Here is a 57,671-nt window from a genome sequence, read left to right on the forward strand (position 1 = left end):
GTGATTATTTTAAAATCGCCTCCAGCGGCATCGACTGTAATAAATTTTAGCATGTTAGCGTCATTAAGATTTGAGATATATTTTCTATCTAAATAATCAACACTTAATCCAGCACCCTGTATTGCAACTACGTTCTTGTCATCACGATTTTTTGAAAAGCTCAATCCCCAATTTGGATTTCCATCATTGTTAATTGGCCAATTTTGTATATTCAAAGTTTGTGTCGCAATATGATTTCCTAAATTATCTCCAAGAGAAGCTCTTGTTACCCATTTTAAAACTCCGGTTGGATCTGCAACTAAAACGTTATCTGTGTTCGCTCCAACCTGTAATCCATCTATGGTTAATGTATTTTCTGAATTGGTTACAATTGTAGTAGGTTTTAGTAAAGCTCCTCCTAATTCAATGTTACCACTTTCAGCTTTTAATCCGTTATTTGCTGTAATAGGATTAGTGAAAACTTTTACCTTTTTTCCATTTGGTGTTACTAATGTTTCTGTTTGTGCCATCAAAAATCCGCTTTGAGCTAATAAAAGCATACAAACAATCTTCTTTATTTTCATCGTTTATTTTATTTAATTGATTAATTCATAAAATGAGCACGAAAATAAAATTACAGCATGCAGGATTTTACCTCTAAAAGTTTTCTTTGTATTAAAATGAGCTATTTTTATTACTTTTTTTATCCTAAATATATTTTTAATAGCTTAATAACAAAAAACACGAAACAGTTTTTTGCTACTTTTGATAAGCTTAAAAATACTACAAAAATGCATCATCAAGAGTACCTCAACAATCTAAAACAAACCATCGAAAGCTACTACCCGCTTTCTGATCAGTCTTGGAAACAGATAGAAAGCACTACGCATTTCCAAACTCTTAAAAAAGGAGAAACATTATTAGGAAATGGAGAAATTGCTAAAAATCTTCATTTTGTTGCCAAAGGAATTTTAAGGGCTTTTATTACAGATGAGCAGGGAAATTTCTATAACAAAAATCTTTTTCTTGAAAATTATTTTGCAGGTTCTAAAGTTTCGCTGATGCTCCAAACTCCCTCAAATTTTACAATTGAAGCTTTAGAAGATTGTATCGTCATCAACATCAATTATAAAAAATATATGGAGCTGATCTATAAAAATGACGATCTCAAAAACTTTTATATTGCCCATCTAGAAAAAAACTGGATCATCGAAAAAGAACAAAGAGAAGTCGCTTTAGTGATGCAAAACGCAACCGAAAGATATGTAAGCCTTTTAGAGAAACATCCAACTATTGCAGATCGCGTTCCATTATTGCATATTGCTTCGCATTTGGGCATTACGCCAACGCAGTTAAGCCGAATCAGAAAAAGTTTGGAAAAAGATTTGTAAATCAACATATGTAAAGGCTTTTCTGAAAAACTCAATTTACCTTTGTCAGTATAATTCAAACTCGTCATTTACAATGAACCATCTAGACCTCATCAAAGACAATATTGACAATCTTACCACTCTTTGGAAAACTGTTGCAACTCCTCTCCTTTCTTATCATAAAAATGATCCTTTTGAATTTTCTCAAATAAAAAACTCAGGCTGGCCAAATAGATTATGGTCTAGAGAAGATATTACCGAAGAAAACTTTCTGCAGATTCAGGAAACAATGGAGAAAAATCCAGGTTTGGTTATTCCGTATTGGGATATTTTTGGAAGTAATTCTAAAGAAATTTTCGAAAAAAATGGCTTTCATATTCGAATTCAGCTTGTGGCAATGGCTTTAAAACTGAGAGAAAAATTTCCGCTTCAATACAGCCTTACTTTCAAAAGAGTTTTAAATGAAGAAGATGCCAAAACTTGGTCAGATATTTATCCGCTTTCTTTTAGTTATGTAATCAGCAAAGAAACTTTGGTTGCTAATTACGAAAATGTGAAATTCTACTTAGTTCATTTTGAAGGAAAAGCGATTGGAACATTGACTCTTTTTCAAACTGGAGATATTATGGGAATTCACGGTGTCGGCGTTATTCCTGAAATGCGAAAAAAAGGTTTCGCAGAAGAGATCATGAAATTTGCCATCAACGAAGCTATTGATGCCGATTGTGAATATGCACAATTACAAGCTTCTGCTCTAGGAAAGGGCATTTACACGAGATTAGGCTTTGAGGATTTGTTTACGATTACGAATTACCAACTGAGTTAAATTCTAAAATCCAAATTCCAAACTTCCTTATTTTATGTCATCCTGACGAAGGAAAGATCACACTAGAAATTCCACAAAGTAATTCCTACCAATCTTTGCCGAGTCTCTTGTGTGATCCTTCCTTCGTCAGGATGACATAACAAATACGAGTAAATCTAAACAAAGAAAAAAACTCTGAGCCTTTGTTACTTTGCATCTTTGCACCTCTTAAAAAACAATCTTGTCCAAAATGCCCCTAAAATAGTCGTAAATGTGTATTTCTTTAAAAGGAAAACATTATTAGATTTGTAATACTTTAACTAATAACCTTTTAAATAAATATTCAATGAAAACAGCGAAAATCATTTTCTGGACTACTACTATTCTTATTTTTTTATTCGAAGGCGTTATGCCAGCTTTAACCTCTCAGTCTGAACTAGCCAAAGAAGGAATCAGACACCTTGGCTATCCGCAATATTTCGGGAATGCACTTGTTGTATTTAAGATTCTTGGAGTTTTAGCTTTAATTATTCCGCAAGTGCCTGGACGAATCAAAGAATGGGCTTATGCAGGATTTGCTTTCGATTTTATTTTTGCCTCAATAAGTCATTTCGCAATTGACGGAATTGGTTTTCAAGGCTTCTTCCCTTTAATTGTTTTAGCGATATTAATTGTATCGTATGTAACATATCACAGAATACAGCGTTATAAAAACATAGCACTCTAAAAATCAAAACTTTATGATTGAAGTTTTTAAAACAAATGTTCAAGAAGAATCTCAATGTAATGTTATCATTGAGAAGCTTCTTGAGCATTATCCAAATAGCTTGATCAACTTCGATTTAGAAGATTGCGACAAAATTCTCCGTATTCACGCACCTTCAATTTCCAATACAAAAATCATCGACATTTTAAATTCGCACGGTTACCTCTGCGAAGCACTTCCATAAAAAATTAACACTTCTCAAATGTCTGATTCATAGTATTTTAATATTTTTTATTGTATATTTGAAATACCATCATTCATTCGCCTAATTCTATAAATTTAGTTTAACAGTCTATTCACCGTAGTTTTAAACCAATCGGTAAATATATACTGTCGAGTACCTAATTTCTAAAATTAATAAAAATGAAAAGTGCTATTCAAAATACCATACTTGAGACCTACACCAAATTGAATGATCTTCTTTCTTCTTTTGAAAAAGAAGAAATCAATATTGTGCCATTTGAAGGAAGCTGGACCGCTGGGCAAACTGTACAGCATATTATTCTCGCCTGCTCAGGATTAACAATTCTGTTTGCGGGAAATACGGAAAAGACAACCCGAAAACCTGACGAAAATGTAAAAGCTCTTGATGGCATCTTTTTAGATTTTAATACTAAATATCAATCACCTGAAAACATAAAACCTGCTGAAATTGACTATGAAAAAGGTTCGCTGCTGGCTTCTATCAAAAAAATACAAAATGATTTATTTGAAGCTGCAGAAACCTACGATTTAACGCTGACGTGTTTGGATGCTAAAGTATTTACGAATGGCTTCATTTTGCAATTGTACACACGCAGAGACATACACACCAGTTAAAATCGATTTACGAACATATTAAAAAATAAGGAATCAGTATTTAACTCTAAACTATTTTTATGAGATCAAAAGTTAGAACTATTGTTTCATCTGGTTTAGTTGCAGGAACATTAGACATTACTGCCGCTATTTTGATTTATGCTGTAATACTTCATAAAACAACAGCCGAAAAAATTCTACAATCTATTGCAAGCGGTGTTTTTAAAAAAGAAGCTTATACAGGCGGACCAGAAATGACTTTTGCGGGTTTAGGTTTTCATTTCTTAATTGCTTTTATTTTTGCTTGGTTTTATTTTAAAATCTTTCCCTACATCCCGTTCTTTAAAATAAACACATTTCTATCTGGCATCTCTTACGGATTCTTTATTTGGGCTGTAATGAATCTAATTGTTCTCCCGATTGTTTTTCCTGTTTTACCAGAAAAAAAATTAGATTTTCCGCTTTTGCTTTCAATTCTTATTGTGATTTGCTGCGTCGGAATTCCGATTGCTTTTATTACTAGGAAGTATTACGCAAAATGGTACTGATATGAAGGTGCAAAGGGATAAAGGTTCAAAGTTGCATAGGCTAAAACTCTGGACCTTTGCGACTTTGAACCTCTGAACCTTAACAAAAACTAAACTTTCGTTCTTCCTGTAATTAATGATATAATAAATAATACTAAAAAGATAAAGAATAAAACTTTTGCGATGCTTGCGGCTCCGGCAGCAATACCGCCAAAACCAAAAATTCCAGCTATTATAGCAAGAATTATAAATATAACTGTCCAACGTAACATAATATTGATTTTTTAAGTTCTTAATACGACTATTTTATAAGCCTTTTGTTTATTTCAAAGTTCTTTTATTCTTACAAATCTTGTTAACTCTAAACGCTTTATTATTATCGCTATAAACTAAAACAACACCATATTATACGCCACTTTCACGATTATTAACAAGCCTTACAGAATTACCATGTTTGTGCATTTGAGTTAATTTTTTAATGGATTGGATTAATGGTCGCTTTTATACTAAAGTAATTTTAGATAAAATTTTTACAGTAATGGAAGCAGCTAAAAAGCATGGTGTCATTTTAGAAAAAACAGATCGAAATTTTGAAGAATTAGGAGTTTTAAATCCTGCAATTTATCAAGACGGAAATAAGGTACACATGTTTTACAGAGCCGCAAAAAAAGGGAATTTCTCTACTATTGGTTATTGCCGCTTTGAAGGCCCAATAACTTTAGTTGAAAGAAACACACAGCCCATTTTTGTTCCTGATTATATTTATGAAATTCATGGTGTCGAAGATCCTAGAATTACTAAAATAGACGACAGGTTTTATATGACTTATGTTACTTACGACGGAATTAACGCCTGTGGAGCTCTCGCCGTTTCAAAAGATTTAAAGGTTTTTAAGAAGAAAGGAATTATTACACCGAAGTTTATTCTTAACGAATTTACAAATCTAATTAGAAAGCATTTACAGAATCCGAGTATTGCTAAGATTTTGGCCTTCAATACTGAAAGAAATTATCCGTTAACGGAAACCATTAAAGAAAACCTGTTTGTTTGGGACAAAAACGTAGTTCTTTTCCCGAAAAAGTTCAATGGAAAATTTGTTGCATTGCATCGATTATTTCCATCTATTCAAATTTTTTCGTTTGAAAAAAAATCAGAATTGACAGAAGATTTTTGGAAAGATTACTTAAAAAATCTTCCCGATCACATTGTAATGGAACCAAAGTATGACCACGAAACAAGCCATATTGGTCCAGGAGCCCCGCCAATAGAAACAGCAGACGGCTGGCTTTTAATTTATCATGCTGCTGAAAGAAGAGAGAAAGGTTTGGTTTATCATGCCGCAGCTGTTTTATTGGATTTAGAAGATCCTTCAAAAGTTATAGCAAGGCTTCCAAAACCTATTATTACTCCTTCTGAATATTATGAAAGACATGGTTATGTCAATTATGTGGTTTTCCCTACTGGAACAGCCATTTTTGACAACCAACTATATATTTACTATGGCGCTGCCGATGATAAGATTGCGGTGGCATCTCTGAACCTGAACGAGTTATTAACCGAGCTAAAAATGAATTCTCATGAAAACAATATCAAATAAATCAAAAATAGTTTTTTTATCTACTTTTCCGCCTACGCAATGCGGCATAGCAACCTATACTCAAGATACCATTAAAGGAATCACAGATGTTTATGGTAAATCTATCAAATGCGAAATATGTGAACTTGTTGATAAACCCAAAGACCAACCAACACAAGCATTTACCTTAAATACAAAAAATCGAGAAGAATATGTTAAAGTAGCCGAGGAAATTAATGCAGATGAAACTGTGAAATTAATTCATATTCAGCATGAATTTGGTTTGTTTTCAGGAAATTATGGAGATCATCTTTTAGATTTTTTAAATGCTATTAAAATCCCTGTTACATTTACTTTTCACAGCGTAATTCCGAATCCGAATGACGAATTGAGAACATTTGTAAGGCTGCTGTTAAGCTACAGCAATTCGGTTTTTGTTATGACTAATAAATCTAAAGAAATACTAATTAACGACTACGATATCAATGAAGAAATAATTACTTGTGTACCTCATGGAACTCACATTGTGATATATGAAACCCCAGAACAGGCAAAAGAAAAATTAAACATTCAAGATAGATTAGTACTTTCAACTTTCGGACTCTTAGGAGAAGGTAAAAATATAGAAACAGGTTTACAGGCTTTACCAAAAATTATCGAAAAAGCACCAAATGCTTTGTATTTAATAATCGGAAAAACCCACCCAAATTTAATAAGAGATGGCGTTGATACTTATCGAGATAAATTGGAAGGCTTGGTTAAAGAATTGAATCTTCAAGACAATGTTCGTTTTATAAATCAATATTTGGATACTGATGAACTTTTAGAATATTTGAAAGCGACTGACATATATATGTTTACTTCCAAAGACCCAAATCAGGCTGTGAGTGGCACTTTTGCTTATGCAATGAGTTGTGCTTGTCCGATTGTGGCATCAAAAATTCCGCATACGAAAGAAGTTTTAACTTCAGATTCTGGAATTTTATGTGATATTGGAAATCCTGATCAATTTGCTGAAGCGGCAATTAAATTGATTGAAGATGAAAACTTAAGACACGAAATGGGAATTAGTTCTTTTACCAAAATGCGAGCTACTTCATGGGAAAATGTTGCAATTACTCAAATGAATACTTACAAAGACCTAATTAAAAATCCATCAGAAATCAAATATAGCTATCCTGCTATTCAGTTAAAACATATTAAAAAATTAACTACCGAATTAGGAATCATCCAATTCAGTAAAATTTCGATTCCAGATTTAGATTCAGGATATACTTTAGATGATAATGCACGAGCTTTAATTGCTTTTTGTATGCATTACAAACTAACTCAGGACAAAGACGATTTGGCTTATATTTTAATTTATTTAGATTTTATTCAGCGTTGCCAAAAGCCAAAAGGAGATTTTATCAATTATGTCGATCAGGAAAACCGCGAACATATAGAACAAAATGCCGAAGTGAATTTAGAAGATTCTAATGCAAGAGCAATCTGGGCCTTAGGGACTGTGGTTTCAATGTCAGATTTACTACCAGAGGCGATTACCAAAAAAGCAACAAAATGTTTATTGAATTCCTTAAAATGGGCCGAAAATATTCAGTCGCCGCGTTCAATTGGTTTTGCTACAAAAGGATTGTATTTGTACCATTCAACAATTCCTAATCTATATGTTGCTGCAATCATCAATAAACTGAATGCTAAACTTTTGGCAAACTACGAAGATACTGCCACAGAAGACTGGCAATGGTTTGAAAATTATCTGACTTATGGAAACGGAATTCTTCCAGAATCTATGCTTTATGCATATTTAATTACCAACAAACCGGTTTACAAAAAAGTAGCTTTGGATTCTTTAGATTTCTTAATTTCTAAAACATTTGCAAAAGGAACTTTCAAAGCTATTTCTAATCAAAGCTGGCATCATAAAGGTTCAGAACCTCATGAATACGGAGAACAGCCAATTGACGTTACTTATACAATTCAGACTTTAAATGCATTTTATAATGCCTTTAAAACTCCAGAATATAAAAAGAAAATGAAAGCGGCTTTCAACTGGTTTTTAGGAAAAAATCATTTGAACCAAATTATGTACAATCCTGTAAGTGGCGGCGGTTACGATGGACTTGAGAAACATAATGTAAACTTAAATCAAGGTGCAGAATCAACAGTATGTTTCTTAACTGCCAGATTATTAATGGAAAAATTGGCAATTTCACAATCACGAGTTATACCATTAATGAAATCCCGTACAGGATTAGCAATTAATTCGTAATTTTATAAAATGAAGCTAACCAAATACTTCACTTTTTTAAACCCGGAAAATCCCTTTCTTATTCGAAAGGGATTTTTTGTTTTTCAAACATTCTCAAAACGCCGTTTCCTTCCTTTTATTGTGCGTCATTCGATGAAAATTATATAAACTTCCTAAAAAGTTCTGTAAGATTTTAACTCTTAAAAAAAGTAACTTTCATATAGAAACTGAAGAGGTCTTTTCACTATTCAGTTTTTCATTTTATAGGATTCACATTAAAACATAAATATTTTGATTCTTGCTATTAAAAATACATTCGCCGAAATTGGAGAAACCACAATATTCGCCAAAAGGTTTTTTAAAGAGGTTTTTATTCCACCTTACGAAACGAGAGAGTTTCTAAAACAATGCTATGTTATTGGTTATAAATCTCTGCCATTAGTTGCAATTACGGGTTTTATTATGGGATTGGTGCTTACGCTTCAATCGCGTCCAACGTTGGTAAAATTTGGTGCAGAATCTTGGCTTCCGGGAATGGTGGCGCTTTCGCTAATAAGAGAAATTGCTCCAGTAATTACAGCATTGATTTGCGCTGGAAAAATTTCGTCAGGAATTGGAGCCGAATTAGGTTCTATGAAAGTGACGGAACAGATTGATGCTATGGAAGTTTCAGCTGTAAATCCGTATAACTATTTAGTAGTGACACGAGTTTTAGCCTGTACTTTAATGGTACCAATTTTAGTCTTTTTTGCAGATGCTATTGGAATTATTGGCGGATATGTAGGCATCAACATTCATGGAGATGTCAATTTTTACAGGTTTTTAACCCAGATCATTCAATCCTTAGAATATTTAGACCTGCTTCCAGCAACGCTAAAAACTTTCTTTTTTGGATTTTTTATCGGAATGATTGGCTGTTATAAAGGTTTTAATGCATCAAACGGAACAGAAAGCGTGGGCCAAGCTGCTAATTCCGCAGTTGTAACGGCATCGTTAAGCATTTTTATTATTGATATGGTCGCTGTTCAAATAACCGATTTATTCTTTTAAAATGATGAAGGAAAAATTACATAAAGAATCAAAAACAAAAGAGAAAGATCAAACTCCGATTATTGAAATTAAAGATCTGCACAAGACTTTTGGAAAAGATAATGCCGTATTAAAAGGCGTAAATCTCACTTTGAATAAAGGTGAAGATTTAGTGGTTTTAGGACGTTCAGGATCTGGAAAATCAGTAACCATAAAATGTATCGTGGGATTGATTGAACCTGACAAAGGTGAAATCAAAGTTTTTGATGAAAACGTTCTTAATATTTCTAAAACAGAACTTAATGCCATTCGAGTTCGAATTGGTTTTTTGTTTCAAAGTGGCGCATTGTATGATTCAATGTCGGTTCGAGAAAATCTGGCTTTTACCTTGACCAAACACAAACGTGATTTAAGTCGAGATGAAGTTGAAAATGAAGTAATGGAAGCACTGGAAAATGTGGGCCTAGCCGATGCTATTGACAAAATGCCTTCTGAACTTTCGGGCGGTATGAGAAAAAGAATTGGCTTAGCGCGAACTTTAATCTTAAAACCAGAAATCATTTTATATGACGAACCCACAACGGGTTTGGACACTATAACGTCGAGAGAAATCAGCGAATTGATTTTGGATATTAAACACAAACAAAAAACGTCTTCGATTATTATCACGCACGATATGGCTTGCGCTAAAGTAACTTCTGATAGAATTGTGGTTTTAAAAGATGGCGTAATTCACGCTGAAGGAACATACGAAGAACTAGAAAAAGACGAAGACGAATGGGTTCGCTCATTTTTTGAATAAAGCAAAATAAATTAAGAAATCATGGAAAAGGAATCTGGATATACTTGGAAATTAGGAATGTTTGTAACGATAGGTTTACTGCTTTTTATAATGGCTGTCTATTTTATTGGAAAACAGCAAAATCTTTTTGGTTCAACCTTTCATATTAGCTCTCAGTTTAAAACTGTAAGTGGTTTGGAAGTTGGAAATAATGTTCGTTTTTCTGGAATTAATGTTGGAACAGTAGAACAAATTCAATTAAAAAATGATTCGACTGTAAACGTCATTTTGGTAATGAAAGAAGAGGTTCGAAAATTCATTAAAACCGATGCCACTGCAAGTATTGGCTCTGATGGTTTAATGGGTGACAAAGTTTTAACAATTTCTCCAGGTGCCAAATCTCAAAAAGAGATTGAAGACAACGGACAGATTGCTTCTGTTGACGGAATTGAAATGCACGATATTATGAAAAGCGTAAAGAAAAGCGTGGATAATATTGGTATAATTTCAGATGAAATTGCCATTTTCAGCCATAGCATGAACAACGGAAACGGGGCTCTAGCAAGATTGGTAAGAGATGATAAAATGGCCAACAGCGTTTCGAACACACTTTCTAATCTAGAAAGCGGTACAAAAGGTTTTAGCGAAAATATGGAAGCTGCAAAAAGCAATTTCCTCTTTAGAGGTTATTTTAAGAAAAAAGAGAAAAAGGCAGAAGAGAAAAAAGAAAAACAAGAAGAAGCTAAAAAAGAGAAACAAGAACAACAAGAGAAAGCCGCTAAAGAAAAAGAGGAAAAAGAACAGAAAGAGAAAGAAGAAAAACAAAAACAGGAAGAAGCTAAAAAAGTCGAAGCCGATAAGAAAAAATAAATTTTAGATCAATCATAACTTACAGTTCTATATTACAACTTTTAAGTTCTCGTTTCTAGATTTTTAACTTCTATTTTTAACATTGCTCAAAAGCAAAAACTTATATTATATGCCTTCTACATTCAAACATACCACCTTAAAAATTTTAAAAATTACTGGAATTACAATTGCGGTAATTTTGTTTTTGCTATTTATTATTCCGTTACTTTTTCCAGGAAAAATTGCTTCAGAAGTAAAGAAAATTGCAAACGAACGTTTAGATACTAAACTCGATTTTACAAAATCTAAACTTTCTTTTTTTACGCATTTTCCGTCATTGACCGTTTCACTTGACGAATTGTCTTTAACAGGTTCTAAACCTTTTAGCAATGACACTTTACTGAAAGCAGATCAAGTTGCTTTTGGAATTGATATAAAAAGACTGCTTTTTGATAACGAAGTCAAAATCAACAAACTCTACGTTTCTGATGCTTTAATCAATATTATGGTTAATGAGCAAGGTCAGGCGAATTATAATATTTATGTTGCCCCAGAAGATCGAAAAGAGGAAAAAGAAGATCCAAATGCTCCAGAAGAAGGAACAGCAATTCGATTGGAACGCATTGATTTGCAAAACTGCCATGTAAAATATAACGATCGCTCTGCAAAAATTTTAGTTGATGCGAAAGGTTTCAATTACATCGGAAAAGGAAATCTAAGCGAAGACATATTTGATCTTGCAACCGATGCCAAAATTGATAATCTCGATTTCTATTACGACCGAACTGGTTATTTGAGACGAAAAAAAGTTAGTGCCGATTTAATTACCCGAATCAATACGCACGCCCTTACTTTTATTTTGCAAAAAAATGAACTTCATATCAATAAATTACCTTTAAAATTTACTGGTTTATTTTCTATTTTAAGAGATGGATATAAAATCAATATTAAAGCCGCTTCAGAAAATACAACTGTAAAAGATTTATTGTCTGTAATGCCACCAGAATATTTAACATGGTTGGAAAAAACCGAAATTTCAGGAAGAAGCGATTTATTAGTCACTTTTAAAGGAGATTATAATGTCCCGAAAAAACAAAAACCAAACTTAGCTTTCAATTTAAAAATAAATGAAGGTTCGGTAAATTATAAAAACGCGCCAGTTCCTTTAACCGATTTTAAAATGGATTTGAATGCTATTCTTCCGTCTTTAGACATGGAACAGCTTTTGGTAAATCTTAGAACATTAAAATTTAAAGTTGGCGAAAAAGATTATTTCAATGCTTATCTGCACAGTAAAGGTTTAAGCGAAATGAACCTTAATGCAAGTGTAAAAGGCGCTTTGGATCTTGCTGTTGTCGATGCCGCTTTAGGATTGGAAAATATTGACTTAAAAGGAATTTTAAAGACCAATATTCAGGCAAAAGGAATTTTTAGCACTTCGAAAAAACTGTTTCCAAAAACTATTGGCGGAATTTCACTTCGAAATGGCTGGCTTAAAACAAAATATTATCCAAATCCAATTACCAATATCACTTTTATAGCCAATATGCTTAATAAAGCTGGAACTTATCAGGATTTGATTGTTGCCGTTGCTCCAGCTTCTTTTGTTTTCGAAGGAAATCCTGTTTATGTTAACGCCACTTTATCTGATTTTAGTGATTTAGCTTATAATGCAAAAATTAAAGGCGAACTGAATGTGGGCAGAATCTATCAGGTTTTCTCAGAAAAAGGCCTCGATTTAACAGGTTATGCTAAAGCCGATCTTTCGCTAAAAGGAAAACAAAGTTACGCTACAACAGGCCAATATGATAAACTGGATAATAAAGGAACATTGTTGCTAAAAAACATAAAAGCGACTTCAGAATTGTTTCCGAAAGCGTTCTTTATCAAACAAGGAAATTTCCGTTTTCAAAATGAGAAAATGTGGTTTGAAAAATTTAATGCCTCTTATGGAAAATCTGATTTTGACATAAATGGTTATCTCTTAAATACCATTAATTATTTCTTAGAATCTAACGGAACTTTGACTGGAAACTTCAACTTAAAATCAAAACTGATCAATGTTGATGAATTTATGGCACTCGAAAAAGGAGAAAATAAAGACCGTACGCTTGCCGTAGATTATGCCAAGGAAGATCACCCAAAAATGAGTGGTGTAGTGATCATTCCTAAAAACCTGAATGTCAGTTTAAACGCCAACGCTGACAAAATAGAATACAATGGTTTGGTTCTTAATAAATTAACTGGAAAAACTGGTATAAAAAAAGAAGGATTTTACTTAGAAAACATTACCTTTAATATAATCGATTGCATTTTAGGTGTAAATGCCTCTTATAGAGACGAATCGCCAACATCTGCACACTTTGATGCTCACTTTACAGCAAAAGATTTTGATGTTCAAAGAGCTTATAAAGAGATTCCGATGTTTCATGACATGGTTACAGCTGCTGAAAAAGCGTACGGAATCATATCTGTCGACTATAAAGTCAAAGGAGATTTGAATGGAAATATGGGACCAATCTACGAATCTCTTCAAGGCGGCGGAACGATAAATTTACGTGATGTTAAAATTAAAGGACTAAAACTTTTTGACGGAATTAGTTCTAAAACAGGACAAAACGGTTTGAATAATCCTGATATGAAAGGAATTGAAATTAAATCGACTATAGATAAAAACCTTATTAATGTTGAGCCATTTACCTTTACTGTGGCAGGTTTTAAACCCACAATAAAAGGAACTACAAGCTTTGATGGACTATTGGATCTTAGAATGCGTTTAGGTCTTCCGCTTTTCGGAATTATCGGTTTCCCGATTGTAATTACAGGAACGCATGAAGCTCCAAAAATTAAAATATTCAGCAAAACAGGACAAGAAATTAACCCCGCTGTTTATGACGAAAAGAACAATAAAGTAATTCGAGAAGAAAAAGTAAGCAAATCAAAAACCAAATAATAATGAATTCTAAATCTCAGCAAAGCAGTGCATTCGAAAAGTTTGCTTCAAAAGTTTCAAAAGCCGCCGGAAGCACAACTGCTTTTATTAGCGCGTTTATTATTGTTGTTGCTTGGGCAATATCTGGTCCTATTTTCGATTATTCTGAAACCTGGCAATTGGTCATTAATACAGGAACTACGATTATTACTTTTTTGATGGTCTTTTTAATTCAAAAAGCACAAAATAAAGATTCGCTTGCCATTCAGTTAAAATTAAATGAACTCGTTGCATCCAATGATTTATCGAGCAATAGTCTTGTTGATATTGAAAGCATGACCGAAGAAGAAATGATTATCATTCAGAAATATTATCACCGATTAAGTGAACTCGCTAAAAAAGACCAAAGCATCAGAACTTCGCATTCTATTGCCGAAGCACATGAACTTCATAATCGTAAGAAAGAAAAAAATGTAAAACCAAATAAAACCAAACGAACTCCCAAAAACAGCTCTAAAAAATAACCAAAAATGAAACTAAGTTCAACCGAAACCTATTGGCCATTAAAAAACGCCATCAAGCAAAGTTACCCTTCATTAGATTCCGATATTAACACTGACATTCTAATTATTGGCGGTGGTATTACAGGTGCATTAATTGCATATAAATTATTGAATGAAGGAAAGAAAATTGTTCTTGTAGACCGTCGCGACGTTTGTGGCGGAAGTACTTCTGGAAGCACTGCTTTACTGCAATATGAAATTGATGTTCCTTTACATCAGTTAATTAAACTTCGCGGCGCACGATGTGCTATTGATAGTTACCAAAATGGCAAAAAAGCCATTTTTGATCTTCGAAATATTATTGACACTATTGGCTGCGATTGTGGTTTCGAATTCAAAAAAAGTATCCTTTTTACTACTGTGAAGAAGGATGTTCCGTATTTAAAAAATGAATTTAAAACCCGAAAACAGCATGGTTTTGAAATCAGCTGGCTCAGTCGATTTGAACTTCAAAAAATGGGTTTAAATGCAATTGCAGGTATCGAATCTAAAACTGCAGCCGTTATGGATCCGTTTAAATTAGCAACTGATCTTTTATTTCATTGTCATGAAAAAGGAATGCAGATTTTTGACCGAACAAACATAGCTTCAATACAGCATCAAAAAGGCAAAATTATTGCTACAACAGATTCAAAACACGTCATAACAGCCGATCATATTATACATTGTACGGGTTATGAAAGTACAGAAACGATAAAGGAAAAAGTGGTCAATTTAAAAAGCACTTACGTTATTGCTTCTGAAAGTCAGCCAGATCTTCCAGAAAATTTCAAAAACGCTATTTTTTGGGACACAGCATCGCCTTATCATTATTTTAGAACTACAGAAGATAACCGTATTATAATAGGCGGCGGTGATGAAGATTTTAAAGACACCAATAAACGTGATAAACTGCTTCCTAAAAAAGAACAATATCTTTTAAAACAGTTTTTCAAGAGATTTCCCGATTTAAATTTTAAGATCGATTATTCTTGGGCGGGTACTTTTGGAGAAACCAAAGACGGACTTCCCTACTTCGGAAAACCAAATCCGAGGAAAAATGAGCATTATATTCTTGGCTTCGGAGGAAACGGAATCACTTTTAGTGTAATCGGAATGAATTCGATCTTGGATTCACTTAATAATAAAAAGAATACAGATTTAGATTATTATCGATTTGGGCGTTGAAAAAAGCGATGCTTTTTTCGAGGGATAAAGAGGCAAAGGTTCAAAGTGACAAAGTTAAGACTTGTGTCATTTTGAACCTTTTTTCTTTAAATTTATATATATCATGCTTTAGAGCTAACGACTTTAAATTAAAAGCTTTGCTTTTTTATTAGAGGCTTCAGAGTACAACCTTTGTCACTTTGTCCCTCTGAACCTCTGTTCCTCTATTACGCAGTAATAGCAAGAGAATTCAAATTAAACTTATATTCTTTTGGGCTGCAGTTGAATTTTTGCTTGAATATTTTAGAGAAATAACTTCTGCTGGTAAAACCAATGCAATACACTATTTCTGAAATATTTAAATCGGAAGTTCTGATTAAAATTTCGGCTTTTAAAACTCGCATGTGTGTAATATAATCGTTGACTGTGCGATTATGAATCATTTTAAAACCTTCCTGAAGTTTATTTGGAGAAAGACCTGATTTTTTACTCAATGATTTTATCGAAAATGCTTCTTCTGGACTTGATTTTATAAATTCAGAAAGCTCTTTGATTTCTTCCATTTCTCTTAAAGTCAATCCGTTTGATTCATTTGCGAAAGCGTGTAAATCGTCAGAATGTTGTTGAATTTCCATTGCAAGGATAATTCTCATAATTCCTTCTTTCAACAAATTACGGACAATTCCCGTTTGTGTAATCGAATTAAGCTGTTCGATTTTTTCTGCAATCTGCAAATTATATGAACCAATGTAAAAGAAATCTTGAACTAAATTATTTTCGAAAAAAGTATCTTTTACTTGCTGATTTAAAGAATGATTTTGATTTTTTGCATCAATTTCGGTTCCTACAGTAATTAAAGTAAGTTTCGTTTTTTTTCCTTTTTCAAAAAACAAAACATTATCCTGATTCTGTTTTGAAGTTACAATTGCAGTTTGAAAAGTTTTTAGTTTTCGCTCTTCCCCATCTAACCCAAAGCTATGCGAGAGATTTCCCTTCGAACAATAAGCAAAATAAATTGGTGACGATTTTACATTTAGAATATCTAATCTAACATCAGTTGAAAATGTCATATCAAACTGAACATACGAAATATTATCATTAAAAGAAGCTCCCATAATTGAACCTTCCGCAAAACTATTTTGTACTTCTAGTGTATATTCGTCTAAGTCAAAAGTCACTTTTCCGCCAAAATTAGTATGAAGTTCATCAAATATACTTTGAGTTTTTTCCGTATTTATAGTAACTATTTTCATGGTGACTGGATTTAAATTCTATAATTTGCTAAACAGTTTTTGCAGGAAAGCCATAAAGCTTTTCTTAAAAAACTGAAAGTCAAAGTTCGCCCAAAGACAGACCAAAAATGTTATATAATTTTCTCGTTTTGTTTTATAATTCCTTATTAATGATTATTTTAACTAAAAGAAAAAAAATCGAATTAAATTAAAGATGAAAAGTTTCTCCTTTGCTCCTATAAGTTCTCCAAATTCTAAAATTCTGATTTTAGGCACAATGCCTGGAACAAAATCTCTAGAACTCAATCAATATTACGGTCATAATCAGAATAACTTTTGGAAATTTATGTTCCAGATTTTAGGCGAAGAATTCTCTAATGATTATGAAATCAGAAAAACTTTATTAATTAAAAATGATATTGCTCTTTGGGATGTCTTACAATTTTGCGAACGTGTTGGAAGTCTCGATAGCGCCATTAAAAATGAAATTGCAAATGATTTTGAAGACTTTTTAGAAAAGCATCCCAAAATTGAAAGCATTTTTTTTAACGGACAGAAATCGGCGGCATTTTTTAAAAAATATGTCCATTTAAATAAAGAATACAAGACCTTTACTCTTCCATCAACAAGTCCGGCCAATGCTGGCAAGGCTTTTCAAGATAAATTAACTGAATGGAACGTCATTAAAAGCTTATTATGATAGCTTGAATTTTATATAATTAAATTGCCAATATTGGAATCATGTAACTTTTTCCGATTAAAGTATAACAAAACGCAACCACTCTTAAAGTAATTTTACATCAAAGAAAAATAAGCCATATTGTAGATTGATGAACGAAATGGAAAGGCTTTCTTCTTATTAAAATCGACAAAGCAAACTGTAAAAGGTTTAGTCTATAAAGAGAACATTGGTTATGTTAGTTTATTTTTGGGAAAAAGCTACTCTATAGAAATATAGAGTAGCTTTGTTTTTATAGGTTACCTTCTAAACAAAAAAGCATGAAAATTCAAACTTATTACAATCATATACGGTTTTACACGCCGCATCATTTTATATATTATCCTATTTTAATTCTGTTTTTAATCGCCAGTATTTATTTGAGTATTAATACGGAAGATCATCTAATTTGGGGATTTATCAGTGTCTCATTTGTATTTCTATTCTTCATAGCATATATGTTGCGCCAACATTATGCGCTTACGCTTCAAAACAGAATTGTGCGATTAGAAATGCGCTATCGCTATTTCAGTTTAACTGGACAACGATTTGAAGAATTTGAATACAAATTAACTGACGATCAAATATTTGCATTACGTTTTGCTCCAGACAGCGAATTAATTCCGCTTATAAAAGATGTTTTAAAAAACAACTTAACTGGAAATGCCATTAAAAAAGCAATTGTACACTGGAAAGCCGATTATCATAGAGTTTAGTTTGTATTTTTCTTTTTATTGAAAAGAAGATAAAACATAAACAATATGATCCAAACGGAAATAATTACAATAAAATAGATTCCAATAATATTTGGATGAAGATAATTTGGTTCGTAAAATAATTTATTTACTGTTGTAAATTTTTCGACAAGCGCTTTTCTATCAAAATTATTTCTAATTCCGTTAAGCGGTTCATCTCGGTTATCTTTATAATGATAAACATCTTGAGTCAATTGTTTCGGAATCAGATTCGTTTCTATATTGTATTTTCTAAAAAGCGTATCCAATTTTTGAAATGTAAAAGTCAGTGAGTCTTTCTTAGAATTATAAAGCAATTTATAGCGATCTACCGCAGCTTGATATCTTTGCTTATCAATCGAATCTCCTTGAACAGGGCTAAATAAAGATTTGTTTTCCAAAAAGATACAAATATCTTCGTCATGTTCTGGATGTACTGGAACACTTGCAAAAATAATTTCTATACTATCATTTAAAACCTTTTTAGAAATAATTCTTTTGTATAATTCTTCTTTATTAAAACTCAAAATATTTAGAATGCTATCGGCTCTATCTATCGTTTTATCAAAAGTACTGGCTAATGTTTTAATTGTGTCAATACTATAATAGCTATTCTCTATTATTGGGTATTCTCCAGCCGAAATAGTATCTTCTTCTTTAATAACCGGATAAGGTTTTGGATATAAAATATTCTCGTAATTAAATAATTTTTCAGAACTATAAGAGGTATATCCATACAAAAACGGATTTAATACATTCAGCAGTTTTTTGTCTTTATTAAAATCATTTTCAGATAATTCTGTTTTCAGTTTTGCGTTCATTCCAAAACTATAACTTATAAAAAAGGAAAAAGTCAAAAATGAAATCAGAAGTAAACAAACTCCAATCTTTAGTAAATTTCTGCCTTTATAATTTTCTCTGGAATGATTTCGAACCAAAAAAATTAGAAAGAAAAGTAAAAATAAACCACTGACAAAAAAGTGCGAAATCGAAACGTCATCGTAAAATTTAAATCGATAAAATTCGGTGTAGATATTAATATTCTTCAATCCTTTAAAGGTAAAATAACCATATAAAAAATAAGCTAGGTGAATTACGGCTAAGATGATTATAGATTTAATAAAATAACGCTTTAGATTTTTAGTCATGGCTTTAAAAGTTTCTAATGTGCTGAGATTGTATGTTTTTTCGAGGTTTCTAATATACTGAAATTTTGTTTTAGCAAAAAAATATTACAAATAAAAAAAGACGCGAAAAATCACGTCTTTATAAACCGTTGCTGTTGTAAATATTAATTTGAATCTAATCTTCCAATCTTTGGTTAGATGCACTGCTGTGCATCTCTACAATTAAAAAACCTAAACAACTTTGCAATTTTGTTCCTTAGAACCTCAGCATCTTAGAACCTCAGAACCTTATTTAGAAATATCAAATCCCTCTTTCAAGATTTCACTTTCAACCTTATCAATCAATTTGTTCGTTTTACCAGTTAGCTTTTCTTTTTTCCAATCTCCTTTTACATAAAGAATCAAAGTGATTAAAGCCGTTGCAACAGAAGCAATAGGGAAAGCCCACCAGATTCCAATTTTACCTAAAGAAGTATTATGAGACAAAATGTAAGCCAATGGAAACTGAATTACCCATTGCGAAACCAAAGTGAGAATCATAGGAAGTTTTGTGTTCCCAACAGCTCTGAAAACACCGGTTAGACAAAGCTGTAAGCCTAAAAATCCCCAAGAAAGACAAGTAATTCTTAACAATTCAGTTCCTCCTTTAATAACCGCTTGATCTCTCGGAACGAAAAATGCAATTAAATAGGGCGCAAAAATAAAAGCGAGGATTCCCAGACCTGTCAGCAAACCAAAACCAAGATATGCTCCAAGTTTTGAGATTTCGGCTGCACGGTCAATATTTCCTGCACCGATATTTTGTCCGACAAGAGTTGCAATTGCCATTGATAAACCCAAAGCCGGAATTAAAATCAGCTGAATCAAATTAGAACCAGCTCCATAAGAAGCAACAGTTAAAGTTCCAAAACGGACAATTAAAAACGTAATCGCCATCATTCCCAACGCGCGCATTGACTGCTCAATCGAAGAAGGAAATCCAATTTCAAAAGCTCTTTTAATGTGTTTATAATCTGGTTTAAAATCGGCAATTCGGAGATGAATTCCATGTTTTCCTCTAAACAAAATTGCAAAACCAATTATAATCGCAAGAAGCTGAGTAAATAAAGTTGCCAAAGCTGCGCCTTTTACGCCCATGGCCGGAATAAAATTCCATCCATAAATAAACAGCGGATCCAGCGCAAAATTTAAAATAACAGTTCCTAAAACAATATAAACTGGCAATGTAACGCGTCCAACTCCACGCATAATCGATTGGAAAATCATAAATCCAAAACTAAAAACCAAACCGACAAACGCGACACGCATAAATCCTAATGCATCTACATAAACTGTAGGCGTTACTTTTAGGAGATATAAAAAATAAGGACTCAAAATATATCCAATAATAGATAAGACTACCGAAACGATAATAACCATCGATAATGTCTGTGCGGCTACGTGATTGACCATTTTTTGGTTTCCTGCCCCAAAATATTGTGCAATTAAAATAGAACCAGCAATAGCTAATCCAGTTCCTAAAGCTATGGTTAAAAATATTACGGGTGTGCTTATCGAGACGGCTGCAACAGCATCCCCGCCTAAACGTCCTACCCAAAAAGCATCTACCAACTGATATGCGGCTTGTAATAAATTAGCAATCATAATTGGAATTGCTAATTTTAATAATGAAGAAAGGATTGGCCCTTCTAACAATTCATTTTTTTTCATTTATTCAAAATAAGTATTTAAAAATAAGTTGATATGTCAACTTTTAAGGATTAAAAAAAATTAAAGCATTTCTAGTTTGTCTGCATATGATCTTACTGCATTCAATGCTTCTACTCTTTCTTTTGGAGTAAACACAGACATTACTTCTTCTTCGGCCCTTTTCATTAGAGATCTAATGCTTTTTGCCAAAGTAATTCCCTCATTTGTAAGACTGACAATGTTTTTTCGTTTATCCATTTTGTCTTTTACAACCTCAACGAGATTTTTTTTTTCGAGTGCTGTTATACTTCTTAAAATAGATGATTTGTCTCTCATTGTTTTATCTGACAATTCTCTTTGCGAAAGACTTTTATGATGCAAGATCATCAACAATGGCAATTGTTCTAACTGCAATGTGATTCCAGCTTCATTCATTAACGCATTTGTACGTCTGAAAATTGCTCGTTTAATACGATGAATCTGGAAAAAGAAACTATCTGATATTTCTTCTTTCCAAAAATTTGAAAAGTTTTCGTTATTGGTCTTTAAATTTTCCATGATGCAAATTTACAAAAAAGAGTGACATGTCAACTATTTTTTTAAAACAAATCCTTATTTTACTGATATCCAGTAATTTTACAAAAATAATTCGATCACAAAAACCAAAATGAACGATTATTTTTACTAACTTTAATTGTTAAATATTACCTAATAAAAACCTAAAAAACTAACTATGATGAAACAATTATTTATTTTTTTGGTAATAATGCTCCTTTGGATTCCGTTAAAAGCACAAACTGTTGCTGAAATCGGTAAAGAAAATGATTTAACAACTTTTAAAACTGAAAGTGAAGATTTTCAAGACACTTCGGTAGATGATCTGCCCTGGCACAATAGACGATTTAAAGTTACTGCTGGTGGTTTTTTTCCTGTAAATAATACTGTAGTTAAAGTTGAAGGCAACAACGGAAATATAGGAACTGAAATTGATCTTGAAAACGATTTAGGCTTTTCTAAATCAACTGCATCATTTTTAGGAACATTTGATTGGCGCATATCTAAAAGATCCCGATTAGGTTTTGAATATTTTGTACTAGACAGAACCGCAACTAAAACGCTGCAAAGAGATATTAATTTTGGAGATCATACTTATCCAGTAGACGGAAGCGTTCGAGGTACTTTTAATGTACAGATTGCTAGAATTGCTTATGGTTATGCTATTTTATCTAAACCTAAATACCAAGCTGGTCTATTAATTGGTGCGCATGTTCTTTTTGCAGATTTAGGCCTAAAATTAGAAGCTAATACGCAGAGTGTAGAATATCATGATACTTTTGACTTTACCGCTCCACTGCCAGATGTTGGAATATGGGGAGAATTTGTTCTTGGAAAACGCTGGGGTTTATATGCCAACGTAAATTATCTTGCTGTAAAAATTAATGATACCGATGGCCGAATTATAAGCTACAATTTGTCGGTTTTATATAATGTTGTTCAAAACTTTAGTCTTACTGCAGGCTATACTGGTTTGAACTTTAGAGTAGATACTGTTCAGGAGCGATTAAACGGTTTCCTAAAATGGGGTTATAATGGGCCAACGATAACTGCAGTGTACACTTTTGGAAAGCATGTTAAAGTTACTAAATAACGATTCTGAGGTTCTGAGATGCTAAGGTACTGAGTTTTTTAACCGCAAAGAGCGCTTAGGATTACGCAAAGTTCGCAAAGGTTTTATATAAAGCTTTGCGAACTTTGTGTTTAAAATATATTAAAAGCTTTTTTTTTAACTAAACGAAATATTCTCGCAAAGAGTATAAAAACTTTGCGAACTCTGCGAAAAAATCTTTGCGAGCTTTGCGGTAAAATTATACTCAAAGTTACTCAAACTTGAAACCTGAAACTTGAAACTTGAAACAAAAAAACAAACCCGATAACTCCTCAGCTATCGGGTTTATTACCAAACTTAAACTTACTTAACTTAACTCAAAATAAAACTTAACTAATTTATTTTTCTATTGGAGTGAATTTTACAGCTGTTCCTCCACCAGCTGCCAATTTGATATCTAAAACAGTTTTGCTGTTTACTTTTTGTTTAGAGATTGTAACTGGATATGGATTTGTTTTATAATTTGCTCCTTCTCCATCTGCATAAATTTCTGCTTCGTATTCTTTGTTTTTATCTAGAAACGAAAGTGCTACTTTTAAATCTCTTGCATTTCTATTTGTGATAGAACCTAAGTACCAATTTTTCTCATCCCAATCTTTACGTGCAATTGTAGTATATTCTCCAATTTTCGAATCTAAAACTTTGGTATCAGACCAAGTGCAAGGCACGTCTTTTACGAATTGAAATTCTGGTTTCCCTTCATAATTTTCAGGTAAATCTGAAGCCATTTGCAACGGGCTGAAAATAATAACGTACAATGCCAATTGATTTGCCAACGTTGTCTGCACTTTTGCTCCAGAAGGTGTTTTATAATCAAAATTGAAGTTTCCTGGAGTATAATCAAAAGGCCCGGAAAGCATTCTTGTAAATGGCAAAGTTGTTAAATGTTCTGGCGTATTTCCTCCATCTACAGACCATGCATTATATTCTTGCCCACGTCCGCCTTCTTGCGACATAAAGTTTGGATAAGTACGCTGTAACCCCGTTCCTTTCATTGGTTCGTGGTTATCGATCATGATATGATATTTAGCCGCAGTTTCGATTACTTTTCTGTAATGACGTGCTCCGTATTGGCTATCATGCCATTCTTTTTTATCCAAATATTTGTTTACATAACCTGTTTTAACCGAATTCACTCCCATTTTTTGATACAGTTTGAAAGCTTCTTCCAACTGATTTTCGTAATTTTTGGTTGCTCCAGCCGTTTCATGATGTCCGATTAAACGAACATTTTTAATGGCTGCGTATTTAGTGATTTCTTCCAAATTAAAATCTGGATACGCTTTTACAAAACTAAATGCAGAACCGTCTGCTGTCCAATCGCCGTCCCAACCTTCATTCCAGCCTTCAACTAAAACTCCATCAAAACCATTTTTCGCAGCAAAATCAATATATTCTTTTGTGTTTTTAGTTGTTGCGCCATGTTTTGGTCCTTGTCCCCAAGTGTATTTTTCTAAGTGCATTCCCCACCAGATTCCGATGTATTTTGATGGCGTGATCCAAGATAAATCTTCAATTTTTGAAGGTTCGTTTAGATTTAGCATAATAGTTGAAGTCGCTACTTCTCCAGGATTTTTCCCGACAACAATTGTTCTCCAAGGCGTTTTAAAAGGTGTTTCGGCATATACTTTTACACCATCAGCCCACGGCACTAAATCACTTTTATATTGTTTGTCAGTAGTTTTTAAAAGTGTCATTGAAGCAAAATCTGTTAGGTTGGCTTCGTGAATCGCTACGTACAATTTATCTTTAGTTTCAAAAGTTGCAGGCGTATTAATCGTGTCGGTTTTACTCATTAACGTTTTACGGTATTCACTTTCGTAATAGCTATTTTCACGGTGAACTGGAATCCACCATACTTCATTATTATCTTTAAAAGTAAATTGCGTAACTTCATTAGAAATTTTGACTTTTCCTAAATGAGGCTGTTTTGGAAATTCATAACGAAATCCAACACCATCGTCAAAAACTCTAAAAATAATATCCACCAAACGCTCCTCGTCTTTTGCTTCTTTTAAGTGAACAATCAGTTCATTATGATGATCTCTTACTTTTTTGAATTCGCCCCAAGGCTGTTCCCAAGTTTCATCTGCCGATTTTTCTTCTGTTGAAACAACTTCAAAACCGTCAGTCATTTTTGCTAAACCTTGAAATTCAAATCCCATAAGCGAAGGTTCAATAACCGATTTTCCATTAGAAGAAAAACTGTATTGAGGCTGTCCTGAAGGAGTCAATTCAAAAGTTAATTCAGAGATTTTTTCTGGAGAACTGATTTTATACGTTGTTTTAGTACTGCAAGCCAGCATCAGCATCGATGCAAAAGCGATTAGACAGTATCTATATTTTCTGTTTTTCATTATTTAAATTGTATTAATTACAGCTCTATTTTATTTCGCTTATTATTTGTTTTGCTTTTGCTGGCTGCATCGAAACAAAATAATTAAACGCTTGATCGAGTTTTTTCTGGGCTTCGACATTTCCTTTTTTCTGTACGCGTAAATCATACAATTTGCTGATATCTGGAAATACGCTTTCGGTACTTTTTACTCCAGCGAAAGTTTTAATTTTTTCGACAAAAGAATAACCAAATTCAACTGTTGGCTCAATCATCGTTCCTTCTCCGAAATCATTCCATGTAATTAGCTGCAGATAATTGACATTGGCATTTTTAGCCAAAGCAAGAGTTTCATCCAATGTCGCTCCGTTATTGTGTTCGATTATCCATCCAATAGCTGAACCTCCTCCGCCTTCAGCATAAAAATCTTTAAAACCAGGATAAGCACTTCCCATAGCAACGCCCAATTTTGGTTTGGTATTGGTATAAAAATTCGTGAGATAGCTGTTGTCTTTGTATACCCAAGCATATTCGCCAGAAGCATTATCTCCTGCTTTAACAGAATGATCCCAAAGTGTCAAGAAAGTTGGTTTTGTGGTTAAAGTATTAAAGACATTTGTCCATTCAGCTGGGGTCTGTAGAACAATTGGTCCAAAATTCATTAACAGCGGTTTACCATTAATCTTAATATAATTAGCATCAGAAAAATAATTCTTTTCTACATAAGCTAAATCTGTTTTTGCTGCGCCGGTTACTGAAATTGCTTTTCCTGCATTAACAACATTCGTTAAAAATCGATCTTCATAAACAATTGCATATTCTAAACCTACTTTGTCCAGCATTTCAATTAACTGATCTGTATTTTCTTTGATCATTCCATAATCGTTTACATCGTAAGTTCCGTACCAATCGATAAGAATTCCATCAATTCCTGAATATTTCATCAACAATAAATGATTTTCAATCACATTTTTATCGCCTGAGTGATAAGGTCCAATCAGCGGATAATAATAAGATGCGATTTCTCTTCGCCCGTTTGCTCCTACGTTATTTGGATTTTTGTTTGCCATTGTCCAGTGATATCCCCATTTTTTATCTGCACTGCTTTCGTTAGTTTCAAACCACGGCATGTAATGCATATAAATTTTGGTGCTGTTGGTTTTCTCAATCGCAACAGGTTCTGTTTTTTCTGGTTCTACCGGTTTATCTGAACCTTTGTCATCGCTGCTGCAGCCAGCAACCATCACAATACTCATTAAACCAAAAACCAATGATGTGATATATCTTTTCATATTGAGATGCTATTTTATTTATACTTAATAATTTAAACACATAGAAACATAGCTTTTAAAACTTAGAAAGGCGTTTCACTCACATAAATACACATAGCTATGTGTGAGAAACTAGTTTCTTTCTTCGTTCTTTTACACATAAAAATCTATGTTCCTATGTGTTAAATATATTTTAAGCACTGTAGAATCTATTTATTGCAATGTTTAAAAACATGTCAGCCTTCCACGACTAACCAACATGGAAGACTGACATTAAATAACCTAATACCCAGGATTTTGTTTCAGGTTTTTATTAGTAGTTAAAACTGTGCTTGGAATTGGAAAAATCGCTCTATATTGCTCAGTTGCTCCTTTTTCCCACCAAGGCAAGAAGAATGTTCCAAAACGAATATTATCTGTTCTTCTTCTTCCTTCGAATGTAAATTCTTTCAACAATTCTTGGTCAATAAATGCAAGGTCAATTGTTGTAGGCATTTCTTCGCCAGCACGCGCAGTTACTTGTTGCAAAAATGGTTTTGCTAAATCTGGCGAACCTAAACGAACGAAACATTCTGCTTGCATCATTAAGATTTCTGAGTAACGAATTAAAACGAAATCATGATCGCGTTCCCATTGTTCTCCAGCTTTCATTTCATATTTTGCTAAACGAACTCCTTCATTTTCTTTAGCATCGGTCAAACTTGTTAAGTTCTCTGTGTATGTCAATGGTTCTCCATTGTCCATCATAATTACAGAACCCGTTGCAAGATTGATTTGGTCCCCTTCAAGCATGCATTTTTTTCTCTTGTCTGTGTCTGCAAAAGACGAATATACTCCTGGCTGTGCACACATTCCGTTAGCGCTCCAAGGATAGTTTCCTACTGGAGAAATGGCTAATTTTTGATTGTAATGCGCAGACATAGAATTCATATAATTTCCAACTGTTCCAGCTTTTGAATCGTAAGGAATTGCAAAAATGATTTCGCTAGAACCTTGATTTTCTGTTACGAAATTGGCAAAGAAATCTGGCGTTAAACTGTATCCCGTAATTTTTTGACATGTATCGATACAATCCTGCCAACGCGCTACGCCAATAAATGCTTCTGAATTAAGATATAATCTAGCTAGAATTGCGTAAGCAACATTTCTAGTTAATTTAGAATACACCACATTTGGATTTAAATATGGAATAGCATCTGTCAATTCTTTTTCAACAAAATCATAAACTTGTTTTCTTGTCGAATTTGTCGGAAGATCTGTATCTTCAAAATTGGTTACGATTGGCACATTTCCAAATAAATCTAAAAGATTGTAATAGTAATAGGCTCTAAGGGCTTTTAATTCTGCAAAAATTGGTTCCTTAGCTTTTTCAGTCAAAGACGATTTGTTGATTTGATAAATGATTGCATTGATCTTAGCAATTCCAGTATAATTGTAACGCCAAGCTGAAAGAATCATTCTATTATCTGCCTTCCAAGTGTGTCTTTGAGCATCTTGATATTGCCCGCCGTCATACCAGTTTGTTCCTCTTGTTGGAATTGTAGCTTCATCTGAAACTACTTCATTCAAAAAGAAAACATACTCACAAGTTGGAAAGTTATTTGAAATTGCATCGGAGAATCCTCTTAACGAAGAATAACCTCCACCTACCAGCGCATCAATTTCTTTAGTTGTATTTCCGAAATTTCCATCTTCTACCTGATCATACAACTGTTCGTCCAAATCAGTACATGATACCGTAAAAAGCATGCTTAAAAGTATCGCTGCTGTTATTTTGATTTTCATTTTTAATATTTTATGGTTATCAATTCGCTTAGTTATTCAGCGTAAAATTTAGTCCAACAGAAATTGTAGTTGGTCGAGGATAATTGTTGTATCTATCAATTCCAGGAGCAGCCAATCCAGTTTGATCCATTACTCCAGTTTGATTAATTCCGTCTTGAGCATTTAAACCAATCTCAGGATCTACACCTTTGTAACCTGTAATTACAAATAGATTTTCTCCCATTACAAACATTCTAACTTTAGATTTTTTGTATTTCAATGGCAAAGTATAACCAAGAGATAATGTTTGAAGTCTGAAGAAAGAAGCATCTTCGATCCAGTAATCAGAATACTTAGGAGCAGAAGTAATACCGCTGCTTAAGAAAGAATCTGGCACGTTGAAAGCTGGTAATCTGTTTGGATCGTTTAGCATCATGTTTGTAGCATTTAAAGCTTTTTGTCCAAACATTCCGCATCCTGAAACTCCAAGATCAAAATTTCCATAAGTGAAATTCATTCCGATACCTAAAGTCAAATCAGGCTGAATATTTCCTAAATCTGTTTTATCTGCATCTACCAAAGCACTTTCAGAAACTATTTCTCCAGCTGCGTTATAATATTGGATTTTTCCATCAGCATCTAAACCTGCATTTTTAAATCCCCAGAAAGTTCCAACAGGATATCCTTCAGCAATAATTTGAGAATATTGTCCAGACATACCTGCTAAACCATGTAAAGATCCGCTGTAGATGACATCTGTTTTGTAAGTTGGATTCGAAAGCTTTTCAATTTTCTGAACGTTATGTCCAAGTGTCAAATTAGCATTCCAGTTGAATTTATCTCCTTTAATAATATCTGCATTTAAAGTCAATTCAACACCTTTATTTGACATTTCACCAACGTTAGCCAACATTGTTCCCACTAAATATGGCGGCTGAGGCACTTCGTAAGTGTATAATAGATCTTTTGTTTTTTTAGAATAATATTCAAAAGATCCGGTAATTCTGTTGAAAAGACCAAAGTCGAAACCAACGTTAATTTGCTCTGTAGATTCCCATTTCAAATCAGGATTTGGATTTTGTTTTGGAGAATAAGCCAAACTCCAAGTTTTAGTAACAGGATCATAGTAACTGTCATTTCCAACTCCTAAGATAGAAAGCGATTTATACTCACCAATTCCGTCTTGATTTCCTGTAACTCCGTAACCAACTCTAACTTTTAAGTTGTCTAACCAACCTTTTGTAGAACTCATAAATTCTTCGTTAGAAACTCTCCAAGCCGCAGAAGCAGATGGGAATGTTCCCCATTTATTGTTTTCTCCAAAACGGCTTGACCCGTCACGTCTTACAGTCGCAGTCAATAAATATTTACCATCGTAGCTGTAGTTAGCACGAGCATAAAAAGAAACTAAATTTGATTTTCCTTTGTATGAGTAAACGTCACCTAAACGATAGTTGTAACCCGCTCCTAAATTATTATAACCAAAAGAATCCGTTACGAAACCACCTCTTTGTGCTCCAAAACCTTGGTAGATATTTTCAAGGTAAGAATATCCTGCCAAAGCACTAATATTATGCTTATCGATTGTTTTACTGTAATTTACATAAAGTTCACCTTGAGCATTTGTATATTCTCCATAAGTTCTTTGTGCAAAACCTCCTTCAGTTTGTCCTTCCATAACAGCATAAGACGGTTTGTATGTTCCAGCTTTTACAGCATTATGCTCTAACGAAATATTTGCTGTTGCAGTAAAGTCATTTAGGAATTTTACATCTGTTTTAAAATAACCTAAAAGTCTGTGTCTTTCATTATCGAAAGTTCTGTTTGTTAAAATCTCAACTGGATTTTGGTAAATATTTCCTGCTACTGAAGTAAAATTTCCTTCTGAATCGTAAACCGGAATTGTTGGATTTAAGTTGTAAGCTCTTTCAAAAATTCTATAATCAATCGGATGCCATTTGTCTATGTTAGCAAATAATCCAGTATCAAATTTTACGTCTTTATTATCTCCAAGATATTGATAAGCACTAACGTTTCCGCTTAATCTTTCCAAACCAGATCTTTTGATAACTCCTTCATTGTTTAAGTAAGAAAGTGAAGTTCTGAATCCGCTGTCTGCTTTACCAGAATTAATACTTAAAGTATGTGATTGCGAAATTGCTGTCTGCTCAATTGCTTTTTGCCAATTTGTATTTGCACCATAATCTACCGCATCTGCAAGTCCATTCTGGCGTACATAACCTCTCCATTGATTTGCTGAAAGAAGATCTAAATTATCATTCACATAACCAACGCTAGTTTGTCCGTTATAAACAACAGAAACTCCTTTTGTTCCAGATTTTGTTGTAATCATGATCACCCCGTTTGCTCCACGGGAACCATAGATTGCTGTTGCGGAAGCATCTTTAAGAACGTCAACCGATTTAATATCTGATGGCTGAACCACGTTGATATCAACACCCGCAATTCCATCCACAACAATTAACGGACTGTTGCTAGCTGTTAAAGAAGTTCCTCCACGAAGACGGATTGTAGAACCTGCGGCTGGATCTCCAGAAGGACGAATAATATTCAATCCCGCTACTTTTCCTTGTAAAACTTGTTCTGTTGAAGAAATGGTTCCTTTTACTAAATCATCTGCTCCAACTGTAGAAATTGCTCCAGTTAAATCTGATTTTTTCACTTTTCCGTAACCTACAGAAACTACTTGCACTTCTGCCAATGCATAACCATCATTTTGCAGACGAACGTCATAATTAGAAGTATTTGCAGTAATCTGAACTTTCTGTGTTGTTGATCCGATAAACGAAACTTCGATTGCACTTCCTACGGCTACCTGCAGACTGAATTTACCATCAAAATCTGTTGTAGTTCCGTTTTTAGTTCCTACTTCAATGATAGAAGCTCCTGGCAATACATTACCTGTATTGTCATAAACGGTTCCTGATATCTTTTTCGTCTGCGCGAATAAACCAGCAGAAAGAAAAAGCATAAATATCATCAATACCGCTCCTTTAGCAGTCCACATTTGATGCAGGACGCTTTTTGTATTTTTACTATTCATTAGAATTGGTGTTTAATTTGGTGAGTTATTTGTCTAAAGTCTTAAGCGGAATCGTTGTATCCGAAATCGTTTTGTCTTTGTTATCTTTAACCAAAACATGGATTTCGCTTAAAACTGGAGAATCCTTAAGTTCTGAAACTAAGTTGACAAAACCTTTAATTTCTGCAGTTCCTCCAGTAAACTCACCAGAAATTGTTTTTGTGCCCGCTGTAATTGTGTAGATTAATTTGTTTACACCCACTTCGTTGTTTTTTCTAGACATCCCAAGAAAATCTTTTTGACTGATTTGAGTTGGAAAGAAAGCAAAACTTGGCGGCGGTGGCGGAATAAATTCTCCTGCATAAATAACCTGATCGCCTGAATTTGCTGTCCAATTCTCTGCTACCATCAGAAAATTTATTTTTTCCATAACAAAGTCGTCTGGGGCATTGAAGTATTGTTTAGGAATAAAATCCATTCTATAAAAACCATTCCCTAAGTCTTTCAATTTAGTTTTTTCGGCAATTTCTGGTTTTGCGGCTTCATACATTTGCTGAATAGCCCAGTCATTTAAACCAGCATGCATATGTACACTTGGAGTACCAGCAAATGCAGGGTTAAGATTTGCATTAAACAAAATACTTATAGGTTTATCAATTAAAGGTTTTGTTGGATATGGTCTAAACAATTCATCTGAAGTATAAAAAGATGAAAAATCAGTATAAGGCATATTTGCCACATCACTTTGTTTAGATCCATTTTTATTTTTTAGGCGAAACCAGAATCCTGCACTAGCAGCGATTTCATCTGGAGTTTTAGAAAAATAAACTGTTGGAGTTAAAGTAAAACTCCAGATTTTATTCCCTTCATATTTTAATTTCGCAAAGTCTGAAGAGTTTTCCCAGTTTCCTGCATCTGGTTCAGATGGAGACCAAATCCAGATGTATAAATCTTCTGTTTCGGCAAATGTAGATGCCGACATATCAAAATACCATGTAACTTGTTCGTCATACTTGTAAACAACAGGATATGATGACATTGGCCCAACGGCTCCTGCAGCTTCTTGTGCCTGAATAAAATTAGGAGCCATCAACAAGGCAAGTAAAATTGTATATATAAACTTTTTCATATTACTTTTTAATTAATAGCATTTAATTTAAATACATAAGACACAAAATCTACTCCGCCAGAAGAATGCACTAATTGAATCTGCATTTCTTTGGTTTTACCTGGAACTGAAGTCAATCTCAGTTCATCTGTTTTTTGCGTTTTTTGCGCATCGCTATACAAATAGATTTTTGTTGCTACACCATTGGTTGGCTGAAAATCTGAGCTAAGAGCCCAATATCCTTTAGGTGCAAATAACGGAGGGACATCTCCTGTTACTTCATAACTTGTTGGTTTGTTCTTTTCATCTACGTTAAATTTAATTTTGAAATCTTCGTAGTTAAAATAAGTACTCAAGTTTTCTTCATTTGGTTCGATCTTATTTGCTTTCGCAACTTCATCAACCATTTTCAGATTGGTTAATCCCCAATTTCCATTTACTTTCTCATAAAGGGTAATTGGTTCCACGTAGCTTCCGTCATCTGTGTTGTCGCATCCAATAGCAAAAAAACACATCATAAAAGCTAGCCAATAAAGACTTTTACATTTCATAATTTTTTGGTTTTCGTTAGTTTGTTATCCCCTTCAAAAGGATACAGCGAAACTAGACGTTAAATAAATCCAAAAAAAAATATCAGAGAAAAATCAAGATTAAATTCAATATTTTTAAAACACAAAACACTAACAATCAATATTTTATATTTATTTTTACAATTAAAAAATCAAGATGCTGTTTAGATCGAAAACGGCAGTTTTTTAATGGTAAAAATGACAATATGTAAAATATTCAGCATATTTTTTTCATCATACATATATATAACCTCTTTTTATTGTATAATTGCAAATAATTTGACTGTTTTTAACATTTAGCGCTCATTTCCCCTTCAAAAACCATCTTTTAAAGCGATGTTATTAAACTATTTACAAAATCTCTAAGGTCAGATTTTAATTAATCTCAAACTTATCTTAATTTTAAAACGAATTAACTAACTATATCAAAACCCTATCTTAAACCAAAACCAATCATGCGAAGAATATTGATGCTGCTTTTCTTCATCATAGGTTTTTCTCTTACTGCGAAAGAGACAAATCCGTATCTGGAAGAATTAGATCAGGTTCTCTTAAAAAAAGATATTTACCTGAAACAGAAATATCGAAAAATTGAATCTTTAAAGAAAAATGTATCCAAGTTTACACTCAGCCAAAATAATGAAGAGCTGTACAATTGTTATATGTCGTTATTTGACGAATACAAATCTTTTAAATATGATTCTGCTTACTATTATTTAGAGCAATCTAAAATCAAAGCCAAAGCTTTAAAAGATCCCAAATTCTTATCCAAAAGCCGAATTAAAGAAGGCTTTGTTTTATTGTCGTCTGGACTTTTTAAAGAAGCAATTGATACTTTAAATGTTATTGATGACACAAAACTCGATCTGAGAAACAAATTTGAATACTATAATATCAAAGCCCGCGCTTACTATGATTTAGCCGATTACAATCGTGATCAGCGTTTTAATATCCATTATGTACAGCAAGGAAATCACTTTTTAAAAAAGGCTTTAGAATTAATTGGAACCAATACAAATGAATATTGGGCCGCAGAAAGTTTAAAACGCTTAAAACAACAAGATTGGCGCGGTGCCGAATTTGCTTTTAGCTATTGGATCAACAATTACAATCTTCCGCCTGATTATTATGGAATTGCAACTTCAAGTCTCGGATATATTTATTCGGAACGCGGTTATACCAAAAAAGCGATTCAATATTTAGCTCTCGCCGCAATTGCTGATGTTAAAAATGCCACAAAAGAAACCGTAGCATTGCGAAATTTAGCCAACGAACTCTTTAAAATGGGCTATTTGGATAAAGCCAACGAATACATCAACATTGCAATGGATGATGCTACTTTTTATAATGCCAGACATCGAAAAATTGAGATTTCGTCGATTCTTCCAATTATAGAAAAAGCTCAGCTGAATAATGTAAAAGATAAAAATGACAAACTTGAAAAGATTATTATTCTGCTTACAATCTTAACAGTTATCATTTTTGTTTTTCTTGGCATCATTTTCAAACAATTAAAGGAAAAAAATAAAGCCAGAAAAATCATGGCCGATTCGTATTTGCAATTGCAAGAAATGAATGTGAGTTTGAGCGAAGCCAATGCAATTAAAGAGGAATATATTACGTATTTTATTAAAGCAACTTCAGCTTTCATTAATAAAATAGATCATATTCAAAAAAGTACTTTGCATAAAATTATCACTAAAAAGACAGATGAAGTTATTGCAAGTTTGAAACGTTACAACGTAAAGGAAGAACGCGAAAATCTATTCCATCAATTTGATGAAATCTTCTTGAAATTGTTTCCAACTTTTGTAACAGATTTCAATAAATTATTTCCAAATGATCATAAATGCATTGTGAAAAAAGGTGAGCTTTTAAATACCGAACTGCGCATTTTTGCATTGTACAGATTGGGAATTCAAGATAGTAATCAAATGGCAGAGTTCCTTGAACTTTCTGTAGCTACAATTTATACGTATAAAACCAGAATTAAAAGCAAATCTGATTTTAAAGATACTTTTGAGCAGAAAATTATGGAGATTAAGACGATCTAAGGTTCTAATTTTTTTTTAGCCACGAATTCACGAATTATTTTTTTTAATATCTATTCGTGTAATTATCGCGCACAAATTTTACGTATCATTTTAAATAAAAATTCGTGAATTCGTGGCTATCTATTTTTTATTCAGTCGTTTCCAACTGCAAAATGGTATTCTGATAAATTTTACTCAATGAAAACAATTGCTCCACAAAAATCATAATCGCAATTGGAACAAAGAAAAACGCCAATAAATCTTCTTCATATAAAAAATAAGTCGAAATTATTGCGAGACGGGTATATTCTAAATAATACATCCATTTTCTTTGTTCTAATAAAGCGCCACAATTAATTAAAGTCAAAATAACCAGCGAAAGCACAAATATCTTATCGTAACTTTCTAAATAATCAAAATAATAGGTAAAAACCGTTAGAATCAAAGTACAGATTCCTAATTGTATATAAAGGTAGTTTTTAAACCGAAGTCTTTGGTGCGGATTACTTTTATCTTGCAGAAAACGTTTTTCGAGAATCGGGCGAATATCTTGATCCATATCGGCTGGACTTCCAAAAACAGCTTTCCACCTCGCTTTGAATCCGCTGGAGCGTTTCCACAATTCGTAGATTTCAAAATAGTAATGAAAGTGCTGCCATAAGAAACTGTAGCTTTTTAACGGATGTGTTAAACCGTATTTTGGTTTTTCTTCTTCGGTTTGGAAAGTTCCAAAAAGACGATCCCAAAACGTAAACATATCGCCATAATTTTTGTCCAGATATTTTTCATCAGAAGCGTGATGAACACCGTGAACAGAAGGTGTTACAAATACATATTCTAGCCATTTTATTTTGCCAATAAGTTGTGTATGTGTGAAGAAAGAATAAGCACCGTGAACAATCAACATTGTAATGACCATCGTTGGATGAAAACCAATTAAAGGCAAAACACACCAAAACCCTGTTCGAATAATCGCCTGAAAAGTAGTAATTCTAGCTGCTGCCGTAAAATTAAATTCTTCGCTGTGATGATGCACAATATGTGCTGCCCAGAAAAAATTAACTTCATGACCTAATCGGTGATACCAATACCAAACAAAATCGGTTGCTAAAATCAATGCAAACCACACCAAAGCATTACTTGGAATCTCAAATATTCTATAATCGTCATAAATCAAATAATACAATTGATAAAAACTCGCTGCGACAAATAAGTTAATCAGCCGCTCTGCAATTCCTATGGAAATATTGGAAACAGAACTTTCATAATTAAAAATTTCAGGCCTTTTTCTGCGTTGAGCAAGCTTATATTCTAAAAATAAAAAAAGAAAAAAGGCCGGCATGGCAAATGCTAGAAAATTGATATTTTTCATTTATATGATACTTTTCGATTCTAAAAATTTGTTCAATAGTTCAAACGAAAAAGACACTTCCATTAATTACGTTCTTTTAGGAGAGACAAAAAACGTAATCAACGAAAATGATCTTTTACGAAAATAAACCTGATTTTAATTCTGTTTATATTGTGGAGCTTCCAAAGCAACTTCTTTAACCGATTGTGTTTCGGCTACTTTTTTCAAAGCAATAATATAAGCAGCAATACGAGGCGTTACATTGTGTTTTACTGCAACTCTAAAAACAGTATCAAAACCTTTCTCTAAAATATCTTCCAGACGTTTATTTATCTGGTGAATTCTCCAAGATTCTAAAAGCGAATTCTGAAGCCATTCGAAATAAGAAACGGTAACACCACCTGCATTGGCTAAAATATCAGGAACAACTAATATATTTTTATCATGTAAAATTTGATCTGCATCTGAAGCAACTGGACCATTTGCGCCCTCAATGATAATTCTGGCTTGAATATCTCCAGCATTTTTTTGAGTAATAACATCTTCTTTTGCTGCCGGAATCAAAACATCAACTTCCAAAAGCAATAAATCTTCATGTTTAATCGCAACCGAATTTGGATAACCTTTTATCGTCTTGTTATTCAAATTATAATACAAAATCAACTCTGGAATATTAATTCCATTCGGATTGTAAAATGCTTCTGAAACATCACTAACTGCAACAATTTTCACTCCTTTTTCATATAAAAACAATGCAGAATGCAATCCAACATTTCCAAAACCTTGAATTGCTGCCGTAGCTCTCGCAGGTCTGATTTTTAATTTTTCAAGTGCCAAAAGACTAATAATGCTTACTCCTCTTCCTGTTGCTTCTACCCTGCCTAAAGAGCCACCTGAGTGAAGATGTTTTCCTGTTACAACGGCGTGGATTGGTCTTCCGTGTAATAATGAAAATTCATCCATCAACCAGCCCATTTCATCTGGACCTGTTCCCATATCTGGAGCTGGAACATCTTTTTCTGGTCCAAAAATATCAGCCAAAGCTTTTGTGTATGCTCTTGTAATTTTTTCTAATTCAGTTTTAGAATGGTTTCTTGGATCGCAAATAATGCCGCCTTTTGCCCCACCAAAGGGAATTCCAGTTACAGCAGATTTCCAGGTCATCCAGGCGGCAAGTGCTTTTACTTCGTCCAAATTTACAGCAGTGTCATAACGAATTCCGCCTTTTGAAGGTCCTAAAGCTGTGTTATGAATTACGCGATATCCTTCAAAGTTTTGGACATTTCCATTATCTAAAGTAATAGAAAAGTTTACCGTAATTTGTTTTTCAGGGCGCTGTAGTTTTTGACGAAGAGAATCGTCTAATTTTAAAATATCTGCAGCGATATTAAAGCGATCAATCATGGATTGAAACGGATTATGTTTTATAATTTCTGAGCTCATAATATATAGTTTTTAGGTTTGGGTTATCTTTTTATATCTATTGAAAATCTTTTTTTCGATAAAGTCATTTGCTTTTATCTCTTAAAACTGATACAACACGGAATCTTTATTAGACAACGTCGCATCAAAATTTTCATATTTATATTGGTTCTCATATCTAGATTTTTTAACGATTCAAAAAAAAGCCTTTCATGGTGCAATGAAAGGCTAAAAAAAAAAATAACTAACAAGTACTTTCTCTATTAACGCCATTTCAAAACGTGTTTCATCATACAGCACATCGCAAAGCTGCATGGGAAAGACGTCATAATATTTCGGCTATAGTTTTTCATTGTTGAGACAAAGCTACAAAAATATATTTATAAATTCTATAGAATTAGTCGAGTTTATTTTGATTAATTTAAAAACTATCATTAAATCGATTGAAAACTAAAGGATTAGTGCTTAAAAAAAATTATTGTAATTGCGATAAAACGATAAAAATAATGGCAATAAGAGCTAAAAACAATCCTAAAATATTGATTTTAGAAAGTTTTTCTTTAAAGAAATAGGCTCCTACAATTGTTCCCAAAACAATAACTCCCATATTCATTCCTGCAAAAACAGTTGATGGATTTTCTGCAAATGCTTTATGGGCTTTTAGATAAAATAAAATGTTACCGAAATTGAAGATTCCAACCAATACTCCAAATGGAATGCTTTTCACCTCTAACTTTTCTTTTGATATCAATACTTTATACGAGACAATAAATATTGAAATAGCAAAAGCAATTAGAAAAACGAGGAACAAAGAAGTTGTATAAGGAACTACAGTGTATAATGCAATTTTCTTGAACAGAATATCAACAAGTCCAAAACCAAATAGCACTATTGCGGGATAAATCCATTTATTTTCGGTGTTAGCCGATGGCTTTTTTAAAATGAATAAAAGCGCTGCAAAACCGATTAAAACTCCAATTATTTTATAGGTATTAAATCCTTCATTAAATAACAGCCAAGCTGCCAAAATTGGAATAAATAAGGACAATCTTTGAGCTGCATCTGTTTTTGCAATTCCCATATATTTTATCGAAAGCGCTAGAAACAGAAATAATATTGGAAGCAAAATTCCAACAGAAGTGTAAATTTCTAATGGCGCATTATTATCTAATGCATTTAGATCTGGCGTAAAAGTAAAATAGCAAAGCGTAATTGCAGCGATGTAATTGAACGAAATAATCTGTGACGGATTAGCATTATATTTTCTAGAAATTTTGAATATAACACCCACAATAACACTGCAAAGAATACTTAATATAAGGAATAACATAAATTTATTTTTGGACTGTAAAAGTAACTATTGTAAAATAAAAAAGCCTAGCCGGTTTAAAAAAACCAGCTAGACCAGATTAAATTTTATTTATATTCTTTTTAGAATTTACTGATATAACTTCCGTAAATATCTCTAAACTGATTTCCTTTTGCAAAACGATCTTTGCTCAGTTTTTTATATTCAACCAATCCCCATAAAACGAATTCTTTCAAAAAGTATTCATCTTCTTTTGCCGTTTGAGACTGGTATTTTTTCAATAAATCATCTAATGGCGTTACTTCATCTAAAATACTTTTGTATGCTGCATCCGAAGCATCATCTAATAATTCGAAACCGCTTTCCGCGAAAAACCATTCCACAATATCAGAATAAGGTGTTTTTTCGTCTGGTTTTTCTAATTTTTCAATTTTTGGAAAATATTCTGGAAATAATGTTCTAATTGCCGAACCAATTAAGCTTTCTGCCACAACATCGGCTCCCTCCTGTTCTCCCTCGTAAACCAATTCGACTTTTCCTGTAATTGCTGGAGTGATTCCAATAAAATCTGATAAACGAATTGTGGTTTTATCAACACCAGAAATCAATGCACGGCGCTCTGCAGTACTAATTAAATTTTCGAATGCAGTAATACTCATTCTCGCACTTACACCACTTTTGTTATCGATATATTCACTTTCACGAGCTTCAAAACTAATTTGTTCCAGAATATCTCTCGCTAAACTCGGAACATAAACAACATCGGTTTGGTTTTTATCTAATTTAGATTCTTGTTCTGTAATCGTTCTCGCAATCTCAATACTTTCGGGATAATGTGTTAAAATCTGCGAACCAATTCTATCTTTTAAAGGCGTTACAATACTTCCTCTATTTGTATAATCTTCTGGATTTGCGGTGAAAACAAATTGCATATCTAAAGGCATTCTCAATTTGAAACCTCTAATTTGAATATCGCCTTCTTGTAAAATATTAAACAAAGCCACTTGAATTCTGGCTTGCAAATCGGGTAATTCGTTAATCACAAAAATACAGCGATTCGCTCTCGGAATCATTCCGAAATGAATTACACGATCGTCTGCATAAGACAATTTTAAATTTGCAGCTTTAATTGGGTCAACGTCACCAATTAAATCAGCAACCGTTACGTCTGGAGTTGCTAGTTTTTCGAAGAATCGTTCGCTTCTGTTCAACCAAGAAACTGGGGTTTCATCTCCCTTTTCTGCAATTAAATCTTTTGCAAAGCGAGAAATAGGATTTAACGGATCATCATTAATTTCTGAACCTTCCACAAACGGAATATATTCGTCTAATAATTCGACCATTTTGCGCGCCAAACGCGTTTTTGCCTGCCCGCGAAGACCCAACAAATTGATATTATGACGAGATAAAATGGCGCGTTCTAATTCTGGAATTACTGTATTTTCAAATCCGTGAACACCTTCAAAAACAGGTTTTCCAGATTTGATTTTTTCACGAAGATTATTTCGCAATTCATCCTTTATGCTTGTACTTTTATATCCAGCGGCTTTTAATTGACCTAATGTTTTTATAGTTTTTATTTCCATTGTATTGAAATGTAAATTTTTATTTTTATTTTTTTTCAAAAGGCAAAGCATTGTGTCTTCACTTTGCGTAGACACACTGCAGTGCGTCTCTACGATATACGGAACGTTTATTTTATTGCTGACGAAACCTTTGAACCTTTGTTACTCTGAACCTTTGAACCTAGTTAGACACACTGCAGTGCCTCTGTACGATATACGGAACGTTTATATGCGCATGCAGAAACCTTAGTATCTTAGCATCTTAGGACCTTAGCAACTCTATTTAATCCTCTTCTTCCTATTCGCTTCATAATCTTCAAAAATCATTTCACCCAAACCTTTAATTCCAGTATAAAATGCTTTTCCTTGATTAGCCTCAGTAAACTGATTCACAAAACGCTGTAAATAAGGATCTCTAGCAATCATAAAAGTAGTAATTGGGATATGAAGTTTTCTTGCCTGTTGCGCTTGCGTGTAACATTTATCCACAATATATTCATCCAGACCGTTACTATTCATATAATAAGAACCATCTCGCTCACGAACGCAGCTTGGTTTTCCGTCAGTAATCATAAAAATTTGCTTGTTCGTGTTACGCTTTCTGCGAAGGATATCCATCGCCAATTGCAAACCTGCAACTGTATTTGTGTGATACGGCCCAACTTGTAAATAAGGTAAATCTTTGATCGGAATTGTCCAGGCATCATTTCCAAAAACCAAAATATCTAAAGTATCTTTTGGATATCTTGTCGTGATTAATTCTGCCAGTGCCATGGCAACTTTTTTTGCTGGAGTAATACGATCTTCTCCATACAAAATCATACTGTGGCTAATGTCGATCATTAAAACCGTACTCATTTGGGCTTTGTACTGAGCATCTTCTACGATCAAATCGTTTTCAGTCAGCATAAAACTTTCTACGCCATTATTAACTTGCGCATTTCGAAGACTTTCGGTTAATGAAATTCTCTCTAAGCTATCACCAAAATTATATTCACGGAATTCTCCCGTATGTTCGTCACCACTTCCTGCATATTTTGTTTTATGATTTCCGCTTCCAGATTTTTTTAAGTTTCCAAAAATTTGATCTAAAGCTTGCTGTCTGATTGCTCTTTCAGTTTTTGCCGTAATGCCAAAACCAGAACTTCCATCGCCTTTTACTTCATCTTTGATGTATCCTTTTTTCTTAAGGTCTTCGATAAAATCGTCAATTGTATAGTTCTCATCGGTAAGTTTGTATTCTTTATCCAGTTCCCGAAGCCAATTTATAGCTTCATCAAAATCACCCGAAGTATGAGTGATCAACTCTTTAAAAATCGTAAAAAGTTTGTCAAACGGAGACTGAAAAGGAGCTTCGTAAGTCTTAAAATAAAAGCCTTTTTTAAATTCGTTTTTCATAAATCTAAAATTACGTCTTTTTGGAATTATGAAAAACGAATCGTTTATTAATTTTTAGTTAAAATATTTAATCAAAAATCTCAACTAACAGTGTTAGATATAATAATTATTCAAACTTTCCATCCAAATAATACCAAGCGCCATTTTCAAATTTAAAAGTAGAAAATTCATAATGCACTTGCGGTTTATTATCTGAATCTAAAAAATAAGCTTTGAATTCTACTGTGTTTTCAGAAAAACTCAAAATCTCCAATTTCTGCCATTTATTAGAAACTGCCCATCTTAAAATTTCAGATTTCGAATAATATTTTCTTTCTGAAATATAAGTCGTTTCCATTAAATAATCGGCATTATGGGTCGCATACGCCGAATATCTAGAACGCATTAAAGTTATTGCAGAAGGTGCTTTTTGATTATTATTGAGATACAATCCGCAGCAATTTTCAAAAAGCAGTCCTGTATCGCAGAAGCATTTCTTACTCTTCATCAACTGGTTCTTCTCCATTAATTTTAACATGAAGTTGGTTTAACAAAACCTGATAACGAGTTATTTCTCGAACTTCTTCATCCTCTTCAGCAAAATCAATCATTTCGTCTAATGTTTCACTTACTTCTAATAATTTATTATTTGCTTCTCTGTCATTTTTCGCAGCGATTAAATCAATGATTTCTTGTACGCTTGCTTTTAAGTTTTCAAATTTACTATTCATGTCTTTTTTTTGTTTCTTTTGTTTCAGGTTTCAAGTTTTGCTACGTTAACTTGAAACGTTAAACCTGAAACTTGAAACCATTTATATTACTCTTCATTTTTACTTTCGTTGAATTTCTTCACGATTTCTTTTAATTTTTCTTTTCGGGCAATTTCTGCTTGCTTTGCTTTTGCTTGGGCTTTATGCAATTTATCGTTGTGTTTTTTGATGTTCCTTTCGTTATTTCTTCCCATTACACCTCTCTTTTAATTTGTTCTAACGTTTTTTCTGTGAAAATCAATTCTTTGATAATCTGTTTTCTCAAGTCATCAATATCATCATAATCAAAATATTTTGCCCACGAAGTCAATTGTTGCAGGTTTCGAACTTGTTTTAATCTTTTTGTGGTTTCAAAACTTGTTCTTAAAATTGCCTTTCCATCATATTCCGGATTATTCTTGTGTTCATAATTGGCAAGATTGTTTTCGAAATCGGCTTTTATGTAATATAATTTCTCTTCAGCATTGTCTGGATAAAACTCTTCCCATTTTGCAAACCCTATTTTAGTTTTAGATTCTGTTTCTGGATTTCGGGCAATTAAACGCCATTTGCTATTTGCTAATCTTCCCCAATGGTTCGAAACGCGGTACATTCCTTCTTCTGTATAATAATAGGTGCTTCCTGCCTTACTTTCAAATTGCTTTTTCAATCCTTGAATAGAATCTGGCAACACTTCATTAAAAGCGCAAAACGTATTTTTAAAAGAATTAGGATGTGGCTTAAAATTTTTCTGCATGTGCAAATATACTCAGATTACGGCGAACTCCATAAACCAATCCTAAATTGCTTACCTTTGTACTTTAATTTCAAAATAAAAAAATCATGTCTAAAGATTTAGAAAAAAAAATGCCTCAAAAAGGAGTTTTTACTGGCATTATCGAAAAAGATGAAAACAATAATTATTTCTGTGGAGAATATCTTTTAGACTACAAAATGGTTCAGGCTAAATTTAATGAAGGTGATTGGATTACAATAAAATCAGTTATTGAAAATCCAAGTGACATGAGCTACGATAAATATCCAAAAAAATCAAGAAACTTCGATAAAGCGAATCATAAGCCAGAATAGATTTTTTGTTTCAGGTTTCAGGTTTCAGGTTTCAGGTTTCAGGTTTCAGGTTTTGTTGGAACGTGTAATTTTTAACGCAAAGTACGCTAAGATTTTTTTTACTGCATGTTATACTTTGAAAATATTTAAGTTCGCAAAGCCTTGTATAGATTAAAGCTTTGCGAACTTTATGTTTATAAACATTTTGCTCAAAAAAAATCTTAGTGTTCTTTGCGTAATTCTTAGCGCACTTTGCGGTTAAAAAACGATTCTAATATCTAGTTAACATTTTAATAAACCAACTTTCCTGAATATTTTTTCGATCAAAACTAAAAAGTTAAAAAAAAGTGTACCTTTGCAAAAAATTTGTCGATTTGAACTAAAACAGAACGATTTCAAACTAATAGACAAGTAGTTACCTTTTATTTATGAAAAAAATAGTTGAATACCGCAAGTTACTAAACGTAGAAAAAACTGCAGAGTTAAAAGATTTAAAGACAATTTATCGTAATGCGATGAAAGAATCTCATCCTGATAAATTTGTGGGAAATGAAGCTGGTTTAAAAGAAGCAGAAGAAAAAAGTAAAACAATTATCGAAGCTTACCACTTTTTAGTAAGTATTCACCCTGATACTATCAAACTTAATTTACCTGAATATACAGAAACAATTTCAACTTGTTCTATCACAGATTATAAATTTGTTGAAGGCCGTTTAATTATTGATTTTTCTAACGGAAGTGTTTACGAATACATTAGTGTTCCAAAAGCAACTTACGTGAAAATGGTAAATGCAGATTCTCCAGCAAGATTTGCTAAAAGACATATCTTAAACTCTTTTACTTGGAGAAAGAAAACAAATCAAGAATAGTCTACAAACACTATATTTTACCAAAAAGCACTCTATGAAAAGAGTGCTTTTTTTATGTCCAAAAATTTAAAAATTAATTATAAAGAATTAAAATAAGGTTTTGATTAAGAGTTTTAAATCAAATCGGACCAACAAACACACTGATTTAATGGGTTTTAAATCAAAAAAAACTATAACAAAATTTTAGGTAGCAAAATTCTGTATGTTATATAATTTTAGATACTTTTGTTGCACAAATCAATTAACTAATTAATTTTTTATAATGAAAAAAATACTTTTTGTACTTACAGCTTCTGCAGCTATTATTTCTTGCAGCAAAGTTAAAGATGGAGAATACCTTATTACAGGTACTGCCACAGGGATTGAAAATGGAAAAACGATCATCTTACAAGGTGCTGACCCTGCTACAAGAATGCCAATTTCTCTTGACACAGTAAAAGTTGAAAACGGAAAATTTGAAATAAAAGGAAAAGTAACAGAACCAGCTTTCCACTCTTTAATTTTACAAGGTGCTAATGGTCCAATTCCATTTATCCTAGAAACTGGAGAAATTAAAATTGCAATTGACAAAGATAGTATTCATAAATCTAAAATTTCTGGAACTTACAACAATGACGAGTACTCAACTTTCATTGAAGAAATGACAAAAACTCAAAAAAGTTTAATCGATTTCCAGAAAAAGAACAACGATAAAATGAAACAAGCTCAACAAGCTCAAGATACAGCAGTCATCAACAGCTTAATGAAGCAATACATGGAAATCCAAAAAGAAGTTGGTGAAACTAGCAAAAAGAAATATTTCACTTATGCTGAAAGCCACCCAAAATCTTTTATCTCAGCTATTATTGTTCAAAATTTATTGAATGATCCAGCAGCTGACACTAAAAAATTAGAAGGAATCTTCAATTCTTTTGATGAGTCTTTAAAAAATTCAGCTCCAGGAAAAGAAATCAAAACTAGATTTGGTCAAGCAAAAATGCCATCTGTTGGTGCAACAGCTCCAGCAGTAGGTAGCGCAAAATGAAGAGCCGATTTTTCTGCTCCTAATCCAGAAGGAAAAGTAATTTCTCTTAAAGAAAGTTTAGGAAAAGTAACTATTGTAGATTTCTGGGCTTCGTGGTGCGGACCTTGTAGGCAAGAAAATCCACATATTGTAGCACTTTATAAAGAGTTACATGCAAAAGGTTTAAATATTGTTGGAGTATCTTTAGATAAAGATGCTGCAAAATGGAAAGAAGCTATTGCAAAAGATGGATTAACTTGGACTCAAGTTTCTAATTTAAAATTTTGGGAAGAACCAATTGCAAAACAATATAATGTTGAAGCAATTCCCGCTACTTTTATTCTTGATGCGTCAGGAAAAGTAGTAGCGCGAGATTTAAGAGGTGCTGAATTAAAAGCAAAGATCTTAGAATTATTAGCAAAATAATCCTATTTTTTATAAATATCAAAAAATCTCCCTCGTGGAGATTTTTTTTGTCTTTTCAGAAATTCAAGAATAAAGTTTCATCAAAAAGAATTAAAATTCCAACTTAAAAAGATTATTAAGCCAATTACAAAAAAAAATAAAAGATATTTTCTCGTCAATATTTATTTAATACCTCAATAATAACAATATTTCACGACTTTATTAAAGATAAATCCAAAGCAAAAATCGAATAATTATTATAAATATAATCCTACTTTTGCAAATAAGTAAAAAAAAATGCATTTTAGATGTTTTTTATTTTATTCAATTCCAATGAATTAAAAAATAACTTTAAAATAACTTAAAATTAAGTCATTTTTTTGTTTGGAAATGTAGAAAGAGTTCCTATCTTTGCCACCGCTTAGAACAACAAAGCACAAAAGCTGAGATCGGGGAGATACTCAAGCGGCCAACGAGGGCAGACTGTAAATCTGCTGTGTGAACTTCGCAGGTTCGAATCCTGCTCTCCCCACAAAAGTCCTACTCTTTGATTAGGACTTTTTTTTTTTGCATTAAACTTAAAAATGCTTTTACGTTCAAATCTAACTTATGCTTTTCTTCTTTCCAACGAACATTCAAATAATCATTATTTTTTAATTTATTACATTTAAACCGAAACTTTGCAATAACAAATTAATGAAAGAGCAGTTTAGACGGCATATAGAAAAAATATCTCCCTTGAGTGATGAAAAGTTTGATTATGTATTTTCTTTTTTTAAATCTAAAAAAATAAGGAAAAACAGTATAATTATAAGTTCCGGAGATTTAGTTTTTCATGAGTACTGGGTATTTAAAGGATGCTTAAAGGCTTCTTACATGCTTGAAGATGGAAAAGAAAGAATCATAAGATTTGCTGTTGAAGATTGGTGGGTTAGTGATTATGATGCTTATTTTAAAAACGCCCCTGCCACACTCAGTATTGAATCTCTTGAAGATTGCGATTTTTTGGTTCTTTCTCTAAATGATCGGGAAAAGCTCTGTAATGAATTACCTGAAATGAATTATTTTTTCAGAAAAAAGATTGAAGCCGCTTATTCTGCTTTTCAGAGACGTCTTGTTTCCATGCTTTCTAACGATGCAAAGAAACATTATGAAATTTTCGTTAACCAATATCCTATGCTTATGGAACGTCTTCCTAAATCAATTATCGCTTCTTATCTAGGAATTACCAGAGAAACACTCAGTCGTATTTCTAATGCTCCAATGTGATTTACATCACGGCTTCGGCGTGATCTGCATCATTTGAATTAATGAATATTATCAAAAAATTTGTGTTTATACTTTTAAACAGCGTAGACATGAAGAAAAAGAGTCTTTTCTTACTCACAATGACCAAACAGTCCAAAGCAACTCCAATTGGATTTTGCGCTATTCTATTGTGGAGCTCCATTGTAGGACTAATTAAAGAAGTCTCCCATTCTTTTGGAGCAACCGCAGGTGCGGCAATGATGTATACTGCAGCCTCTCTATTTCTGTTTTTAACCATAAAATGGACACCGCTTTCTAAATTCCCAAAAAAATATCTTTTTTTCGGGGCTTTATTGATGGTTTCCTACGAATTATGTCTTGCCTTATCTATAGGCTATTCACAAAATAGCAGACAGGCTATAGAGGTCGGGATGGTTAATTATTTGTGGCCAACATTTACAATGATTGCAACAGTTCTTTTTACTTCTAAAAAAGCAAACTGGCTAATTCTTCCAGGCATAATAATATCAATGTTAGGAATAGTTTGGGTCTCTAGGGGGTGAAAAGGGATTTAATATTTCAGAAATGATTGATAATGTCAAAGCAAATCCGCTAAGCTACGGATTAGCTTTTTTAGGAGCTTTATTATGGGCTGGTTATTGTGTTGCTACCATTCGCATTTCTAAAGGTGTGAATGGCATTACTTTATTTTTTATGATGGTTGCTGTTGTATTATGGATCAAATATCTTTTAATTCATGAAGACTTCCCTATGCATTTTAGTATTATGGCAATTATTTACTTGATATTAGCCGCATGTGCTATGGGATTTGGTTATGCCGCATGGAATATTGGAATCATGTATGGAAACGTTACAGCTTTGGCAGGAGCATCATATTTTACACCAATATTATCATCACTTCTTTCTTCGGTACTTCTTTCTACATCTCTTGGGTTGTCTTTCTGGCAAGGCTCAATAATGGTCTGTGCTGGTTCTATTCTCTGCTGGCTCTCAACAAAAAAGTTCTCTCAGAAAAAAAATAAAATTTAAAAAAACTTGCAATTTTAGCCAATTTCATTATATTAATCCGTTTATTTACAATATTTTACATTTACAAAACTAAAAAAAAAGAATACCTTTACTCTCTATTGTTTCCATTTATTGCTTCTACCAGTTCAAGAAATTTATTTACTAACTAATTTCTATCGTAATATAATATGAAGAACAATTTTATCTGGATTCTTATTTTACTTCTTCCTTTAGGAGTATCAGCACAGAGTACTCAAGAAAAAGAAATTAACCATCAGCTTCAAACTTGGATTTCTATAAATAGTGTTACCAAATTTACAGATCATTGGGCTGTAGTCGGCGATTTTCACATCAGACGAAACGATTTTTTGGCTGATCCCAGTTTCTATTTTATAAGGGGTGGATTTAGTTATATTCCGAATTCAAATATTTCATTAACAGCTGGATATGCTCATATGTGGCTTGCTCCTTCAAACCCTGATTGGAGTACTTTTGCAGACGAAAATAGAATTTACCAGCAAGCGCAGTTAAATGCCAAAGTTGGAAACGTAAGCATTCTTCAGCGCCTTCGAAACGAACAGCGCTGGCAGGAAAAAATTGTTGATGACAAACCAAGCGGAAATTGGCGTTTTACCAATAGAATTCGCTATTTAATGAGTTTTACTTTCAGTGTTTTCAATAATAAATCGTGGCCGAAAATGGTTCTTTCAGATGAAATTCTTTTGCATTTTGGAGAAGAAGTTGTTTATAATACATTTGATCAAAACCGTTTTTTTGTTGGAATCAAAAAAACTATTAACCCAAAATGGAGCTATGATTTTGGTTATATGAATGTCTATCAGCAGAAATATTCAGGTTATCAATATGATATGAATCATACTATCAGATTGTTTTTTTATCTGAACACCAGTATCCGAAAAAAAGCTCCATCAGCAATTGAAAATTCTGGTGACGAATGATTATTTCCTTTAAAATTCACTAAACTAATTGTGATTTAAAAAAATCATAAGCTCTTTTTTCTGCATAGGAATACATTGAATTACGGAGCGGAAAAGCACAATGTCCGCCATATTTTGGAGTCTCTAGATAAACATACGCACTGTCTTTCGCGATAGCTCTTGGATAGCATCTTTCACCCAAAAAAGGATCATCGAGCGAATTAATAATTAAAACTGGAGTAGTGATATTTTGAAGTGAAAATTCGGGAGAAACACGCTCGTAATAATCATCCCGACTTGCAAATCCATGAAGCGGTGCTGTAAAATATTGGTCAACCTCATCAAATGATGAAATTTTATCAATCTGATCACTATTTATAAAATCAGGAAATTGAGCCGCTTTGTATTTCAGCTTTCGCTTAATATCAATTGTGAAATTCTTTAAATAAACTCGGTTAAAACCTTGCTTAAGAACTTCTGCACTTGTTGCAATATGAGTTGGAACCGAAATTGAAACTGCCGCTTTTATACGTTCATCAACTTTTGTCCATCCTAAATAATTTAAAAGCTGAACACCGCCCATCGAATATCCAATCAAATAAACCTCTTCAAATCCTTTTTGTAAAGCAAACTGAACTACCTCATCAAGATCATCAACCGCTCCGTGATGATAAAGTCTTGGCAAGCGATTCATTTCTCCTCCACAAGTGCGATTGTTCCAAGCAAAAACTGAAAATCCTTTTTCTTGAAAATATACTGCACAGCTATTATTATACGTTCGGCGAGAATCTCCTTCTAAACCGTGACATAAAATAACCGCTTTTTTAGAGTCGTTTATAACAAAATCGATATTGATAAAATCTCCATCGTTTAGCTCAATTTTTTCTCTTGTATAACTTGGAGCTTCAAATTTTTTAAACAAAGCCGCATAAATAGTAGAAACATGTCTGTTGCGATGAATAATAGCAGGAAAATTATATTCTGATTGTTCAATTAGTGGCATGACATTTTTTTTATGGTGCTTACTACAAATCTAAGAAATCAATCAATACGTAGGTTTATTTCTCTTTTTAAAATTATTCTATAACACGAAGTTTTTTATATTTTTTCAAAATTTTTCATCTATACAAATAGACTTTCTATCTATATCAGCCAACCACCAGTCTATTGCATTACCATAGTTTACTGATACTTCTGAATTTTGATTCAAATTAAAAAAGTATCAAATGAAAGTCGCTGTAATAATAAGTTTTATACTATGTTCTTTTTTCGGTTACGGACAGGGAACATCAAATACTAAAAAGCAATGGACGCTCGAAGATTGTTTTGCTTACGCTAAAGAAAAAAACATCAGCATCAAAACAACCGTATTGAGTAAAAATGCTGCTGAAGTAAATTATGATCAATCGAAATCTTCAAGGTTGCCAAATTTAACGGGTTCTGCATCCCAAAATTTATCTTTTGGTAACTCTATTGATCCCATAACAAGTGATTATGTAAGTCAGAAAGTTAATTCAACAAGTGTTGGAATCAATTCATCAGTCACTTTATATCAAGGAAATCAGATTTCGAATCAAATCAAGCAAAATAAATTATTGGTTGACCAAAATTCTTCTTTTGTTGAAGAGGCGCAAAACAATGTAATATTAAGTATTACAGAAGCTTATCTGCAAATTTTATACAATAATGAAGGAATTCGAATTGCTGAAAATAATTTAAAAGCAAGTGAAAAAGAAGTTCAAAGAGCCAAACTAAGATTGGACGCAGGAAGTATTGCCAGAAAAGATTATACCGATGCGCTTTCGCAGGCGGCAACTAATAAATACAATCTTATTGCTGCTCAAAATGATCTTTCGAAACAAATTCTGGTTTTAAAACAATTACTCGAATTAGGTCCTGAAGAAGATTTTGAAATTGCATTTCCTCTCGAAAGCAAAATACCAGATGTAATTCCGAACAAAATCGAGGTTTATAATAAAGCTATCTCTTTAATGCCTGAAATAAAAGCATCGCAAATAAATGTGGCGGTTTCTGAGAAAGAGCTTGATATAGCAAAAGGTTCCTATTTACCAACTTTATCACTATCAGGAAGTTTGGGTTCTGGTTACACAAATACTCAAGAATTAAATTTCTCAGATCAATTAAATCTGAATTTTAATCAGCGTGTAGGTTTGTCATTGACAGTGCCAATTTTCAACAGAAATCAAACTAAAGCACAAGTGCAAAATGCGAAAATAAGTATTGATAAAGCCGAAATCGCTTTACAAACTGCACAAAAAGATTTGTATAAGAAGATCCAAACCGCTTGGGAAAATGCAACTGCTTCAAGCGAACAAATGACTTCCGCCCAATCAGCTAAAGAAGCTGCGGAAGAATCTTATGTTTTGGCGCAAAAAAAATATGAATTAGGAGCTTTGAGTACAACAGATTTAGTTATCAGCCAAAATACCTATACAAACGCTGCTCAAAATTACATTCAGGCAAAATACTTAAACATTTTATACACACAATTATTATCCTTTTATCAAGGAAACGAAATTAAAATCTAAAACAATGAAAACTAAAAAGAACAAAATTTTTGTATTATCTGCGATAGGCTTCTTAATTGTAGCATTTTGTTTTTCCTTTATTCCAGGATCTAAAGAAACTCCTATAAAAGTAGAATCTCTTAAAGCAAAAATAGCAGATATTAAAACGACAGTAACGGCTACAGGAACAGTTCAGCCAATTAATGAAGTTGAAGTAGGAACTCAGGTTTCTGGTGTTGTTGAAAAAATATATGTTGATTACAACAGCGTGGTTAAAAAAGGACAGCTTTTGGCAGAATTAGATAAAACCAATCTACAAGCCGCTTTGGTTCAAGCAAAAGCTTTATACAACAGCGCTTTGAACGAACAGAGATATTTACAAGGCATTTTTACCAGACAAAAAACTTTGTATGATAGCAACGTAATCAGCAGGTCTGATTATGATGAAGCTTTATACAATTTAAACAACGCAAAAAGCACTGTAGTTCAGCGTTCATCTGATTTGCAGAAAGCACAAACTAATTTAAGTTATGCAACAATTTACTCTCCTATTGATGGCGTAATTTTATCTAAAGCGGTTGACGAAGGACAAACAGTAGCAGCAAGTTACAGTACGCCTACTCTATTTACAATTGCTAAAGATTTAACTGAAATGCAGGTTGAAGCCAATGTTGACGAAGCTGATATTGGTCAGGTAAAACAAGGACAGCGCGTAACATTTACAGTTGATGCTTATCAAGGCGAAGAGTTTAGCGGTGTTATTACGCAAGTAAGACTTAACGCAACGACAACCTCGAATGTTGTGACTTATACTGTGGTAATTAAAGCTGATAATTCGAATCTAAAATTAAAACCAGGGCTTACGGCTACAATTTCTATTTACACATTAGAATTAAAAGATGTTTTAACAATAGAAGCCAAAGCAGCCAATTTTGAACCTGATGCCAAAATTTTAGCTAATTATCAAAAACAAAATAATATTTCTGTTAGTCCATTAGCATCTCCTAAAAATGAGGATAAAAAAACGGCTCAGGTTTGGATTTTAGACGGGAAAAATATTGTGCCTACAATAGTCAAATTAGGAACAAGTGACGGTATTAATGTAGAAGTTTTAAGCGGATTAAAACAAGACGATCAATTAGTTTACGGATTAAGAGAAATTACAAAAGAAGATGCTCCAGAAACGTCTGGAGACAATGACAGTCCTTTTATGCCTAAACCTCCAGGAAAAAAGAAATAAAAATGGCTAAAACAATTATAAAAATAGATAATCTAAAGCGTTCGTTTGTAATGGGCGAAGAAACCATTCACGCTTTAAAAGGGGTTTCTTTTACTATAGAAGAAGGTGAATTTGTAACTATTATGGGTTCTAGCGGATCGGGAAAAAGTAGTCTTCTAAATATTTTAGGCTGTTTGGATCAGCCAACCTCAGGAATTTACGATATTGATAATGTGGTTGTAAAACAGCAGACTAAAAAGGAATTGGCTAAAATTCGAAATGAAAAAATAGGTTTTATTTTTCAGTCTTATAATTTACTGCCCAAAACTACAGCTATCGAAAATGTAAAATTGCCTTTGATGTACAATACCAAATACGATTCAGAAGAAATGGATGCATTGGCACTAGCTTCTCTTGAAAAGGTAAATTTAAGCAATAGACTGCATCATACACCGGCACAGCTTTCTGGTGGTCAGCAGCAGCGTGTTGCAATTGCGCGTTCTTTGGTCAATAATCCTGTTGTAATTTTAGCTGACGAGGCCACGGGAAATCTTGACACCAGAACTTCTTATGAAATTATGGCATTATTTCAAGAGTTAAACAAACAAGGAAAAACAATCGTTTTTGTAACTCACGAACCTGATATTGCCACATTCAGCAGTCGTACTATAGTGCTAAAAGACGGACATATCATAAAAGATAGTCCCAATACTAATATTCACTCTGCAGCAGAAGCTCTTGCTGCATTGGGAAAAGAAGATGAATAATTATGAGAATTCTAAATTTATTTAAGATCGCATGGAGAGCCATTATTCTAAATAAGGTTCGAACTCTGCTTACAATGCTCGGAATCATTATTGGAGTGGCTTCGGTTATTGCAATGCTCGCTATTGGTGAAGGTTCTAAAGAAAGCATCAAAACCAAAATTTCGAGTATGGGTTCTAATATGATTACGGTTCGTCCTGGCGCCGATATGCGTGGCGGTGTTCGTTTAGATCCGAGCGCTATGCAAACCTTAACTTTAGGCGATTATGAAGCACTGAAAACACAAACCAAAATGCTTTCTGCGGTTTCTCCTTTGGTTAACGGGAGCGGGCAATCTATTTATGGATCACGCAACTGGCCAACCTCTATTTACGGAATTACTGAAGAATATTTAAAAATCAAAGTTTGGGAAGTAAAAACGGGAAGTATTTTTACCGATCAAGAAGTAAAATCGGCTGCAAAAGTGGCTGTGATTGGACAGACTGTAGCAACAAATCTATTTCAGAATGAAAACCCAATTGGTAAAATGATTCGTTTCAATAGCATTCCGTTTAAAGTAATTGGAGTGTTGGAGAAAAAGGGAGAAAGTACTTTTGGACAAGATCAAGATGATGTTATTTTGTCTCCTTATACTACAGTCCAAAAGCGTATTCTAGCCCAAGATTATCTAGAATCTATTGTGGCTTCTTCTTTAAGCGAAGAAAAATCGCAGCAGGCTGTTGATGAAGTTTCGCAGATTTTAAGAGAAAGACATAAAATTAAGGGAGACAAAGAAGATGATTTTAATGTTTTCTCCATGGAAGAAATGATTTCTACTTTTAGTTCAACCAGCGAAATGCTTACTATTTTATTAGTTGCAATTGCCAGTATTTCGTTATTAGTGGGCGGAATTGGAATTATGAATATTATGTATGTTTCGGTAAAAGAAAGAACAAGAGAAATAGGGTTGCGTCTTGCTGTTGGCGGAAAAGATACTGATATTTTGATGCAATTTTTAATAGAAGCCATTATGATTAGTGTCACTGGAGGAATAATTGGTGTATCTTTGGGATTAGGGACAACTCTTTTCATCGAAAAAGTACTCCATTGGCCAACAGCTGTAACAAGTTATTCTATTGTAATTTCGTTTTTAGTTTGTGCCATTACAGGAATATTTTTTGGATGGTATCCTGCTAAAAAAGCGGCTTCTTTAGATCCGATTACCGCATTGCGTTATGAATAAAACGATAAACTAATGAATTTTAAACAGAATAAATTATTAATAGGGTTTCTGCATATAATGATATGGTTTGTATTATTTATGCTACCCTATTTGTTATCATCAGGTCAAAATCAGGCAATAAAAGCGGTGCTTTTCTTTTCTTGGATTCCGTTATTTTTGTATTCCATCATATTTTATTGCAACTATTTTGTTCTTATTGAACGCTTTCTGTTTTCAAAAAAAATAATTTGGTTCGTTATCGCAAACCTAATACTGATTACTTTATTTATTTGGGCAAACCAATCGATCAAAGAGATTTTCTTTGATTTTCACGTACCGCACAATGACAAAAATGATGACTTTAGGCCTTCAAAAAGTCTTTTCATTTATAGTGATTTCATATTATTTAGCGTTCCTGTCGTTTTTTCTATTGCTGTAAAAACAACAGAACGCTGGATAAAAACAGAAGTCGAACGCAAAGAAGCTGTTACTATCAAATTAGAATCAGAATTGCAGCATTTAAAATATCAATTACAGCCGCATTTCTTTTTTAATTCATTAAACAACATTTATTCTTTGGTAGACACTTCTCCCGAACAAGCCAAACAAACCATTCATAGTTTGAGCAAATTGATGCGCTATTTATTGTATCAGACTAATGATGAAAAAGTTAGTTTAAAAAGTGAAATCCAGTTTATCATAAATTATATTGAATTAATGAAACTGAGATTTACAGAAAATACCAAAATCGAATATGACTTTCCTGTTCTAAAAACAGATCTGCAAGTTGTACCACTTTTGTTTATTTCTTTAATCGAAAATGCCTTTAAACACGGCGTATCGGCAAGTCAGGAATCAGAAATTATTTTTAAGATGGCTATTGATGAAAACCGAATTGATTTCAGCATCAAAAATCATAATTTTCCAAAGACCGAAAGTGATAAAAGCGGTTCAGGAATTGGCTTGCAAAACATGAAAAAAAGACTGAAATTATTGTATCCTGATAAACACGAATTTACCGCAACGGTAGTTGATGGCTTTTTTATAGTAAACCTTACTTTAGAAACTTAATTTTTGTAATTAATAAACGAAATTCTATGTCTGATAAAATAACTTGTCTGATTGTTGATGATGAACCAATGGCTTTGAATTTAGTTGAAAGTTATGTGGCAAAGACTCCTTTTTTACAATTACAAAAAAAGTGCAACAGCGCTATTGAAGCTTTGGAATTTCTAAATGAAGAACGCGTTGATTTAATTTTTTTAGATATTCAAATGCCTGATTTAACAGGTTTAGAACTTGCCAAACTGATTCCTAAATCTACAAGAATCATTTTCACAACCGCTTTTGATCAATATGCATTAGAAGGCTTGAAAGCTGAAGCAATCGATTATTTATTAAAACCTTTTGATTATACTGAATTCTTTACTGCTGTAAATAAAGCTAGAGAATGGTTTTCGATGGTAAAAAATGCCAAAAAAGAAAAAACCGATCAGATGGAATTCATCTTTGTAAAATCAGAATACAAACAGCTGAAAATAAATCTGGATTCGATTTTATATATCGAAGGTTTAAAAGATTACATCAAAATTTGGGTTAAAAATGAACCACATCCTATTCTCACTTTAATGAGTTTGAAAACAATGGAAGAAGAATTACCTGCAGATAAATTTATGCGTGTCCACCGTTCTTTTATTGTTGCGCTAAAAAATGTGGAAGTAGTTGAAAGAAGCCAAATCATAATCAACAAACAAAGAATTACAGTTTCAGATCAATACAAAGCACAATTCATGAGTTATTTATCTGAAAATTCATTGGACTAAAATCGGACTTTAAATGTAAAAAAAGTAATTCCTTTAATACAAGCCCTACAGAACCATTTTCTAGCTCAAGTCCTTTAAATACAATACTTCGCAGATTATTGCGTTAATTTGTATATTTGTTTATCCGAATTTTAATCAAGCTTCAGCCACTAAATGTTTGAACTTCTACCTGTAGATCCAAAAACTATTTTTCTGCTTTATTTATGGGGGAATTTTTTTACCTGCATTCTTATTTTCAGTTTTTCTTTTTCTTACTCAACGAGCGATAATAGAAAAACATTAAAATGGTTTGGCTTAGGCAAATTGATTCTTACAGTTGCTTGGGTGCTTGCACTTTTTCGAAATATCATCAGCGATTTTGTTTCGATTAATATTTCCAATTCCTTAATTTTTTGTGCCTGCTGTTTTGAAACTATAGCAATGTTATCGCTTATTAAGGCACATGCAAAAAAACTTTATCAGCTGCAAATTGCTATTACGGCAGTTTTCATATTGATTTTTAATATTGGAACTCTTTTTGAAGCCACAATGAATACTCGAGTTATTATTGGTGGCATCGGAATATTTGCTATTTATTTACTTCCAACAATTACTTATTTTACAGAAAAACAAAAAAGCTTTTTTAAAACCTTTTATGTACTCTGTTATATCGGATTTGAAATTTTAATCGTCATACGAACAATCTATAGATATCTGTATCCGCAAAATCTTATTATTTCTAATGATCTTTTTGATAGTTTGTATAGCATTTGTTTATTTCTTCTAACTCTTATTGGAATCGTAGGATTTTTGCTTTTAGTAAAAGAAAAACAGGATCATAAAATTAAAAAGCTTTTGAACGATAAAAATCAGTTCTTTTCTATTATCTCTCATGATTTAAGAGGACCATTAGGATCATCTGTTTCGCTTTCTGAGATTCTATTGGAAAATATAGAACAATACAGCCGTGAAGAAATTAAGGAAATATCAGAAAAGCTTCATGATTCGAATAAAAACATTTACAAATTATTGGAGAATCTGCTGGATTGGTCACGAGTCCAAACGGGAATGATTGCTTTCAATCCTAAGAAACTTTTGCTAAATGCCTTGATTCAAGAAAATATAGAATTAAGCAAAAATGTCGCTTTACATAAAAATATAA

53 protein-coding genes, 1 tRNA gene and 2 pseudogenes (1 of these 56 only partly in view) are annotated in these 57,671 nt (G+C 32.9%); 34 read left to right on the forward strand and 22 right to left on the reverse strand.

Annotated features, from left to right (window positions below; all coding sequences use genetic code 11):
* Positions 1–563: pseudogene (locus OD917_RS06770) on the reverse strand (hypothetical protein); the annotation flags it as partial.
* Positions 564–770: 207 nt separating this feature from the next.
* Here OD917_RS06770 and OD917_RS06775 point away from each other — a divergent pair.
* From OD917_RS06775 to OD917_RS06800, 6 genes are all read left to right on the forward strand, one after another.
* On the forward strand, positions 771–1,370 hold the full coding sequence (locus OD917_RS06775) for a Crp/Fnr family transcriptional regulator (protein ID WP_129747740.1): 600 nt from the start codon (positions 771–773) through the stop codon (positions 1,368–1,370).
* 73 nt (positions 1,371–1,443) lie between these two features.
* Complete coding sequence (locus OD917_RS06780) at positions 1,444–2,175, forward strand: GNAT family N-acetyltransferase (protein WP_263522794.1); 732 nt, start codon at positions 1,444–1,446, stop codon at positions 2,173–2,175.
* A gap of 325 nt (positions 2,176–2,500) precedes the next feature.
* Positions 2,501–2,881, forward strand: coding sequence for a DoxX family protein (locus tag OD917_RS06785; RefSeq protein ID WP_263522795.1), 381 nt, complete (start codon positions 2,501–2,503; stop codon positions 2,879–2,881).
* Positions 2,882–2,894: 13 nt separating this feature from the next.
* A complete protein-coding gene (locus OD917_RS06790; protein WP_263522796.1) occupies positions 2,895–3,104 on the forward strand; it encodes a hypothetical protein in 210 nt (69 codons plus the stop codon).
* A 179-nt stretch (positions 3,105–3,283) separates the two neighbouring features.
* On the forward strand, positions 3,284–3,739 hold the full coding sequence (locus tag OD917_RS06795) for a DinB family protein (RefSeq protein WP_263522797.1): 456 nt from the start codon (positions 3,284–3,286) through the stop codon (positions 3,737–3,739).
* Positions 3,740–3,798: 59 nt separating this feature from the next.
* On the forward strand, positions 3,799–4,266 hold the full coding sequence (locus OD917_RS06800; RefSeq protein ID WP_263522798.1) for a DUF1440 domain-containing protein: 468 nt from the start codon (positions 3,799–3,801) through the stop codon (positions 4,264–4,266).
* Between the two features lie 89 nt (positions 4,267–4,355).
* On the opposite strand, the gene OD917_RS06805 is transcribed toward OD917_RS06800, so the two are convergent.
* On the reverse strand, positions 4,356–4,517 hold the full coding sequence (locus OD917_RS06805) for a DUF1328 family protein (RefSeq protein ID WP_111289424.1): 162 nt from the start codon (positions 4,515–4,517) through the stop codon (positions 4,356–4,358).
* A 266-nt stretch (positions 4,518–4,783) separates the two neighbouring features.
* On the opposite strand from OD917_RS06805, the gene OD917_RS06810 reads away from it, so the two are divergent.
* The 8 genes from OD917_RS06810 to OD917_RS06845 all read left to right on the forward strand — a co-directional run bounded on the left by OD917_RS06810 (position 4,784) and on the right by OD917_RS06845 (position 15,393).
* Positions 4,784–5,842, forward strand: a complete 1,059-nt coding sequence (locus OD917_RS06810; RefSeq protein WP_263522890.1) for a pesticidal protein Cry7Aa — start codon at positions 4,784–4,786, stop codon at positions 5,840–5,842.
* On the forward strand, positions 5,823–8,093 hold the full coding sequence (locus tag OD917_RS06815; RefSeq protein WP_263522799.1) for a glycosyltransferase: 2,271 nt from the start codon (positions 5,823–5,825) through the stop codon (positions 8,091–8,093). Before OD917_RS06810 ends, OD917_RS06815 begins: the two co-directional genes overlap by 20 nt.
* A 270-nt stretch (positions 8,094–8,363) precedes the next feature.
* A complete protein-coding gene (locus tag OD917_RS06820) occupies positions 8,364–9,122 on the forward strand; it encodes an MlaE family ABC transporter permease (RefSeq protein WP_263522800.1) in 759 nt (252 codons plus the stop codon).
* A gap of 4 nt (positions 9,123–9,126) precedes the next feature.
* The gene (locus tag OD917_RS06825; RefSeq protein WP_411970329.1) at positions 9,127–9,903 is read left to right on the forward strand and encodes an ABC transporter ATP-binding protein; all 777 of its coding nucleotides are present in this window, start codon (positions 9,127–9,129) and stop codon (positions 9,901–9,903) included.
* Positions 9,904–9,924: 21 nt separating this feature from the next.
* Complete coding sequence (locus tag OD917_RS06830) at positions 9,925–10,752, forward strand: MlaD family protein (protein WP_263522802.1); 828 nt, start codon at positions 9,925–9,927, stop codon at positions 10,750–10,752.
* 109 nt (positions 10,753–10,861) lie between these two features.
* Positions 10,862–13,684, forward strand: coding sequence for an AsmA-like C-terminal region-containing protein (locus tag OD917_RS06835; protein ID WP_263522803.1), 2,823 nt, complete (start codon positions 10,862–10,864; stop codon positions 13,682–13,684).
* 2 nt (positions 13,685–13,686) lie between these two features.
* On the forward strand, positions 13,687–14,187 hold the full coding sequence (locus OD917_RS06840) for a low affinity iron permease family protein (RefSeq protein ID WP_263522804.1): 501 nt from the start codon (positions 13,687–13,689) through the stop codon (positions 14,185–14,187).
* Between the two features lie 6 nt (positions 14,188–14,193).
* Complete coding sequence (locus tag OD917_RS06845; RefSeq protein WP_263522805.1) at positions 14,194–15,393, forward strand: NAD(P)/FAD-dependent oxidoreductase; 1,200 nt, start codon at positions 14,194–14,196, stop codon at positions 15,391–15,393.
* Between the two features lie 206 nt (positions 15,394–15,599).
* On the opposite strand, the gene OD917_RS06850 is transcribed toward OD917_RS06845, so the two are convergent.
* Positions 15,600–16,625: a helix-turn-helix domain-containing protein gene (locus OD917_RS06850; protein WP_263522806.1), complete on the reverse strand. Its 1,026-nt coding sequence runs from the start codon at positions 16,623–16,625 to the stop codon at positions 15,600–15,602.
* A 193-nt stretch (positions 16,626–16,818) separates the two neighbouring features.
* On the opposite strand from OD917_RS06850, the gene OD917_RS06855 reads away from it, so the two are divergent.
* Complete coding sequence (locus tag OD917_RS06855) at positions 16,819–17,304, forward strand: DNA-deoxyinosine glycosylase (protein WP_263522807.1); 486 nt, start codon at positions 16,819–16,821, stop codon at positions 17,302–17,304.
* Between the two features lie 299 nt (positions 17,305–17,603).
* Entirely contained in the window at positions 17,604–18,038 is a 435-nt protein-coding gene (locus OD917_RS06860) for a DUF6526 family protein (RefSeq protein ID WP_263522808.1), read from the forward strand.
* On the opposite strand, the gene OD917_RS06865 is transcribed toward OD917_RS06860, so the two are convergent.
* The 3 genes from OD917_RS06865 to OD917_RS06875 all read right to left on the reverse strand — a co-directional run bounded on the left by OD917_RS06865 (position 18,035) and on the right by OD917_RS06875 (position 21,430).
* A complete protein-coding gene (locus OD917_RS06865; RefSeq protein WP_263522809.1) occupies positions 18,035–19,204 on the reverse strand; it encodes a hypothetical protein in 1,170 nt (389 codons plus the stop codon). The two genes, OD917_RS06860 and OD917_RS06865, sit on opposite strands and share 4 nt — an antisense overlap.
* Before the next feature lie 267 nt (positions 19,205–19,471).
* On the reverse strand, positions 19,472–20,893 hold the full coding sequence (locus OD917_RS06870) for an MATE family efflux transporter (protein WP_263522810.1): 1,422 nt from the start codon (positions 20,891–20,893) through the stop codon (positions 19,472–19,474).
* Between the two features lie 60 nt (positions 20,894–20,953).
* Positions 20,954–21,430, reverse strand: a complete 477-nt coding sequence (locus OD917_RS06875; RefSeq protein WP_263522811.1) for a MarR family winged helix-turn-helix transcriptional regulator — start codon at positions 21,428–21,430, stop codon at positions 20,954–20,956.
* A gap of 175 nt (positions 21,431–21,605) precedes the next feature.
* On the opposite strand from OD917_RS06875, the gene OD917_RS06880 reads away from it, so the two are divergent.
* Positions 21,606–22,520, forward strand: a complete 915-nt coding sequence (locus tag OD917_RS06880; protein ID WP_263522812.1) for a hypothetical protein — start codon at positions 21,606–21,608, stop codon at positions 22,518–22,520.
* Positions 22,521–22,876: 356 nt separating this feature from the next.
* Here the strand turns inward: OD917_RS06880 and OD917_RS06885 are convergent, their stop codons facing one another.
* The 6 genes from OD917_RS06885 to OD917_RS06910 form a co-directional block, all read right to left on the reverse strand.
* Positions 22,877–24,895, reverse strand: a complete 2,019-nt coding sequence (locus OD917_RS06885; RefSeq protein WP_263522813.1) for a glycoside hydrolase family 97 protein — start codon at positions 24,893–24,895, stop codon at positions 22,877–22,879.
* Between the two features lie 25 nt (positions 24,896–24,920).
* On the reverse strand, positions 24,921–26,165 hold the full coding sequence (locus OD917_RS06890; RefSeq protein WP_263522814.1) for a glycoside hydrolase family 71/99-like protein: 1,245 nt from the start codon (positions 26,163–26,165) through the stop codon (positions 24,921–24,923).
* A 261-nt stretch (positions 26,166–26,426) separates the two neighbouring features.
* Positions 26,427–27,929, reverse strand: a complete 1,503-nt coding sequence (locus OD917_RS06895; protein WP_263522815.1) for a RagB/SusD family nutrient uptake outer membrane protein — start codon at positions 27,927–27,929, stop codon at positions 26,427–26,429.
* A gap of 28 nt (positions 27,930–27,957) precedes the next feature.
* On the reverse strand, positions 27,958–30,972 hold the full coding sequence (locus OD917_RS06900; RefSeq protein ID WP_263522816.1) for a SusC/RagA family TonB-linked outer membrane protein: 3,015 nt from the start codon (positions 30,970–30,972) through the stop codon (positions 27,958–27,960).
* A gap of 25 nt (positions 30,973–30,997) precedes the next feature.
* The gene (locus tag OD917_RS06905) at positions 30,998–32,080 is read right to left on the reverse strand and encodes a hypothetical protein (RefSeq protein WP_263522817.1); all 1,083 of its coding nucleotides are present in this window, start codon (positions 32,078–32,080) and stop codon (positions 30,998–31,000) included.
* An 8-nt stretch (positions 32,081–32,088) separates the two neighbouring features.
* Positions 32,089–32,610, reverse strand: a complete 522-nt coding sequence (locus tag OD917_RS06910) for a DUF5004 domain-containing protein (RefSeq protein ID WP_111289384.1) — start codon at positions 32,608–32,610, stop codon at positions 32,089–32,091.
* Between the two features lie 473 nt (positions 32,611–33,083).
* Between OD917_RS06910 and OD917_RS06915 the strand changes: the two genes are divergently transcribed.
* Entirely contained in the window at positions 33,084–34,682 is a 1,599-nt protein-coding gene (locus OD917_RS06915) for a DUF6377 domain-containing protein (RefSeq protein WP_263522819.1), read from the forward strand.
* 127 nt (positions 34,683–34,809) lie between these two features.
* On the opposite strand, the gene OD917_RS06920 is transcribed toward OD917_RS06915, so the two are convergent.
* From OD917_RS06920 to OD917_RS06960, 9 genes are all read right to left on the reverse strand, one after another.
* Complete coding sequence (locus OD917_RS06920; RefSeq protein ID WP_263522820.1) at positions 34,810–36,033, reverse strand: sterol desaturase family protein; 1,224 nt, start codon at positions 36,031–36,033, stop codon at positions 34,810–34,812.
* 135 nt (positions 36,034–36,168) lie between these two features.
* Entirely contained in the window at positions 36,169–37,455 is a 1,287-nt protein-coding gene (locus OD917_RS06925) for a Glu/Leu/Phe/Val family dehydrogenase (protein WP_263522821.1), read from the reverse strand.
* Positions 37,456–37,909: 454 nt separating this feature from the next.
* A complete protein-coding gene (locus tag OD917_RS06930; RefSeq protein ID WP_263522822.1) occupies positions 37,910–38,764 on the reverse strand; it encodes an EamA family transporter in 855 nt (284 codons plus the stop codon).
* A gap of 101 nt (positions 38,765–38,865) precedes the next feature.
* A complete protein-coding gene (locus OD917_RS06935) occupies positions 38,866–40,329 on the reverse strand; it encodes a magnesium chelatase (RefSeq protein WP_263522823.1) in 1,464 nt (487 codons plus the stop codon).
* A 258-nt stretch (positions 40,330–40,587) separates the two neighbouring features.
* Positions 40,588–41,706: a vWA domain-containing protein gene (locus tag OD917_RS06940; protein ID WP_263522824.1), complete on the reverse strand. Its 1,119-nt coding sequence runs from the start codon at positions 41,704–41,706 to the stop codon at positions 40,588–40,590.
* A 106-nt stretch (positions 41,707–41,812) separates the two neighbouring features.
* On the reverse strand, positions 41,813–42,211 hold the full coding sequence (locus tag OD917_RS06945; RefSeq protein ID WP_263522825.1) for a YchJ family protein: 399 nt from the start codon (positions 42,209–42,211) through the stop codon (positions 41,813–41,815).
* Complete coding sequence (locus tag OD917_RS06950; protein WP_263522826.1) at positions 42,183–42,416, reverse strand: hypothetical protein; 234 nt, start codon at positions 42,414–42,416, stop codon at positions 42,183–42,185. The genes OD917_RS06945 and OD917_RS06950 overlap by 29 nt, the downstream gene beginning before the upstream one ends.
* An 86-nt stretch (positions 42,417–42,502) precedes the next feature.
* The gene (locus OD917_RS06955) at positions 42,503–42,649 is read right to left on the reverse strand and encodes a hypothetical protein (RefSeq protein ID WP_095931643.1); all 147 of its coding nucleotides are present in this window, start codon (positions 42,647–42,649) and stop codon (positions 42,503–42,505) included.
* Positions 42,649–43,191, reverse strand: coding sequence for a hypothetical protein (locus OD917_RS06960; RefSeq protein ID WP_263522827.1), 543 nt, complete (start codon positions 43,189–43,191; stop codon positions 42,649–42,651). Before OD917_RS06960 ends, OD917_RS06955 begins: the two co-directional genes overlap by 1 nt.
* A gap of 86 nt (positions 43,192–43,277) precedes the next feature.
* On the opposite strand from OD917_RS06960, the gene OD917_RS06965 reads away from it, so the two are divergent.
* The 9 genes and pseudogenes from OD917_RS06965 to OD917_RS06995 all read left to right on the forward strand — a co-directional run bounded on the left by OD917_RS06965 (position 43,278) and on the right by OD917_RS06995 (position 49,015).
* Positions 43,278–43,523, forward strand: coding sequence for a hypothetical protein (locus OD917_RS06965; protein ID WP_263522829.1), 246 nt, complete (start codon positions 43,278–43,280; stop codon positions 43,521–43,523).
* 407 nt (positions 43,524–43,930) lie between these two features.
* Positions 43,931–44,371 carry a KTSC domain-containing protein gene (locus OD917_RS06970; RefSeq protein WP_095931645.1) on the forward strand — a complete coding sequence of 147 codons (441 nt, stop codon included), beginning with the start codon at positions 43,931–43,933 and terminating at the stop codon, positions 44,369–44,371.
* A gap of 262 nt (positions 44,372–44,633) precedes the next feature.
* On the forward strand, positions 44,634–45,395 hold the full coding sequence (locus OD917_RS06975; protein WP_263522832.1) for a DUF4369 domain-containing protein: 762 nt from the start codon (positions 44,634–44,636) through the stop codon (positions 45,393–45,395).
* Between the two features lie 18 nt (positions 45,396–45,413).
* A pseudogene (locus OD917_RS22600) lies at positions 45,414–45,800 on the forward strand (TlpA family protein disulfide reductase); the annotation flags it as partial.
* A gap of 430 nt (positions 45,801–46,230) precedes the next feature.
* Positions 46,231–46,311 (forward strand) — tRNA-Tyr (locus tag OD917_RS06980).
* A gap of 164 nt (positions 46,312–46,475) precedes the next feature.
* Positions 46,476–47,048, forward strand: a complete 573-nt coding sequence (locus tag OD917_RS06985) for a Crp/Fnr family transcriptional regulator (protein WP_263522833.1) — start codon at positions 46,476–46,478, stop codon at positions 47,046–47,048.
* Between the two features lie 89 nt (positions 47,049–47,137).
* A complete protein-coding gene (locus tag OD917_RS22570) occupies positions 47,138–47,590 on the forward strand; it encodes an EamA family transporter (RefSeq protein WP_318013864.1) in 453 nt (150 codons plus the stop codon).
* 22 nt (positions 47,591–47,612) lie between these two features.
* On the forward strand, positions 47,613–48,077 hold the full coding sequence (gene yddG, locus OD917_RS22575; protein ID WP_318013865.1) for an aromatic amino acid DMT transporter YddG: 465 nt from the start codon (positions 47,613–47,615) through the stop codon (positions 48,075–48,077).
* Positions 48,078–48,244: 167 nt separating this feature from the next.
* Positions 48,245–49,015 (forward strand): DUF2490 domain-containing protein, encoded by a 771-nt coding sequence (locus OD917_RS06995; protein WP_263522834.1) that lies wholly within the window; start codon positions 48,245–48,247, stop codon positions 49,013–49,015.
* Between the two features lie 19 nt (positions 49,016–49,034).
* Here the strand turns inward: OD917_RS06995 and OD917_RS07000 are convergent, their stop codons facing one another.
* Positions 49,035–49,997, reverse strand: a complete 963-nt coding sequence (locus OD917_RS07000; protein ID WP_263522835.1) for a YheT family hydrolase — start codon at positions 49,995–49,997, stop codon at positions 49,035–49,037.
* Positions 49,998–50,220: 223 nt separating this feature from the next.
* Here OD917_RS07000 and OD917_RS07005 point away from each other — a divergent pair, with 223 nt between their 5' ends.
* The 7 genes from OD917_RS07005 to OD917_RS07035 all read left to right on the forward strand — a co-directional run.
* Positions 50,221–51,543, forward strand: a complete 1,323-nt coding sequence (locus OD917_RS07005) for a TolC family protein (protein WP_263522836.1) — start codon at positions 50,221–50,223, stop codon at positions 51,541–51,543.
* Positions 51,544–51,547: 4 nt separating this feature from the next.
* Entirely contained in the window at positions 51,548–52,762 is a 1,215-nt protein-coding gene (locus tag OD917_RS07010) for an efflux RND transporter periplasmic adaptor subunit (RefSeq protein WP_263522837.1), read from the forward strand.
* A gap of 2 nt (positions 52,763–52,764) precedes the next feature.
* Positions 52,765–53,508, forward strand: a complete 744-nt coding sequence (locus OD917_RS07015; RefSeq protein WP_263522839.1) for an ABC transporter ATP-binding protein — start codon at positions 52,765–52,767, stop codon at positions 53,506–53,508.
* A 2-nt stretch (positions 53,509–53,510) separates the two neighbouring features.
* Positions 53,511–54,728: an ABC transporter permease gene (locus tag OD917_RS07020; RefSeq protein ID WP_263522840.1), complete on the forward strand. Its 1,218-nt coding sequence runs from the start codon at positions 53,511–53,513 to the stop codon at positions 54,726–54,728.
* Positions 54,729–54,740: 12 nt separating this feature from the next.
* A complete protein-coding gene (locus OD917_RS07025) occupies positions 54,741–55,778 on the forward strand; it encodes a sensor histidine kinase (protein ID WP_263522841.1) in 1,038 nt (345 codons plus the stop codon).
* Positions 55,779–55,804: 26 nt separating this feature from the next.
* The gene (locus tag OD917_RS07030) at positions 55,805–56,530 is read left to right on the forward strand and encodes a LytR/AlgR family response regulator transcription factor (protein ID WP_263522842.1); all 726 of its coding nucleotides are present in this window, start codon (positions 55,805–55,807) and stop codon (positions 56,528–56,530) included.
* Between the two features lie 420 nt (positions 56,531–56,950).
* On the forward strand, positions 56,951–57,671 hold the 5' portion of the coding sequence (locus OD917_RS07035) for a sensor histidine kinase (RefSeq protein ID WP_263522843.1). 389 nt of this gene lie beyond the right edge of the window; the window shows 721 of its 1,110 coding nt (coding positions 1–721); the start codon lies at positions 56,951–56,953; its stop codon lies off the right edge, out of view.

The organism is Flavobacterium sp. SH_e (assembly GCF_025717045.1).
GTDB lineage: Bacteria > Bacteroidota > Bacteroidia > Flavobacteriales > Flavobacteriaceae > Flavobacterium.

Coding starts and splice junctions, on each gene's coding strand:
- OD917_RS06780 (WP_263522794.1), top strand. CDS start 1,444: ATGAACCATCTAGACCTCATCAAAGACAATATTGACAATCTTACCACT.
- OD917_RS06785 (WP_263522795.1), top strand. CDS start 2,501: ATGAAAACAGCGAAAATCATTTTCTGGACTACTACTATTCTTATTTTT.
- OD917_RS06775 (WP_129747740.1), top strand. CDS start 771: ATGCATCATCAAGAGTACCTCAACAATCTAAAACAAACCATCGAAAGC.
- OD917_RS06860 (WP_263522808.1), top strand. CDS start 17,604: ATGAAAATTCAAACTTATTACAATCATATACGGTTTTACACGCCGCAT.
- OD917_RS06830 (WP_263522802.1), top strand. CDS start 9,925: ATGGAAAAGGAATCTGGATATACTTGGAAATTAGGAATGTTTGTAACG.
- OD917_RS06840 (WP_263522804.1), top strand. CDS start 13,687: ATGAATTCTAAATCTCAGCAAAGCAGTGCATTCGAAAAGTTTGCTTCA.
- OD917_RS06865 (WP_263522809.1), bottom strand. CDS start 19,204: ATGACTAAAAATCTAAAGCGTTATTTTATTAAATCTATAATCATCTTA.
- OD917_RS06975 (WP_263522832.1), top strand. CDS start 44,634: ATGAAAAAAATACTTTTTGTACTTACAGCTTCTGCAGCTATTATTTCT.
- OD917_RS06915 (WP_263522819.1), top strand. CDS start 33,084: ATGCGAAGAATATTGATGCTGCTTTTCTTCATCATAGGTTTTTCTCTT.
- OD917_RS06970 (WP_095931645.1), top strand. CDS start 43,931: ATGAAAAAAATAGTTGAATACCGCAAGTTACTAAACGTAGAAAAAACT.
- OD917_RS06885 (WP_263522813.1), bottom strand. CDS start 24,895: ATGAAAAACAGAAAATATAGATACTGTCTAATCGCTTTTGCATCGATG.
- OD917_RS06880 (WP_263522812.1), top strand. CDS start 21,606: ATGATGAAACAATTATTTATTTTTTTGGTAATAATGCTCCTTTGGATT.
- OD917_RS06810 (WP_263522890.1), top strand. CDS start 4,784: ATGGAAGCAGCTAAAAAGCATGGTGTCATTTTAGAAAAAACAGATCGA.
- OD917_RS06835 (WP_263522803.1), top strand. CDS start 10,862: ATGCCTTCTACATTCAAACATACCACCTTAAAAATTTTAAAAATTACT.
- OD917_RS07020 (WP_263522840.1), top strand. CDS start 53,511: ATGAGAATTCTAAATTTATTTAAGATCGCATGGAGAGCCATTATTCTA.
- OD917_RS06855 (WP_263522807.1), top strand. CDS start 16,819: ATGAAAAGTTTCTCCTTTGCTCCTATAAGTTCTCCAAATTCTAAAATT.
- OD917_RS06985 (WP_263522833.1), top strand. CDS start 46,476: ATGAAAGAGCAGTTTAGACGGCATATAGAAAAAATATCTCCCTTGAGT.
- OD917_RS06850 (WP_263522806.1), bottom strand. CDS start 16,625: ATGAAAATAGTTACTATAAATACGGAAAAAACTCAAAGTATATTTGAT.
- OD917_RS06945 (WP_263522825.1), bottom strand. CDS start 42,211: ATGGAGAAGAACCAGTTGATGAAGAGTAAGAAATGCTTCTGCGATACA.
- OD917_RS06805 (WP_111289424.1), bottom strand. CDS start 4,517: ATGTTACGTTGGACAGTTATATTTATAATTCTTGCTATAATAGCTGGA.
- OD917_RS07010 (WP_263522837.1), top strand. CDS start 51,548: ATGAAAACTAAAAAGAACAAAATTTTTGTATTATCTGCGATAGGCTTC.
- OD917_RS07025 (WP_263522841.1), top strand. CDS start 54,741: ATGAATTTTAAACAGAATAAATTATTAATAGGGTTTCTGCATATAATG.
- OD917_RS06930 (WP_263522822.1), bottom strand. CDS start 38,764: ATGTTATTCCTTATATTAAGTATTCTTTGCAGTGTTATTGTGGGTGTT.
- OD917_RS06965 (WP_263522829.1), top strand. CDS start 43,278: ATGTCTAAAGATTTAGAAAAAAAAATGCCTCAAAAAGGAGTTTTTACT.
- OD917_RS06815 (WP_263522799.1), top strand. CDS start 5,823: ATGAAAACAATATCAAATAAATCAAAAATAGTTTTTTTATCTACTTTT.
- OD917_RS06790 (WP_263522796.1), top strand. CDS start 2,895: ATGATTGAAGTTTTTAAAACAAATGTTCAAGAAGAATCTCAATGTAAT.
- OD917_RS06895 (WP_263522815.1), bottom strand. CDS start 27,929: ATGAAAATCAAAATAACAGCAGCGATACTTTTAAGCATGCTTTTTACG.
- OD917_RS06825 (WP_411970329.1), top strand. CDS start 9,127: ATGAAGGAAAAATTACATAAAGAATCAAAAACAAAAGAGAAAGATCAA.
- OD917_RS06935 (WP_263522823.1), bottom strand. CDS start 40,329: ATGGAAATAAAAACTATAAAAACATTAGGTCAATTAAAAGCCGCTGGA.
- OD917_RS06890 (WP_263522814.1), bottom strand. CDS start 26,165: ATGAAAAGATATATCACATCATTGGTTTTTGGTTTAATGAGTATTGTG.
- OD917_RS06955 (WP_095931643.1), bottom strand. CDS start 42,649: ATGGGAAGAAATAACGAAAGGAACATCAAAAAACACAACGATAAATTG.
- OD917_RS06995 (WP_263522834.1), top strand. CDS start 48,245: ATGAAGAACAATTTTATCTGGATTCTTATTTTACTTCTTCCTTTAGGA.
- OD917_RS06925 (WP_263522821.1), bottom strand. CDS start 37,455: ATGAGCTCAGAAATTATAAAACATAATCCGTTTCAATCCATGATTGAT.
- OD917_RS06800 (WP_263522798.1), top strand. CDS start 3,799: ATGAGATCAAAAGTTAGAACTATTGTTTCATCTGGTTTAGTTGCAGGA.
- OD917_RS06795 (WP_263522797.1), top strand. CDS start 3,284: ATGAAAAGTGCTATTCAAAATACCATACTTGAGACCTACACCAAATTG.
- OD917_RS07000 (WP_263522835.1), bottom strand. CDS start 49,997: ATGCCACTAATTGAACAATCAGAATATAATTTTCCTGCTATTATTCAT.
- OD917_RS06950 (WP_263522826.1), bottom strand. CDS start 42,416: ATGAATAGTAAATTTGAAAACTTAAAAGCAAGCGTACAAGAAATCATT.
- OD917_RS06960 (WP_263522827.1), bottom strand. CDS start 43,191: ATGCAGAAAAATTTTAAGCCACATCCTAATTCTTTTAAAAATACGTTT.
- OD917_RS06940 (WP_263522824.1), bottom strand. CDS start 41,706: ATGAAAAACGAATTTAAAAAAGGCTTTTATTTTAAGACTTACGAAGCT.
- OD917_RS06875 (WP_263522811.1), bottom strand. CDS start 21,430: ATGGAAAATTTAAAGACCAATAACGAAAACTTTTCAAATTTTTGGAAA.
- OD917_RS06900 (WP_263522816.1), bottom strand. CDS start 30,972: ATGAATAGTAAAAATACAAAAAGCGTCCTGCATCAAATGTGGACTGCT.
- OD917_RS22570 (WP_318013864.1), top strand. CDS start 47,138: ATGAAGAAAAAGAGTCTTTTCTTACTCACAATGACCAAACAGTCCAAA.
- OD917_RS06870 (WP_263522810.1), bottom strand. CDS start 20,893: ATGAAAAAAAATGAATTGTTAGAAGGGCCAATCCTTTCTTCATTATTA.
- OD917_RS06845 (WP_263522805.1), top strand. CDS start 14,194: ATGAAACTAAGTTCAACCGAAACCTATTGGCCATTAAAAAACGCCATC.
- OD917_RS07015 (WP_263522839.1), top strand. CDS start 52,765: ATGGCTAAAACAATTATAAAAATAGATAATCTAAAGCGTTCGTTTGTA.
- yddG (WP_318013865.1), top strand. CDS start 47,613: ATGATTGATAATGTCAAAGCAAATCCGCTAAGCTACGGATTAGCTTTT.
- OD917_RS07030 (WP_263522842.1), top strand. CDS start 55,805: ATGTCTGATAAAATAACTTGTCTGATTGTTGATGATGAACCAATGGCT.
- OD917_RS06905 (WP_263522817.1), bottom strand. CDS start 32,080: ATGAAAAAGTTTATATATACAATTTTACTTGCCTTGTTGATGGCTCCT.
- OD917_RS07005 (WP_263522836.1), top strand. CDS start 50,221: ATGAAAGTCGCTGTAATAATAAGTTTTATACTATGTTCTTTTTTCGGT.
- OD917_RS06920 (WP_263522820.1), bottom strand. CDS start 36,033: ATGAAAAATATCAATTTTCTAGCATTTGCCATGCCGGCCTTTTTTCTT.
- OD917_RS06910 (WP_111289384.1), bottom strand. CDS start 32,610: ATGAAATGTAAAAGTCTTTATTGGCTAGCTTTTATGATGTGTTTTTTT.